Annotated in this window: 52 protein-coding genes (1 of these 52 running past the window's edge); 25 read left to right on the top strand and 27 right to left on the bottom strand. The window is 71.5% G+C overall.

Annotated features, from left to right (window positions below; all coding sequences use genetic code 11):
- The first annotated feature begins 109 nt into the window (after nt 1-109).
- From ACFV8T_RS27565 to ACFV8T_RS27555, 3 genes are all read left to right on the top strand, one after another.
- On the top strand, nt 110-1,246 hold the full coding sequence (locus ACFV8T_RS27565; protein WP_266416119.1) for an ABC transporter ATP-binding protein: 1,137 nt from the start codon (nt 110-112) through the stop codon (nt 1,244-1,246).
- 224 nt (nt 1,247-1,470) lie between these two features.
- Nucleotides 1,471-1,884, top strand: coding sequence for a hypothetical protein (locus ACFV8T_RS27560; protein WP_385332421.1), 414 nt, complete (start codon nt 1,471-1,473; stop codon nt 1,882-1,884).
- 34 nt (nt 1,885-1,918) lie between these two features.
- Nucleotides 1,919-2,629, top strand: a complete 711-nt coding sequence (locus tag ACFV8T_RS27555; RefSeq protein ID WP_385332419.1) for an NDP-sugar synthase — start codon at nt 1,919-1,921, stop codon at nt 2,627-2,629.
- Between the two features lie 88 nt (nt 2,630-2,717).
- Here ACFV8T_RS27555 and ACFV8T_RS27550 read toward each other — a convergent pair whose 3' ends face one another.
- The 8 genes from ACFV8T_RS27550 to ACFV8T_RS27515 all read right to left on the bottom strand — a co-directional run bounded on the left by ACFV8T_RS27550 (nt 2,718) and on the right by ACFV8T_RS27515 (nt 9,824).
- Complete coding sequence (locus ACFV8T_RS27550) at nt 2,718-4,277, bottom strand: DoxX family membrane protein (RefSeq protein ID WP_385332531.1); 1,560 nt, start codon at nt 4,275-4,277, stop codon at nt 2,718-2,720.
- A 189-nt stretch (nt 4,278-4,466) separates the two neighbouring features.
- Complete coding sequence (gene rlmB, locus ACFV8T_RS27545; RefSeq protein ID WP_385332416.1) at nt 4,467-5,423, bottom strand: 23S rRNA (guanosine(2251)-2'-O)-methyltransferase RlmB; 957 nt, start codon at nt 5,421-5,423, stop codon at nt 4,467-4,469.
- Nucleotides 5,424-5,509: 86 nt separating this feature from the next.
- On the bottom strand, nt 5,510-6,913 hold the full coding sequence (cysS, locus tag ACFV8T_RS27540) for a cysteine--tRNA ligase (RefSeq protein WP_385332413.1): 1,404 nt from the start codon (nt 6,911-6,913) through the stop codon (nt 5,510-5,512).
- 81 nt (nt 6,914-6,994) lie between these two features.
- Entirely contained in the window at nt 6,995-7,402 is a 408-nt protein-coding gene (locus ACFV8T_RS27535) for a PPOX class F420-dependent oxidoreductase (RefSeq protein WP_385332410.1), read from the bottom strand.
- Nucleotides 7,399-7,587, bottom strand: coding sequence for a hypothetical protein (locus tag ACFV8T_RS27530; protein WP_385332407.1), 189 nt, complete (start codon nt 7,585-7,587; stop codon nt 7,399-7,401). The genes ACFV8T_RS27535 and ACFV8T_RS27530 overlap by 4 nt, the downstream gene beginning before the upstream one ends.
- Before the next feature lie 160 nt (nt 7,588-7,747).
- Nucleotides 7,748-8,251, bottom strand: coding sequence for a 2-C-methyl-D-erythritol 2,4-cyclodiphosphate synthase (gene ispF / locus ACFV8T_RS27525; protein ID WP_266416132.1), 504 nt, complete (start codon nt 8,249-8,251; stop codon nt 7,748-7,750).
- Nucleotides 8,241-8,987, bottom strand: coding sequence for a 2-C-methyl-D-erythritol 4-phosphate cytidylyltransferase (gene ispD / locus ACFV8T_RS27520; RefSeq protein WP_385332404.1), 747 nt, complete (start codon nt 8,985-8,987; stop codon nt 8,241-8,243). The genes ispF and ispD overlap by 11 nt, the downstream gene beginning before the upstream one ends.
- A 354-nt stretch (nt 8,988-9,341) precedes the next feature.
- On the bottom strand, nt 9,342-9,824 hold the full coding sequence (locus tag ACFV8T_RS27515) for a CarD family transcriptional regulator (protein ID WP_006380568.1): 483 nt from the start codon (nt 9,822-9,824) through the stop codon (nt 9,342-9,344).
- A 620-nt stretch (nt 9,825-10,444) separates the two neighbouring features.
- On the opposite strand from ACFV8T_RS27515, the gene ACFV8T_RS27510 reads away from it, so the two are divergent.
- On the top strand, nt 10,445-11,107 hold the full coding sequence (locus ACFV8T_RS27510; protein ID WP_385332401.1) for a DUF461 domain-containing protein: 663 nt from the start codon (nt 10,445-10,447) through the stop codon (nt 11,105-11,107).
- Nucleotides 11,108-11,197: 90 nt separating this feature from the next.
- Here the strand turns inward: ACFV8T_RS27510 and ACFV8T_RS27505 are convergent, their stop codons facing one another.
- Both ACFV8T_RS27505 and ACFV8T_RS27500 read right to left on the bottom strand, forming a co-directional pair.
- A complete protein-coding gene (locus ACFV8T_RS27505; RefSeq protein ID WP_072487966.1) occupies nt 11,198-11,878 on the bottom strand; it encodes a response regulator transcription factor in 681 nt (226 codons plus the stop codon).
- Nucleotides 11,875-13,149, bottom strand: a complete 1,275-nt coding sequence (locus ACFV8T_RS27500; RefSeq protein WP_385332398.1) for a sensor histidine kinase — start codon at nt 13,147-13,149, stop codon at nt 11,875-11,877. Before ACFV8T_RS27500 ends, ACFV8T_RS27505 begins: the two co-directional genes overlap by 4 nt.
- 198 nt (nt 13,150-13,347) lie before the next feature.
- Here ACFV8T_RS27500 and phoU point away from each other — a divergent pair, with 198 nt between their 5' ends.
- Nucleotides 13,348-14,025, top strand: coding sequence for a phosphate signaling complex protein PhoU (gene phoU / locus ACFV8T_RS27495; protein WP_383772493.1), 678 nt, complete (start codon nt 13,348-13,350; stop codon nt 14,023-14,025).
- 194 nt (nt 14,026-14,219) lie between these two features.
- Nucleotides 14,220-14,369, top strand: coding sequence for a hypothetical protein (locus tag ACFV8T_RS27490; RefSeq protein WP_177328251.1), 150 nt, complete (start codon nt 14,220-14,222; stop codon nt 14,367-14,369).
- Nucleotides 14,370-14,453: 84 nt separating this feature from the next.
- Here the strand turns inward: ACFV8T_RS27490 and ACFV8T_RS27485 are convergent, their stop codons facing one another.
- Nucleotides 14,454-15,761 (bottom strand): MDR family MFS transporter, encoded by a 1,308-nt coding sequence (locus ACFV8T_RS27485; RefSeq protein ID WP_385332395.1) that lies wholly within the window; start codon nt 15,759-15,761, stop codon nt 14,454-14,456.
- 205 nt (nt 15,762-15,966) lie between these two features.
- On the opposite strand from ACFV8T_RS27485, the gene ACFV8T_RS27480 reads away from it, so the two are divergent.
- Complete coding sequence (locus ACFV8T_RS27480) at nt 15,967-16,725, top strand: phosphoglyceromutase (protein ID WP_266416147.1); 759 nt, start codon at nt 15,967-15,969, stop codon at nt 16,723-16,725.
- A gap of 125 nt (nt 16,726-16,850) precedes the next feature.
- Here ACFV8T_RS27480 and ACFV8T_RS27475 read toward each other — a convergent pair whose 3' ends face one another.
- Nucleotides 16,851-17,528 (bottom strand): GAP family protein, encoded by a 678-nt coding sequence (locus tag ACFV8T_RS27475; protein ID WP_385332392.1) that lies wholly within the window; start codon nt 17,526-17,528, stop codon nt 16,851-16,853.
- Between the two features lie 363 nt (nt 17,529-17,891).
- On the opposite strand from ACFV8T_RS27475, the gene ACFV8T_RS27470 reads away from it, so the two are divergent.
- The 3 genes from ACFV8T_RS27470 to ACFV8T_RS27460 all read left to right on the top strand — a co-directional run bounded on the left by ACFV8T_RS27470 (nt 17,892) and on the right by ACFV8T_RS27460 (nt 21,138).
- Entirely contained in the window at nt 17,892-18,482 is a 591-nt protein-coding gene (locus tag ACFV8T_RS27470) for a hypothetical protein (RefSeq protein WP_385332389.1), read from the top strand.
- A gap of 118 nt (nt 18,483-18,600) precedes the next feature.
- Entirely contained in the window at nt 18,601-19,953 is a 1,353-nt protein-coding gene (locus ACFV8T_RS27465; protein ID WP_385332386.1) for a Dyp-type peroxidase, read from the top strand.
- 54 nt (nt 19,954-20,007) lie between these two features.
- The gene (locus ACFV8T_RS27460; protein WP_385332383.1) at nt 20,008-21,138 is read left to right on the top strand and encodes a catalase family protein; all 1,131 of its coding nucleotides are present in this window, start codon (nt 20,008-20,010) and stop codon (nt 21,136-21,138) included.
- 39 nt (nt 21,139-21,177) lie between these two features.
- On the opposite strand, the gene ACFV8T_RS27455 is transcribed toward ACFV8T_RS27460, so the two are convergent.
- The gene (locus ACFV8T_RS27455) at nt 21,178-21,588 is read right to left on the bottom strand and encodes a hypothetical protein (RefSeq protein ID WP_385332380.1); all 411 of its coding nucleotides are present in this window, start codon (nt 21,586-21,588) and stop codon (nt 21,178-21,180) included.
- Between the two features lie 72 nt (nt 21,589-21,660).
- Nucleotides 21,661-22,266 (bottom strand): hypothetical protein, encoded by a 606-nt coding sequence (locus ACFV8T_RS27450; RefSeq protein WP_385332377.1) that lies wholly within the window; start codon nt 22,264-22,266, stop codon nt 21,661-21,663.
- A gap of 135 nt (nt 22,267-22,401) precedes the next feature.
- Between ACFV8T_RS27450 and ACFV8T_RS27445 the strand changes: the two genes are divergently transcribed.
- Nucleotides 22,402-22,650: a hypothetical protein gene (locus tag ACFV8T_RS27445; RefSeq protein WP_266416166.1), complete on the top strand. Its 249-nt coding sequence runs from the start codon at nt 22,402-22,404 to the stop codon at nt 22,648-22,650.
- Nucleotides 22,647-22,889: a hypothetical protein gene (locus tag ACFV8T_RS27440; RefSeq protein ID WP_093540259.1), complete on the top strand. Its 243-nt coding sequence runs from the start codon at nt 22,647-22,649 to the stop codon at nt 22,887-22,889. The genes ACFV8T_RS27445 and ACFV8T_RS27440 overlap by 4 nt, the downstream gene beginning before the upstream one ends.
- Nucleotides 22,890-22,908: 19 nt before the next feature.
- Here the strand turns inward: ACFV8T_RS27440 and ACFV8T_RS27435 are convergent, their stop codons facing one another.
- Nucleotides 22,909-23,250: an SCO0607 family lipoprotein gene (locus tag ACFV8T_RS27435; RefSeq protein ID WP_385332373.1), complete on the bottom strand. Its 342-nt coding sequence runs from the start codon at nt 23,248-23,250 to the stop codon at nt 22,909-22,911.
- Between the two features lie 267 nt (nt 23,251-23,517).
- On the bottom strand, nt 23,518-24,309 hold the full coding sequence (locus ACFV8T_RS27430) for a hypothetical protein (protein WP_385332371.1): 792 nt from the start codon (nt 24,307-24,309) through the stop codon (nt 23,518-23,520).
- Nucleotides 24,310-24,503: 194 nt separating this feature from the next.
- Between ACFV8T_RS27430 and ACFV8T_RS27425 the strand changes: the two genes are divergently transcribed.
- Nucleotides 24,504-25,526 carry a phosphotransferase family protein gene (locus tag ACFV8T_RS27425; RefSeq protein ID WP_385332368.1) on the top strand — a complete coding sequence of 341 codons (1,023 nt, stop codon included), beginning with the start codon at nt 24,504-24,506 and terminating at the stop codon, nt 25,524-25,526.
- A 72-nt stretch (nt 25,527-25,598) separates the two neighbouring features.
- On the opposite strand, the gene ACFV8T_RS27420 is transcribed toward ACFV8T_RS27425, so the two are convergent.
- From ACFV8T_RS27420 to mshA, 3 genes are all read right to left on the bottom strand, one after another.
- The gene (locus tag ACFV8T_RS27420) at nt 25,599-27,341 is read right to left on the bottom strand and encodes a glycosyl hydrolase family 28-related protein (RefSeq protein WP_385332366.1); all 1,743 of its coding nucleotides are present in this window, start codon (nt 27,339-27,341) and stop codon (nt 25,599-25,601) included.
- Between the two features lie 192 nt (nt 27,342-27,533).
- Nucleotides 27,534-28,067, bottom strand: a complete 534-nt coding sequence (locus ACFV8T_RS27415; RefSeq protein WP_385332364.1) for a YbjN domain-containing protein — start codon at nt 28,065-28,067, stop codon at nt 27,534-27,536.
- A 14-nt stretch (nt 28,068-28,081) separates the two neighbouring features.
- Nucleotides 28,082-29,434, bottom strand: a complete 1,353-nt coding sequence (gene mshA, locus ACFV8T_RS27410) for a D-inositol-3-phosphate glycosyltransferase (RefSeq protein ID WP_385332361.1) — start codon at nt 29,432-29,434, stop codon at nt 28,082-28,084.
- A 203-nt stretch (nt 29,435-29,637) separates the two neighbouring features.
- Between mshA and ACFV8T_RS27405 the strand changes: the two genes are divergently transcribed.
- The 3 genes from ACFV8T_RS27405 (at nt 29,638) to ACFV8T_RS27395 (ending at nt 33,644) form a co-directional block, all read left to right on the top strand.
- Nucleotides 29,638-30,414 (top strand): class I SAM-dependent methyltransferase, encoded by a 777-nt coding sequence (locus tag ACFV8T_RS27405; RefSeq protein ID WP_385332358.1) that lies wholly within the window; start codon nt 29,638-29,640, stop codon nt 30,412-30,414.
- 265 nt (nt 30,415-30,679) lie between these two features.
- Nucleotides 30,680-31,756, top strand: a complete 1,077-nt coding sequence (locus tag ACFV8T_RS27400; protein WP_385332355.1) for a C40 family peptidase — start codon at nt 30,680-30,682, stop codon at nt 31,754-31,756.
- Between the two features lie 505 nt (nt 31,757-32,261).
- Nucleotides 32,262-33,644 (top strand): PP2C family protein-serine/threonine phosphatase, encoded by a 1,383-nt coding sequence (locus tag ACFV8T_RS27395; protein WP_385332352.1) that lies wholly within the window; start codon nt 32,262-32,264, stop codon nt 33,642-33,644.
- On the opposite strand, the gene ACFV8T_RS27390 is transcribed toward ACFV8T_RS27395, so the two are convergent.
- Entirely contained in the window at nt 33,626-33,964 is a 339-nt protein-coding gene (locus ACFV8T_RS27390; RefSeq protein ID WP_385332349.1) for a DUF2516 family protein, read from the bottom strand. The genes ACFV8T_RS27395 and ACFV8T_RS27390 overlap by 19 nt on opposite strands.
- 213 nt (nt 33,965-34,177) lie before the next feature.
- Nucleotides 34,178-34,945: a VOC family protein gene (locus tag ACFV8T_RS27385; RefSeq protein ID WP_385332346.1), complete on the bottom strand. Its 768-nt coding sequence runs from the start codon at nt 34,943-34,945 to the stop codon at nt 34,178-34,180.
- Nucleotides 34,946-35,095: 150 nt separating this feature from the next.
- Between ACFV8T_RS27385 and ACFV8T_RS27380 the strand changes: the two genes are divergently transcribed.
- The 3 genes from ACFV8T_RS27380 (at nt 35,096) to thrS (ending at nt 38,750) form a co-directional block, all read left to right on the top strand.
- Nucleotides 35,096-36,802 (top strand): FUSC family protein, encoded by a 1,707-nt coding sequence (locus ACFV8T_RS27380; RefSeq protein WP_385332344.1) that lies wholly within the window; start codon nt 35,096-35,098, stop codon nt 36,800-36,802.
- Nucleotides 36,799-37,305: a MarR family winged helix-turn-helix transcriptional regulator gene (locus tag ACFV8T_RS27375; RefSeq protein WP_385332341.1), complete on the top strand. Its 507-nt coding sequence runs from the start codon at nt 36,799-36,801 to the stop codon at nt 37,303-37,305. The genes ACFV8T_RS27380 and ACFV8T_RS27375 overlap by 4 nt, the downstream gene beginning before the upstream one ends.
- A gap of 230 nt (nt 37,306-37,535) precedes the next feature.
- Nucleotides 37,536-38,750, top strand: a complete 1,215-nt coding sequence (gene thrS, locus ACFV8T_RS27370; RefSeq protein WP_385332338.1) for a threonine--tRNA ligase — start codon at nt 37,536-37,538, stop codon at nt 38,748-38,750.
- Between the two features lie 106 nt (nt 38,751-38,856).
- On the opposite strand, the gene ACFV8T_RS27365 is transcribed toward thrS, so the two are convergent.
- Nucleotides 38,857-39,681 carry an IclR family transcriptional regulator gene (locus tag ACFV8T_RS27365; protein ID WP_385332336.1) on the bottom strand — a complete coding sequence of 275 codons (825 nt, stop codon included), beginning with the start codon at nt 39,679-39,681 and terminating at the stop codon, nt 38,857-38,859.
- A gap of 430 nt (nt 39,682-40,111) precedes the next feature.
- Between ACFV8T_RS27365 and ACFV8T_RS27360 the strand changes: the two genes are divergently transcribed.
- The 6 genes from ACFV8T_RS27360 (at nt 40,112) to ACFV8T_RS27335 (ending at nt 46,314) form a co-directional block, all read left to right on the top strand.
- Nucleotides 40,112-41,752, top strand: coding sequence for a sensor histidine kinase (locus tag ACFV8T_RS27360; RefSeq protein ID WP_385332334.1), 1,641 nt, complete (start codon nt 40,112-40,114; stop codon nt 41,750-41,752).
- Complete coding sequence (locus ACFV8T_RS27355) at nt 41,749-42,156, top strand: roadblock/LC7 domain-containing protein (RefSeq protein ID WP_093896207.1); 408 nt, start codon at nt 41,749-41,751, stop codon at nt 42,154-42,156. Before ACFV8T_RS27360 ends, ACFV8T_RS27355 begins: the two co-directional genes overlap by 4 nt.
- Complete coding sequence (locus tag ACFV8T_RS27350) at nt 42,153-42,524, top strand: DUF742 domain-containing protein (protein ID WP_259928340.1); 372 nt, start codon at nt 42,153-42,155, stop codon at nt 42,522-42,524. The genes ACFV8T_RS27355 and ACFV8T_RS27350 overlap by 4 nt, the downstream gene beginning before the upstream one ends.
- On the top strand, nt 42,505-43,119 hold the full coding sequence (locus tag ACFV8T_RS27345; RefSeq protein WP_383771308.1) for an ATP/GTP-binding protein: 615 nt from the start codon (nt 42,505-42,507) through the stop codon (nt 43,117-43,119). Before ACFV8T_RS27350 ends, ACFV8T_RS27345 begins: the two co-directional genes overlap by 20 nt.
- Before the next feature lie 70 nt (nt 43,120-43,189).
- Nucleotides 43,190-44,761 carry a cytochrome P450 gene (locus tag ACFV8T_RS27340; protein ID WP_385332331.1) on the top strand — a complete coding sequence of 524 codons (1,572 nt, stop codon included), beginning with the start codon at nt 43,190-43,192 and terminating at the stop codon, nt 44,759-44,761.
- Between the two features lie 206 nt (nt 44,762-44,967).
- Nucleotides 44,968-46,314, top strand: coding sequence for a 6-phospho-beta-glucosidase (locus tag ACFV8T_RS27335; RefSeq protein ID WP_385332329.1), 1,347 nt, complete (start codon nt 44,968-44,970; stop codon nt 46,312-46,314).
- 14 nt (nt 46,315-46,328) lie between these two features.
- On the opposite strand, the gene ACFV8T_RS27330 is transcribed toward ACFV8T_RS27335, so the two are convergent.
- The 5 genes in view from ACFV8T_RS27330 to ACFV8T_RS27310 are tightly spaced (each overlapping or abutting the next) and all read right to left on the bottom strand, a layout consistent with a single transcriptional unit that may run on beyond the window.
- Nucleotides 46,329-48,341 carry a hypothetical protein gene (locus tag ACFV8T_RS27330; RefSeq protein ID WP_385332327.1) on the bottom strand — a complete coding sequence of 671 codons (2,013 nt, stop codon included), beginning with the start codon at nt 48,339-48,341 and terminating at the stop codon, nt 46,329-46,331.
- Complete coding sequence (locus ACFV8T_RS27325; RefSeq protein ID WP_385332325.1) at nt 48,338-49,531, bottom strand: VWA domain-containing protein; 1,194 nt, start codon at nt 49,529-49,531, stop codon at nt 48,338-48,340. Before ACFV8T_RS27325 ends, ACFV8T_RS27330 begins: the two co-directional genes overlap by 4 nt.
- Nucleotides 49,528-51,885, bottom strand: a complete 2,358-nt coding sequence (locus ACFV8T_RS27320) for a DUF5682 family protein (protein WP_385332323.1) — start codon at nt 51,883-51,885, stop codon at nt 49,528-49,530. The genes ACFV8T_RS27325 and ACFV8T_RS27320 overlap by 4 nt, the downstream gene beginning before the upstream one ends.
- Nucleotides 51,885-53,015 carry an AAA family ATPase gene (locus ACFV8T_RS27315; RefSeq protein WP_385332321.1) on the bottom strand — a complete coding sequence of 377 codons (1,131 nt, stop codon included), beginning with the start codon at nt 53,013-53,015 and terminating at the stop codon, nt 51,885-51,887. The genes ACFV8T_RS27320 and ACFV8T_RS27315 overlap by 1 nt, the downstream gene beginning before the upstream one ends.
- A protein-coding gene (locus tag ACFV8T_RS27310; protein WP_385332319.1) for a WGR and DUF4132 domain-containing protein crosses the window boundary here: on the bottom strand, nt 53,012-56,158 show its 3' portion. It continues 456 nt past the right edge of the window; 3,147 of the gene's 3,603 nt are visible here — the last part of the coding sequence; its start codon lies beyond the right edge, outside the window; it ends in the stop codon at nt 53,012-53,014. Before ACFV8T_RS27310 ends, ACFV8T_RS27315 begins: the two co-directional genes overlap by 4 nt.

The raw sequence follows: 56,158 nt of genomic DNA, 5'->3' as shown, positions 1-56,158 counted from the left end.
AGATTCGAAATGGCCAGGTAGCGTCGCTGAAGGTTCACTCAAGTGGACCAGACCACTCCCGCACTCGGATCGTCCGGCACGTTCCTGCCGGTGGAGGAGAAGATCCAGCATGGCCAGTGTCACGTTCGACAAGGCGTCCCGCGTCTACCCCGGCTCCACGAAGCCGGCCGTGGACCAGCTCGAGATCGACATCGCGGACGGTGAGTTCCTCGTCCTCGTCGGTCCTTCCGGTTGTGGCAAGTCGACCTCCCTGCGCATGCTCGCGGGTCTTGAGGACGTCAACGGCGGCGCGATCCGCATCGGTGACCGCGACGTCACGCACCTGCCCCCGAAGGACCGGGACATCGCCATGGTGTTCCAGAACTACGCGCTGTACCCGCACATGACGGTCGCGGACAACATGGGCTTCGCGCTCAAGATCGCCGGGGTCAACAAGACCGAGATCCGGGCGAAGGTCGAAGAGGCCGCCAAGATGCTGGACCTCACCGAGTACCTGGACCGCAAGCCGAAGGCGCTCTCCGGTGGTCAGCGTCAGCGTGTCGCGATGGGCCGTGCCATCGTGCGTGAGCCGCAGGTCTTCCTCATGGACGAGCCGCTGTCGAACCTCGACGCCAAGCTCCGTGTCTCCACCCGTACGCAGATCGCCTCGCTCCAGCGCCGTCTGGGCATCACGACCGTGTACGTCACGCACGACCAGGTCGAGGCCCTGACCATGGGTGACCGGGTCGCGGTCCTCAAGGACGGTCTGCTCCAGCAGGTCGACTCGCCGCGCAACATGTACGACAAGCCTGCGAACCTCTTCGTGGCCGGCTTCATCGGCTCCCCGGCCATGAACCTGGTCGAGGTCCCGATCACCGACGGCGGTGTGAAGTTCGGCAACAGCGTCGTCCCGGTCTCCCGCGAGGCGCTCACCGCCGCCGCGGACCGTGGTGACACCACCGTCACGGTCGGCATCCGCCCCGAGCACTTCGACATCGTCGAGCACGGTGGCGCCGCCGCGAAGTCCCTGTCGAAGGACAGCGCCGACGCGCCGGCCGGCCTGGCCGTCTCGGTCAACGTCGTCGAGGAGCTCGGCGCCGACGGCTTCGTCTACGGCGCCGCCGAGGTCGGTGGCGAGCACAAGGACCTGGTCGTCCGCGTCGGCGGCCGCGCCGTCCCGGAGAAGGGCACCAAGCTCCACGTCGTGCCGCGCCCGGACGAGCTGCACGTCTTCGCGACGTCGACGGGCGAGCGTCTCACCGACTGACGCCCCGCACACCCGCGCCACAGCGGCCCCGCACGTTCTGCGTGCGGGGCCGTTCGCGCGCCATGGAGCACGAGCGGGTTTGGACCCGTACGGCGCCGGATTCCCCGGCACACCGGTCATTTCGCCACCGTTCGTCAACACCCGATTCGAAAAGCACCCTCGAACCATCCCCCTCAAGGGTGACGAGATGTCGCCAAATCATTACTGCCCGCTACGCTCGCTGCGTGACCCACACTGCGCGCCGCATCGGCCGATCCCTCGCCTTCGTACTGCCCGTCGTGATGGTCCTCTCCGGGACCCTCGCCGTCACCAGCGTGCCGTGGGCAGCTCACAACTCCGAGCCGCAGGTCCTGACCGCGTCGGCCCACGACATCTCGAAGCGCGCCAAGACGCGCACCCCGCAGGACGCCCTCCGTGACCGGCTGCTGCTGGAGCTCCGGGAGAAGGACCCGGGTGTCGCGCTCACCGACCTCCAGCGCTCCGTCGAGGGCCGCCCCTCGCTCGCCCGGCACTGCATGTCGATCGCCAGGGCACTGGGCCGCGCCGCCGTCGAGAAGTACGGCCCCACGCACGCCCACCGGTTCTCGCGTCCCGTCTGCGACACGTCCTTCGCCTCGGGCGTCGCCCGGTTCAGCTGACCGGCCGTGCCGGGCACCGCATATCGTGCCTGGCATGCATACGTATCCGACGCAGGCCGTGGTCCTGGCGGGTGGCCAGGGATCGCGGCTGCGCCCGTACACCGATGACCGCCCCAAGCCGATGGTCGAGATCCCGGGCACCGGGACTCCGATCATCGGCCATCAGCTTTCCTGGCTGGCCGCCGAAGGCGTGACCGACGCCGTGGTGTCGTGCGGTCATCTGGCCGAGGTGCTGCAGGAGTGGCTGGACTCGGCGGTGCTGCCGCTGCGCGTGACGACCGTCGTGGAGTCCGAGCCGCTGGGCCGCGGCGGCGGGCTGAAGTACGCCGCCGCCCGGCTGCCCGACCCCGAGCAGCCCTGGTACGCCACCAACGGCGACATCTGGACGCGCTTCTCCCTGCGCGAGATGGCCGCGTTCCACACCGAACGCGATGCGACCGCGACACTGGCCCTGGCCCGTCCCCGTATCCCGTGGGGTGCCGTGGAGACGGACGCGTTCGGGCACATCACCGACTTCATCGAGTCGCCGCCCTCGCCGTATCTGATCAACGCCGGTGTGTACGTCTTCTCCCCGGAGTTCACGACGCTGCTGCCGGACCGGGGCGACCACGAGCGGACGACGTTCCCCCGGCTGGCCCGCGAGCGCAGGCTGGCCGGCTACCCGCTCCCGCACGGCGCGTACTGGCGGGCCATCGACACGGCGAAGGACCTCACCGAGGCCGCCAAGGAGCTCGACGGGCAGTAGCGGAGCCCCGGGCGTACGACGAAGGGGCGGTCACCGGTACGAATCCGGTGACCGCCCCTTCGTCGTGCGCCGACGCCGGCCCGGCGGCTCAGCCGAGCAGGCCGCCGATCGGGTTCTGCCCGCCGCCGGACGTACCGCCGGTGGAGTCGCCGCCGTCCGAGCCGCCGGTGGAACCGCCGCCCGTGCCGGTGGTGCCGGAGGACGACGGGCCGGAACTGCTGGACGGGGGCTGCTGCGGGGCCGTCTGCTGCGGGGTCTGCCGGCCGGTGCCCTGGGTCTGGCTGGGCTGTCCGGCACCGGCCGCCTGGCCGGACTCGCGTACGGTGCCCGCGGCGGGCGTGGACGGCGCGGTGGAGGGCGTCGTGGCGGCGCCGCTCCGGGTCGGCGAGGGGCGTCGGCCCTCCGGCGTGTGCGAGGCCCGGCCGCTGTGGGATTCCTGCGGGAGCGGGGAGCCGGGGAGCTGGTTGGTCGGGTCGCCGTTCGGGCCGGGCACGGTGACGACCCCGGAGGAGCGGACCGCGCCGCCGAGCACGGAGCCCACGAGAAGGGTGAGGCCGACGACGACGGCGGCGACGAGGGCGCCCCGGCGCAGCACCCGGCGGCGCAGGTCCCAGATCGCCGAGCGCGGGCCGAGCCTGCGCCAGGCCTCACCGGCGAGCCGTCCGTCGACGGAGTAGACCGGCGCGCCCGCGATGATCAGCGGGCTCCAGGCGGCGAGGTAGATGATGTCGGGCGCGTCGTAGACGGCGACGGTGCGCCAGCTCACGGTGACCAGCAGCGCGGCGGACAGCAGCGCGCCGACCGAGGCGGCGACCCGCTGCCAGAGGCCGAGGACGGTGAGGACGCCGACGACGACCTGGAGGAAGGCGACGCTGAGTCCGGCGCCGACGGGGTGGGAGAGCGCGAAGTCGCGCAGCGGCTCGGCCAGCGCCCAGGGGTGCAGCGAGGTCAGCCACTTGACCATGGAGCCGCGTTCGCCGCCGTCGAAGTAGACGGGGTCGCAGAGTTTGCCCATGCCGGCGTAGATGGAGATGAAGCCGAGGAAGACCCGCAGCGGCAGCAGCACGACGCCGAGGTTCATCCGGCGGCCGGGGTAGTACGCGTGGCGTACGGAGTCGCTGTTCTGGCGCCCGCTCCGGTCCGCGGTCTCCTCGTCGAAGCCGTCCTCGTCGTACGCCGCTTGCGGGTACCGGCCGCTGTCGGCGGAGTCGTAGGCGCCGACCGCCCGGCGCATGGGCGGCAGCAGGGGGCCGTTGTCGTAGCGGCCCGGCTGGTGGGGGGCGGTGATGACGGGGGTGGGCTGGGTCTCTTCGAGGAGATCGATGACCTGGGTGCCGCCCGTGCCGTGTCCGCCGTCGTATCCCGGGGGCGCGTAGGGGTCGTACCCGGCGGCCGGGCGGCCCGCGGTGGAGTTCCGTACGGCCTGGAGGAGCCCGGTGGCGCCGGGGTCGCCGGGGGCGGACCTGCCGCTCCACACGACGGGCGAGCGCCTGCCGCGGCCCGTTCCTGCGCCGCTCATGGCGGGGATCCTGGGCGCGCCGGCAGGGGCCAGACCGCGCAGCCGCGGGCGCTGGCCGGGGGCGAGCTGCACCCGGAAGCTGGCGTGGTTGACGATGACCTGCGCAGGGTCGCAGTCCACCTTGGCCATGCTCAGGGCTGGTTGTTCGTCGAACCGAGGCGTTCTGGTGTCCACACTCATCTAACCGAGTGATGTGTGTTTAGGACACTGCCTTGACGGGCCCGATGTGTCCGAGGCCCGTCAATGGGGTCCGGCGGGGGGCGCCGGGGGCCTGTCCGGCGACAGGCCCCGGTCGGCCGCCCCCCGGCCGGGTGGACTTCAGGCCCGGCGCCGCGCGACCTCGTACAGGACGATCCCGGCCGCGACACCGGCGTTCAGCGACTCCGCGCCGCCCGGCATCGAGATGCGGACCCGGTAGTCGCAGGTCTCGCCGACGAGGCGGCCGAGGCCCTTGCCCTCGCTGCCGATGACGATGACGACGGGTCCGGCGAGCTCCGCCAGGTCCTCGACGGTGTGCTCGCCGTCGGCGGCGAGGCCGACGACCGTGAGGCCGGCCTTCTGGTAGCCCTCCAGGGCCCGGGTCAGGTTCGTGACGCGGGAGACCGGCGTACGGGCCGCCGTGCCGGCCGAGGACTTCCAGGCGCCCGCCGTCATCCCGGCCGCGCGCCGCTCGGGCACGACCACGCCGTGGCCGCCGAACGCGGAGACGGAGCGGACGATCGCGCCCAGGTTGCGCGGGTCGGTGACGCCGTCGAGGGCGACGATCAGCGGGTCCTCGCCGTTGTCGTACGCGGCGGCGGTGAGGTCCTCCGGGTGTGCGTACTCGTACGGCGGGACCTGGAGGACGAGGCCCTGGTGGTTCAGGCCGTTCGTCATCCGGTCCAGCTCGGGGCGCGGGGCCTCCATCAGGTTGATGTTGCCGCGCGCGCCGGCGAGCTGGAGCGCCTCGCGGACGCGCTCGTCGTTGTCGATGTACTGCTGGACGTACAGGGTCGTCGCCGGGACGCCGTCGCGCAGGGCCTCGTAGACCGGGTTGCGGCCGACGACCATCTCGGACGTGCCCTTGACGCCGCCGCGCCGGGGGGCGGGGCGGCGGTTGGCGGCCTGCTTGGCCTTGGCGGTCGCGATGCGGTTCTTCTTGTGCTTCTTACGGGCCTCGGCGGGCGGCGTCGGGCCCTTGCCTTCGAGGCCACGGCGTCGCTGCCCACCGCTGCCGACCTGCGCGCCCTTCTTGTTGGACGTGCGGCGGTTCCTGCGCTGGCTGTTCCCGGCCATGACCTACCTGTTTCGTTGCTTCTCAGACATGCGTGCGTATAAGTGAAAGTGTGCCGCCCGGAACGCCGGGCGGCACATGGTGGGGACTACTGGCGCGGGCCGAGTGTCCACCGTGGTCCGGTGGGGCTGTCCTCGATGACGAGTCCGGACTGGTTGAGCTGGTCGCGGATGGCGTCGGCGGCGGGCCAGTCCTTGCGCTCGCGGGCCGACTGGCGCTGGTCGAGCACGAGACGTACGAGGGTGTCGACGACGCCGTGCAGATCGTCGCCGCGGTCGCTCTCGCCCGCCCAGTGCTCGTCGAGCGGGTCGAGGCCGAGGACGCCGAGCATCGCGCGGACCTCCGCGAGCCGGGCGACCGCCGCTTCCTTGTCGTCGGCGGCCAGTGCGGAGTTGCCCTGGCGGACCGTGGTGTGGACGATCGCGAGGGCCTGCGGGACGCCCAGGTCGTCGTCCATCGCCTCGGCGAAGGCCGGCGGCACCTCGGCGGCGGGCTCGACCGTCTCGCCCGCCTTCTCGGTGACGCGCTGGACGAAGCCCTCGATCCGCGCGAACGCGGACTCGGCCTCGCGCAGGGCCTCCTCGCTGTACTCGATCATCGACCGGTAGTGCGGGGTGCCGAGGTAGTAGCGCAGCACGATCGGGCGCCATGCCTTGACCATCTCGCTGACCAGCACCGAGTTGCCCAGCGACTTCGACATCTTCTCGCCGGACATGGTGACCCAGCCGTTGTGCACCCAGTACTTCGCGAACTCGTCGCCGTACGCCTTGGCCTGGGCGATCTCGTTCTCGTGGTGCGGGAAGATCAGGTCGATACCGCCGCCGTGGATGTCGAAGGCGGTGCCGAGGTACTTGTGCGCCATGGCGGAGCACTCCAGGTGCCAGCCGGGGCGACCGCGGCCCCAGGGGGTCTCCCAGCTGGGCTCGCCCGGCTTGGACGCCTTCCACATCGCGAAGTCACGCTGGTCGCGCTTGCCGGTCTCGCCGTCGCCGGACGGCTGGCGGAGGTCGTCCAGGTCCTGGTTGGACAGCTCCAGGTAGCCGGGGAACGAGCGCACGTCGAAGTAGACGTTGCCGTCGGCCGCGTAGGCATGACCGCGTTCGATCAGGCCGCGCATCATCTCGATCATCTCGGGGATGTGGCCGGTGGCACGGGGCTCGCAGGTGACCGGGAGGCAGCCGAGCGCGTCGTAGCCGGCGTTGAACGCCCGCTCGTTCTCGTAGCCGATGGCCCACCAGGGGCGGCCCTGTTCCGCGGACTTCGCGATGATCTTGTCGTCGATGTCGGTGACGTTCCGGACGAACGTGACGTCGTAGCCGCGGTACTCGAACCAGCGGCGCATGATGTCGAAGTTCAGCCCGGACCGGATGTGCCCGATGTGCGGGGCGGCCTGGACAGTCGCGCCACAGAGGTAGATCGAGACACAGCCCGCTGTGAGCGGTACGAAGTCACGGATCTGCCGGGCGCTGGTGTCGTACAGGCGAATAGTCACGCCTCAAGGGTAGTGGGCGCGCACCAGTGCCCCGCGACCCCTTGGGGATCGCGGGGACGAGTTTGTGACCGCGGGGGCGTCTCAGATGCTTCCGACGACCTTGCGCGGGGTGATCCGGACGACCACGCGTTCGGCGTCGTCGGCGGCGGCCGAGGGGTTGAACTCCACGAACTTCTTGCCGGTGTACTTCACGGACAGCTCGTCCATGAGCTCCTCGGCGCCCTCGGTGGTCAGGGCGGCGGTGCCGCGGATCTCGGCGTACGTGTACGGGGCGGCGAAGGGCTGCACGACGACGGAGACCCGCGGGTCACGGTTCAGGTTCTGCTCCTTGCGGCGGCCCACCGCCGTCGAGATGAGCACGTCGTCGCCGTCGCGCTTGGCCCAGACCGGGGAGGCCTGGGGGCTGCCGTCGGGCTGGATGGTGACGACGGTGACGAAGACGGGGGTGTCGAGAAGCGCTTTGAGCTCTGCGGAGAGTGCGGCGGTCATGGCGTACGTCCTCCTGGTGGGGTCGGTGATGCCTCCACCCGTACCCCAACCACGTTCCGCCGCTCCCGCTTCCCGCTCCTGCCCACCGGAAGGGTCAGGGCGAGCGCGGCACCCGCGAGCGGCACGGCGGCGAGCATCACGGCCCGCGCACCGCCGAGGTCGGCGGGGGTGGCGGTGCGCAGCACCTACCCGCCGGTTCCGGCCGCCGCCGGCGCCTCGGCCATCGTGCTCATCCGCGGGTCCACCGTCCTCGTACAACACATCGCTTGCCGCACCAGCGCATGTGCAAGCGATGTGCAACAAGGTCTGGCCCCGGAGTACCGGCAGGCCAGGGCCGTGCCGGGGTCAGCCGGTGCGGTAGACCAGCGCGGTCGCGAGCCCGGCGATGCCCTCGCCCCGCCCGGTGAAGCCGAGCCCGTCGGAGGTGGCGGCGGAGAGCGAGACGGGCGCCCCCACGGCGGCCGAAAGCACCTTCTGCGCCTCGTCGCGCCGTTTGCCGATCTTCGGCCGTACGCCGACGACCTGGACGGCGACATTGCCGATCTCGAAGCCCTCGGCCCGCACGATCCGCGCCGCCTCGGTCAGCAGGGTCACACCGGCGGCGCCGGACCACTCGGGCCGCCCGGTGCCGAAGTGCTGCCCGAGGTCGCCGAGCCCGGCGGCCGAGAAGAGCGCGTTGCACGCGGCGTGCGCGACGACGTCGGCGTCCGAGTGCCCGGCCAGACCGGGCCCTTCGCCCTCCCACAGCAGCCCCGCGCACCACAGCTCGCGGCCCTCTTCGAAGGCGTGGATGTCGGTGCCGATCCCGACCTGCGGGATCACGGGCCCGGTCCGTTCCTCAGAAGCCATCGTTCGCCCTCCTGCGTGCGAGTACCGCCTCGGCCAGCACCAGATCGAGCGGCCGGGTCACCTTGAACGCCTCTTCGTGCCCGGGTACGACCACGACGGGCGCCCCGAGCTGCTCCACCATGCCCGCGTCGTCCGTGGCGCCCTCGCCGCTGACGGCGACGGCGGTGTGGGCCCGTGCGAGCGTGTCGCGGTCGAAGCCCTGCGGGGTCTGCACCGCGCGCAGCCTGGCCCGCACGGGCGTGCCGAGCACCGGCTCCGGCTCCCCCGGCGCACCGGGCTCGACCTCCTTGACGGTGTCGGCCAGCGGCAGCGCGGGGACGACGGCGGGCGCCCCGTCCCGTACCGCCTCGATCACCGCGTCGACCGTGTCGACGGGCACCAGCGGGCGCGCCGCGTCATGGACGAGGACGACGGAGATGTCCGCCGGCAGCACGTCGAGGCCGAGCCGCACGGACTCCTGGCGGGTGTCGCCGCCGGGCACGACGAGGTAGTCGGTGCGCTCGGGCAGGGCGTGCTCGTCGAGCAGGTTCTTGACCTCGGGGGCGCCGTCCGGCGGTGCGACGACGACGACCAGGGAGACGGCACGGGACGCCGCCATGGCCCGAACCGCATGGATGAGCATGGGCGTCCCGCCCAGCGCGCGGAGCGCCTTGGGGGCGCCCGGACCGAGCCGTACACCGCGGCCGGCCGCGGGAATCACGGCGGCAGTGCGGTACGGACGCGATTGATCAGACATCGGTTGCACTCCGAAGCTTCGGCATGTTTGTTTCCACGGCCGACATGGGTATGGCCACAAGCGAGCCGGGCGCCATGCCATGACTCGACCGGGCCCTTTCCGTGACACCCGGTCGAAGTCGGACAAGCCGCACCGGTCGCTCGGGATCGGCTGCACAAGATCGCGAGCAACGTATCGGGGGTATCGCCGATGAAGCCAACGCATCGGTGAGTCGGAACGTAATCCGGACAGGCTGCGCAGAAATCCAGACATGCCGCGGCCTGATATGGACATGCCGCGGCGCCCGACGACATACCGTGAATACGGTTGTCAGCGGGCACCGCGGCACATTGATTACGACCGGCACGAGCCGGTTCAGGACGCGAGAACCTCGTCGAGCAGAGCCTCGGCCTTGTCTTCGTTCGTGTTCTCCGCGAGAGCGAGCTCGCTCACCAGAATCTGGCGAGCCTTGGCGAGCATGCGCTTCTCACCTGCGGAGAGTCCACGCTCGCGCTCACGACGCCACAGGTCGCGGACCACTTCGGCGACCTTGATGACATCGCCGGAGGCGAGCTTCTCGAGATTTGCCTTGTAGCGCCGGGACCAGTTCGTCGGCTCTTCGGCATACGGCGCGCGAAGCACCTCGAAGACCCGGTCCAGCCCCTCCTGCCCGACCACGTCGCGCACACCCACGAACTCCGCATTGTCCGCCGGCACACGAACCGTCAAGTCGCCCTGGGCGACCTTGAGCACCAAGTAGGTCTTGTCCACGCCTTTGATCTGGCGAGTTTCGATAGCCTCGATCAGCGCGGCCCCGTGATGGGGATAGACCACGGTGTCGCCAACCTTGAACGTCATGTGACAGGTACCCCTTCCGTGGCTATCAAGCGTAACACGAGAACTGCTTCTCCTGAATGGCGTTTTCGCAGGTCAGGGCATATCTCGGGGCTTGACAACAGCAACACGCACGTGCTGCGGAAGGCTCACGGGGGACGGTATTCGCAGGTCGGAGCCGTTGTGCGGGCAGGGCGAAACACACACGTCTCACACATCTGAACCACCCCACGAAGGGGCCGAACGTCCCGTTTTGCCGGGTTCCAGATGATGAACTTTCCGTACTCCGTTCGGAGATCGATCACCCGTACGGCGGTAAGTGCCGTTGATCAATGGAATTGATCAGCGGCCCGGCGTGATCGGTTATGCGCACGGAATGCGCCACGCCCCATGAATTGATCACCGGCGATATGTGAACGGCATGTGTCGACCCGTTTCGGCATGCGCGGCCCGCAGGCCTTTGCCGGGCCCGCACGCCCGGCCCGCACGCCCGCCGGGGATTACGGGACAGGGCCTAGGGGCGGGTCGGGTGCGGGGCGGGCGGGGCGGCTCGGTAGCCTAAGGCCGCTGACACACCCTTAGGGCGGCTTTACGTCGCTCCCCTCCCGTCCGCAGTCCGACACGTTCAAGGAGTTGCCGCCGCCGTGAGCCGCAGCCTTCGACACGGCGCCCTCGCCGCCACCGCCATCGTGTTCTCGATCGCCTCGCTCGCCGCGTGCGGTGCGGGCAATGACGCAGCGACGCTCAAGGTCAGGCCGGACACCGCTGCCACCACCATCGGTGACATCAGCGTCCAGAACGCGAACGTCGTCACCCAGCCCGAGCGCACCGCCGAGGGCCCGGCCGTCGTCGCCGCGACGCTGTTCAACAACGGCACGAAGGCGCAGACCCTGGAGGCCGTCACGCTGCCGGGTTCGAGCGCCTCGGTGCAGCTGCACGCCGCCAAGGGCGCCGGACCGGTCGTGGTCCCGGCCGGCGGCTCGGTGGTCCTCGGCGGCAAGGGCAACGCCTCCGCCGTGATCGAGAACGGCCGCGAGGCCGCCCAGGCGGGCAATGTGCAGCCCGTCGTCTTCAAGTTCAGCTCGACCGGCGAGATCCCGCTCGGCGCGTTCGTCGTGCCGGCGACGAGCTACTTCACGGACTCCGGCCCGAGCACGCTGCCGGCGCCGAAGGAGTCGCCCGGGGCGACGCCGACCGGTTCCGCGACCGCCGGCGCGCCGGGCGGCGCACCGGCGGATTCTGCGGATTCGGCGAGCGACACGACCGACCCGACCGACGCCGCGTCCGCCTCGACCGAGGCCCGCTGACCGCACGCGGGACAGCGACACGCGGAGACGCGAACGGCGGAGGGCGCCCCCGAAAGGGAGGCGCCCTCCGCCGTTCGCGTACCTGACGGTTTACGGCTCGAACTTGTACCCCAGGCCCCGCACCGTCACCAGGAAGCGCGGAGCGCCCGGGTCGGGCTCGATCTTGGCGCGCAGCCGCTTGACGTGGACGTCGAGGGTCTTGGTGTCGCCCACGTAGTCCGCGCCCCACACCCGGTCGATCAGCTGCATGCGGGTCAGGACCCGGCCCGCGTTGCGCAGCAGCATCTCCAGCAGGTCGAACTCCTTGAGCGGGAGGTCGACCTTGCCGCCGGCGACCGTGACGACGTGACGGTCCACGTCCATCCGGACCGGGCCCGCCTCCAGGGCGGCCGGCGTGACCTCCTCCGGCTCGCCGCGGCGGCGCAGCACCGCGCGGATGCGGGCGACCAGCTCCCGCGAGGAGAACGGCTTGGTCACGTAGTCGTCGGCTCCTATTTCCAGGCCGACGACCTTGTCGATCTCGCTGTCCTTCGCCGTGACCATGATCACTGGGACATTGGACCTGCTGCGCAGCTGACGGCAGACCTCCGTGCCGGGCAGGCCCGGCAGCATCAGGTCGAGCAGCACGAGGTCGGCGCCGTTGCGCTCGAACTCGTCCAGCCCGTCCGGGCCCGTGGCCGCGATGGCGACCTCGAAGCCTTCCTTGCGGAGCATGTAGGACAGGGCGTCGCTGAAGGATTCCTCATCCTCGACGACGAGCACTCGGGTCACGGAAGGACCTCCGGGGCAGGGAATGATTCAAGGGTTTCGGGGTGAGCGGGTCCACGGGTGCCCTCGTCGCCGTTGACGACGGGCGGTCCGCCCGAGCTGCGGTCCCGTTCCCGTACGGAGCCCGCTTCGGGCAGCCGCAGGGTGAAGGTGGAGCCCTGGCCCTCCGAGCTCCAGACGGTGACCTCCCCGCCGTGCGAGGCGGCCACGTGCTTCACGATGGCGAGGCCGAGGCCGGTGCCACCGGTGGCCCGTGAGCGGGCCGGGTCGACGCGGTAGAAGCGTTCGAAGACCCGCTCGCGGTCCTTCTCCGAGATGCCGATGCCCTGGTCGGTCACGGCTATCTCGATCTGGTCCCCGCCGGGCACGGACAGTCGCCTGGCGGCGATGCCCACTCGGGTGCGGGCGGGGCTGTAGTTGACGGCGTTCTCGACGAGGTTGCCGAGCGCCGCGGCGAGCTGGCCGCGGTTGCCCCAGATACGGAGCTCCGCGGTGCCGCCCGCCGCCATGGTGATCTGCTTCGAGCCGGCCTGCTGGCGGCAGCGGTCGATGGCCTCGGCCACCAGCTCGTCCACCCGGACCGGCTCGGCGTCCTCCAGCGGGTCGTCGTTCTGCACCCGCGAGAGGTCGATGATCTCCTGTACGAGGTTGGTCAGCCGGGTCGCCTCGATCTGCATCCGGCCCGCGAACCGCTCCACCGCCTCCGGGTCGTCGGAGGCGTCCATCACGGCCTCGGAGAGCAGCGAGAGCGCGCCGACCGGGGTCTTGAGCTCATGGCTGACATTGGCGACGAAGTCGCGCCGTACCGCTTCTATCCGGCGGGCCTCGGTGAGGTCCTCGACCAGCAGGAGCACCAGCCGGGAGCCGAGCGGGGCGACCCGGGCGGAGACCGCGAGGGCCTCGCCACGGCCCGTACCGCGCCGGGGAAGGTCCAGCTCGACCTGGCGTATCTCACCGTCCCGGCGGGTGTCCCTGGCCATGTTCAGCATCGCGTCGACGGCGAGCCGTCCGCCCCTGACCAGTCCCAGCGCATAGGCGGCGGAGCTGGCCTTGACCACGCTGTCGCTCTCGTCGAGCACGACCGCCGAGGAGCTGAGCACGGACAGGACCGTGTCCACCCCGGGCGGCAGGGGTGCGTTGCTGTCGGGCCGCATGGAGGTTCGCGTCGGCTTCTTCTGGTCGCGCTCGCTCCAGCGGAACGCAAGCATGGCGATCACGCCGGTACATGCACCGCCGATCGCCGCAGCTGCGGCGACTGCCGCGTTCACGTCCATACGTCAAGGTTATGCGGGTCCGGGAGGACTCTCCCAGCCATCCGAGTGCGTATCCGAACACTCGTCGCCCAGAGTTCACCGAGGAGCAAGGGTTGGTTCACTTGGGCGGCCGGAAGCCGACGCGTACGCCACTCAGGGTGGCAGCGTGGGGTTCGCACCTGGCCCCGGCCTTAAGAAGAGGACTGGAGAGGGACTTCCATGCGTGACGCGTACCACGAGGAACTCGACTCGATCGGCGAAGGGCTGGTCGAGATGGCCCGTCTCGTCGGGTCGGCGATCGGCCGGGCGACGACGTCCATGCTCGATGCCGATCTCAAGCTCGCGGAGAGCGTGATCGCCGCCGACCAGAAGGTCGACGACCTTCAGCACGACCTGGAGGCGCGGGCCATCGCCCTGCTCGCGCGTCAGCAGCCCGTGGCGACGGATCTGCGCATCGTGGTCACCTCCCTGCGGATGAGCGCCGACCTGGAGCGCTCGGGCGACCTCGCCCAGCACGTCGCCAAGCTGACCCGGCTGCGGTTCCCGCAGTCGGCGGTGCCGCACGACCTGCACGCCACCATCCTGGAGATGGGGCAGCTGGCGCAGCGCCTGATGGCCAAGGCCGCCGAGGTGATCATCACCAAGGACGTCGATCTGGCGCTCCAGCTGGAGCAGGACGACGACGAGATGGACCTGCTGCACCGCACGCTGTTCCAGCACCTGATGGACGACCGCTGGAAGCACGGCATCGAGACCGCTGTCGACGTGACCCTGCTCGGCCGCTACTACGAGCGCTTCGCGGACCACGCGGTGTCGGTCGCCAAGCGGGTCGTCTACCTGGTGACGGGCGAGCACGCCGACGAGATCCAGCAGCAGACGCCGGTGGAGGGCGCGTAATCGCGTCATCGCACGGCGCGCATGGGCGTGCGTGGGCGCATCCGGTCGCACAAATGTCTCTGCGTATGTGCGCCGTTGATGCGCCCGCCGGGGTGGGCATGAAATGGGGTGGGGCGGCACGCCTTGTACGTACGCCCCGGTCGTACGCGCGTCGTTGTGGCGTACGGCCCTGTCGTACGCCTTGAGGAGGAACCATGGCCGATTCCCCCACTACCGACCCCCAGCAGGAGGCACCCGCCGAAGTGGTGCACCTGACCCTGCTCGGCGCCTGCGGCTGCGGCTCGGGCTGCGGCTGCGGCTGCCAGTCCGGTGCCCCGTGCCAGTGCGGTGGCTGCTGCGGCTGACGGGCCGCCACGGAATACCGGCGGTGCCCCGCGCGGAGCCGATCCGCTCCGCGCGGGGCGCCGCCGTGTGCGGTGCGGCGGCTCTCAGCCCGTCCGCTCGACGGCGGCCTCGGCTCCGGAAGCGGGCTCTGCCCCGCCGCTCTCCGCGACCCGGCTACCCTCGGACGCCGCCCCGTCCGCCCCCGGCAGGTTCCGCATCAGCAGCCAGTACCCCAGCGCGGCCCCGGTACCCAGGACGGCGCACGCGCCCCACAGCCACTGCGCCCCGAAACGGTCGATCACCAGGCCCGACATCAGCGGCGCGATCAGCGCGGCGGCGGACCACGACATCGTGTACATGCCCTGGTAGCGGCCACGGCCCCGGGCGGGCGACAGCCGGACGACCAGACTGCTCTGGATCGGCGAGTTGACGATCTCGGCGACCGTCCAGACGCAGATGGTCAGCGCGTAGACCGCGACCGACCCGGCGAACGCGGTCAGTCCGAATCCGTATCCCGCCAGCAGCGACGACACGAGGAGCAGCCGGCGCGGATCGCGGTGCTGGATGAAGCGGGTGACGGGGATCTGGAGCACCACGATCAGCACCCCGTTGACGGCGACCGCGGTACCGAAGTCGGAGCTGGAGAACCCGTCCGCCCCCATGGCCACCGGCAGCCCCACGTACCCCTGCTGGAAGATCAGGGCGATGACGAAGGACAGCCCGACGACGCTCATGAACCTTCCGTCGCGCAGCACGGTCGAGAGCCGGACCTCCTCCGCACCGTCGTCGACCGTGCGTCCGGACACCACCGGCTTCTCCGGCCGCGTCTCGGGCACCTTCATGAAGACGACGACGGCGCAGGCCAGCGTCATCGCGGCCTCGCCGAGGAACCCGGCGAGATAGCTGTACTCGGCGACGAACCCGGCACCGGCCGACGAGACGGCGAAGCCGAGGTTGATGGCCCAGTAGTTGAGCGAGAAGGCCCGCACCCGGTCCTCTGGCCGGACGATGTCGGCCATCATCGCCTGCACGGCGGGCCGCGACGCGTTGCTGGCCATGCCGACGACGAAGGCGACCGCCGCAATCGCCACCGGATGGACCATGAATCCGAGCACGGCCACGGACGCGGCCGTCGACGTCTGCGCGATGAGCATGGTGGGCCGGCGGCCGAGCCGGTCGGTCATCACCCCCGCCCCGAGCGAGGAGACGACCCCGCCGAGCCCGTGCAGCGCGGCGACCAGACCGGCGTACGAGGCCGAGTAGCCCCGGTCCAGGGTCAGGTAGAGCGCCATGAACGTGGCGACGAACCCGCCGAGGCGGTTGACCAGCGTGCTGGTCCACAGCCACCAGAACTGCCTGGGGAGCCCGGACACGGATTCGCGTGCGGCCCGTCTGAGACCGGCGACAGACATACGGAATCCCCCCAGGGAAGTACGGAACGGACATCATCGGTAAGAGGCCCGGTGGCTTTCCGTACGTTACGAATCCCGGATTCCGCTCCGCCAGTCAATTGACGTCTGCCGTCAATCGTCCGCTCCCGGCCGTCCGCTCCGACCGCCCTGTCCGCCCTGTGACCGGCCGCGCGGCGCCCGTACGGGTTCGATTACGCTCGGGCCCATGGCCGACGCACCGTACAAGCTGATCCTCCTCCGCCACGGCGAGAGCGAATGGAACGCGAAGAACCTGTTCACCGGCTGGGTGGACGTCAACCTCACGGAGAAGGGCGAGAAGGAGGCAGTCCGCGGCGGTGAGCTGCTCAAGGACGCCGGTCTGCTCCCCGATGTCCTCCACACCTCCCTCCAGAAGCGCGCCATCCGCACCGCGCAGCTCGCGCTGGAGTCCGCGGACCGCCACTGGATCCCCGTCCACCGCTCCTGGCGGCTGAACGAGCGCCACTACGGCGCCCTCCAGGGCAAGGACAAGGCGCAGACGCTCGCCGAGTTCGGCGAGGAGCAGTTCATGCTCTGGCGCCGCTCCTACGACACCCCGCCGCCCGCCCTGGAGGACGGCACCGAGTTCTCGCAGAGCGACGACCCGCGCTACGCGACGATCCCGCCGGAGCTGCGCCCGCGCACCGAGTGCCTCAAGGACGTCGTCGTCCGCATGCTGCCGTACTGGTACGACGACATCGTCCCGGACCTCCTCGACGGCAGGACCGTCCTGGTCGCCGCCCACGGAAACAGCCTCCGGGCCCTGGTCAAGCACCTCGACGGCATCTCCGACGCCGACATCTCGGGCCTGAACATCCCGACCGGCATCCCGCTCGTCTACGAGCTGGACGCCGACTTCCGCCCGTTGAAGCCGGGCGGCACGTACCTCGACCCGGACGCGGCGAAGGCCGCCATCGAGGCCGTGAAGAACCAGGGCAAGAAGTAGCCCGGAACGATCAAGCCCCCTGCCTGCGGACGCTCCGCGGGCAGGGGGCTTGTCACTGCGCTGAGGCCGGCCGTCAGGTGCGGGAGGAGCCGGACCGGGCCGCATCGAAGACGGCGGCAGGCCTGTCAGGAGCTGAGGACGGAGATGCCGTCTCCGAGCAGTTTCAGCCCGAGAACGAAGAACAGGACGGCCATCACGGCGACATTGTGCTGAGCGGCCCAGTCCTTCCAGTTGCCGAGGGTGGTCCTGGCCCGCTCTCCCCCGAGCAGGAAGACTCCCAGCGGGACCAGCAGGCCGAGGGTGGCGATCAGGACAAAGATGGCCAGGGATGCGATCTGCTGCCCGACCGGCAGGCCGGCCGAGCCGATCGCGGCGCCCGCGGCGATGGTCAGCGGGGCGTTCTTGGCGTTGAGCGCGGCCAGGGCCAGTCCGAGTGCGAAGACCTTGACCGGCGTGAGGCGGTCGATCGCGCCCATCCACTTCGGCAGCTGGGCCTGCGAGGGATCCTTGGGACGCCGATGCCATTGCCGAGCGCCGAAGAGGACGAGGAGCACGCCCAGAGCGAGCTTGAGGGCTCCCACCCAGGTGGCCGGCTGATTGTGGGCGGAGGCACCTGCGGGGGAAGCGATCGCCAGCATCACCGCGCCCAGTGCCGAGAGTCCCAGGATCCAGCCGACGGTGAACAGGACTCCGTTGAGACGCCCCCGGGGCGTGGCGAGTACGAGGATGATCGCGATGATCGGGAGCGGGCTGACCGCGACGGCGGCCGAGAAGCCCAGTACGTCGCCGAGAACCTGGCCCATGGTTGCCTCCCTGTGGGGTCGGCGTGGCGATCCGCAGCAGGACTCGGAAGCGGGTGCCACGACCGCCTGGGCGGCGCGACGGGCGGTTGCGTGATCGGCTGCGCCGCTGTGGTCAGGGCCGCGCGTGAGGGGCTGCCAGGAGGGGCGACGCCGACGTACTCGGCCTGTCCCGATTCCATCCTCCTGCGCCCGGCCTGATCTGTCCTCGGGAGCGGACGCGGCACGGAACGCAATGACGTCGCGCCCAGGAGCCGAGATGCGAGGCAGCGCATCCGTGGTGAGGATTGATGTGTGAGGGCGATGGCGTCCCATGTTCCGGGCGCTTGGCGACCTTGCATCGATCGGTGGCAGGAGAATCTCACGATGACTGCGGCGACAGGGGCGGTCCGATCAGCTCACCCCGAGCGGCCAGGCAGGTCGGACGGGGTCTGCAGCGAGTTCACCGTCTTCACCAGGATCAAGCCGGGCGAGGCCGATGCCCTGCGTGAGGATCTCGCCACGCTCTCCGACGCGGCGGACGACGAGAAGGTCCACGCAGCGGTGCGCCAGATCGGCACCCTGCATGACGCACGGCACGTGATCTTCGACAACGACACCCGGTTCATGTTCGCCAGCGTCTTCGACGGCTCCTGGGACACCTACATCGACGACTTCGCCCAGACGGTGGTCGGGTCCCGCTTCGACAAGGTCTTCTCGCACAGCGAGGGGTTCCCCGGCGTCAGCGATCCGGGAGCCAAGGACTGGTTCGTCGCCCACCAGGCGCCTGCGGGGGTCTTCGTCAGCGCCTACCCCGATCTGACCGTTCAGCAGATCTACAAGGACCAGCGAGTGGACGACGCGTTCCAGGACGTGCTGGACACCCCGGAGTTCCGGGCGGCGCTGGACAACCCGGCGAACGCCGAGCTGGTGGCCACCCCGGCCTTCCAGAAGCTGCTGGCGGAAGCCTCGGCCTAGAACCGGGACACGACCGACCCTCAGAGCCGACCCCACATCTGTGGACCGCGTCGGCGGGCGCGGACCAGTCGCTGCCGGGGCTGTCCGGGCGGCGACCGATGTGGAGGCACGAGCAGGCATGAATGCGACGGCAAGCAGCAGCACGGCCGGCGGGCGCGTCGAGATCGACGACGTCCAGAGCGGGGCACTGCGTCCACGGCCCGTGCCCTACGAGGGAAAGTTCGTCTTCCTGCGCGTCGATGACCGCCAGGCCGGGCGCGCCCTGCTGCGGCGGCTGATTCCCATGACCTCGGGTGGCCTGCCCGGCGCTGATCGGAGGCAGGACGCCTGGGTGGCTGTGGCGTTCACCTACCAGGGGCTGAGGGCCCTGGGGGTGCCACAGGAGTCGCTGGACAGCTTTCCGCGGGCGTTCCGTGAGGGCATGGCCGCTCGGGCGGAGAAGATCGGCGACGTGGGCGAGAGCGCACCGGCCCACTGGGAGGCACCGTTCGGAACGGGCGATGTCCACATCGCGTTGAGCGCGCTCTCCTCGGATACGGCCCGGCTGGAGGAGGAACTGGAGCGGGCCCGTCTCGCCTACGAGGAGACCCCCGGTGTCCAGGTGATCTGGCAGCAGGAGGTACGCCAGCTCCCGACCGGGCGCACCACCTTCGGCTTCCGTGACGGCATCAGCCACCCGAACATCGAGGGCGTCGGGCTGCCCGGCTCCAACCCGCAGGAAACCCCCATCAAGGCGGGCGAGTTCATCCTCGGCTACCCCGACGAGACCGGCAGCCTGCCGCCCATGCCCGGCCCCGATGTGCTGGGGCGCAACGGGACCTACGTGGCCGTCCGCAAGATCCACACCAATGTGGCGGCCTGGCGCCGATACCTGCGCGCGAACAGCTCCGGCGCCGAGGAGGAGGCGCTCCTGGCGGCGAAGATGGTCGGGCGCTGGCCCAGCGGGGCGCCGCTGACCCTCGCGCCGGAGCACGATGATCCGGAGCTGGCGGCCGATCCGCACCGCGTCAACAACTTCCTGTACCGGGAGAACGACGATCGCGGCTTCCGGTGCCCCGCCGGTGCGCACATCCGGCGCACCAACCCCCGCGATTCCACCATCATCGGCGACGCACGGATGCACCGCCTCATCCGTCGCGGCACCACCTACGGGCCGCCGCTGCCCGAGGGCGTGCTGGAGGACGACGGTGCCGACCGGGGCCTGGTCGGAGTCTTCATCGGGGCCCACCTGGAACGGCAGTTCGAGTTCATCAAGGCCGAGTGGGTCAACGACGGCAACTTCATCGGCTACCCCGGCGAGCAGGACCCGGTGGCCGGGCATCACGGCGGAACCGGCACCGTCACCATCCCCGAGAAGCCGGTCCGGCGTCGCCTGCGGAACCTGCCCGGCTTCGTGGTCACCCGTGGTGGCGAGTACTGCTTCCTGCCGGGTCTGCGTGCCCTGCGCTGGCTCGCCGAACTGGAGGACTGACGGCAAGGCCCACCCCCCAGGTCCGATCATGCTCTCCGAGGAGAGGTCGAAGTCATGGCAGCGCAGTTCGTCCGCTACACGCCTGATGTCGAAGACGCTGACCCGCACTTCGACGAGAACCTGCGGACGGTGATCGAGAAGACCGAGAGCTACATCGCCGAGTCGGTCGAGGCCGGTGGTACCGGACAGGCCCTGCGCGACGCCCACGCCAAGGGCTACGGGCTGGTCCGGGGGGAAGTGGAGATCCTGGACGGGCTTCCCCCCGAGTACGCCCAGGGCATCTACGCGACCCCGGGAACCCACGATGCGCTCATCCGCTTCTCCAACGGTTCGCCCCACGCCGGAGCCGACGCGCGACTGGGCGCCGCCACCGGACTGGCGCTGAAGATCTTCGGCGTCCCCGGCCCGACCCTGCTGGAAGACGAACCGGACACAGGCACATTCGACTACGCCAACATCAACGGACCGATCTTCTTCTGCAACACGGTCGAGCACTATCTGTTCATCCAGGAATTGTTCCTGAACGCGCCGGCCTACTTCTCCCGGGGACGGCCCGGCGCGCATCGCTTCTTCACCGATTTCGTGACCGGAAAGGGCACGCTGGACCAGGACAACTGGGCGTGGGACGAATTCCTGGCCTTCCTGCGCCTGTCGAAGACTCCCCCGGCCAACCTTTTGCTGTCGAGCTACTGGACGATGGGCGCGGTCCGGCACGGGGACTACATCGCCAAGGTGCGCATCACCCCCGAGCCGTCCTCCGCCGCCGCGGTGGTCCGCCGCGACATCGACCCGGCCTCCGCGCAGGAGGTCTTCCGGCCGGCCCTCCAGGCCGAACTGCAGGAACGGCCCTACGCCTTCGACATCCAGGTCCAGCTCTGCACCGACCTGGAGCGCATGCCGGTGGAGGACACCACCGTGGAGTGGCCCGAACAGCTCTCGCCGTCCGTCACCGTGGCGAAGCTGCGGCTGCCGCGGCAGGACATCTCCGGCCCGGAGAACCTGGAGAAGATGGACTCGCTGTCCTTCACGCCCTGGCGGGTCACCGCCGAGCACGCGCCCCTCGGCAACATCATGCGGGCCCGCAAGGAGGTCTACCGGCGATCCTCCATCACGCGCCACGAGCTCAACCGACAGCCGCGGACAGAACCCCGCAGCGCCGACGAGGTACTTGGCCCACCCCGATGAAGCCGACCGGCACCGGGGCAAGCGCCCGCCCCGGCCCCCTCACCCCGCCTGTCCGCCCGGGGCGTCGTGGAGGCCGCCGGGTTCGGCGACGGGTGTCGCGTCGCGCATGCCGGGCAGTACGTATCCCTCCCCCTCGTCCCACGGGACGTCGACGTCATCCAGGTGGACGTGCCACTGCGCTCCCCCGACGGCGCGGCGCAGCTCGGTGACGGAGTCGAGCACATGGGCCGTCACCGGCAGCCACCGGCCGGGGTCGCTCGGCAGTTTCGTGGACCCGGCGACGATCTCGTCGTCCTCGTCGCCGTCACCCGGGCCGTACAGGTACAGGCTCTCCTCGTCGTCGTACGGGAAGGACTCCCTGCGGGCGGCGACGACGCGCTCGATCACGGCGGACTCGGCCCCGGTCAGCGGCTCCGCCCGGCGGGCGCTGTAGTAGACAGAAACGCTCATGGCCCGAGCGTACGGCGGGGGTCCGACAACGCCGGCCGGTCCACCGGCCCTGATCCGCCGGGCAGGCCCGCCCTACCCCAACGCCCGCTCCACGCGCCCCGCGAGGCCGTCCCAGGGGCGGCACTCGACCACCGGCAGCCCGTGCCGGGCCGCCTGGTCGGCGAGCCAGTGCGAGTACGCGGCACTGACCTGTGCCCGGTGCCGCTGCTCGCCGCTGTCGGGCTCCCGGGAGGCGTAGTTGGCGGTGATCCGGTCCGGGTCCTGTTCGTGCAGGAACACCGCCCGTACCCGGCGTCCGGCCGCCCGTCCCTCGCGGATCGCTTCCGCCGCGGCGGCCGGGGTGAGGTAGTCGCCCTCGATCACGGCGGGCACGTCGACGGTCAGGCGGTTGCGGACCACGCCCAGCACCGCGGGTTCGAGGGCCCGTGCGGTGGCGATCTGGAGATCCAGCACCTGGTCGACGGTGAGCCGCGCCGTGTCGGGGATGCCGTCGAAGTGGTGGAGTGCGGGGTGGTGTTCGGCTGTCGTCATGGCCTCGACGGCGCTGACGACGTCGTCGAACTCGACCACGAACCCTTTCGACTCGTCCGATGCACCGGCCAGTTGGGCCGCCGCCCGGCTCTTGCCGACGCCCGAAGCCCCACCGATCAGCAATATGTCCCATGATGTCGCTGTCACGGGGCGAACGTATCGCGTGGGCTCCGTGTCCGTCGTCGGCGCTGGCGCTACGGTGACCCGAGTACCGGCCCTCGCAAGGGCGGAGCCGACCGGACGGGCCGTGCGGGGAGAGCAAGGAGAGCGGGGAGAGCAACCATGGGCGAGCCCCTGAAGACCTTCGTCGGCGGTGCCGAAGTCGACGTGCCCAACAGTATTCCGGCCATCCGGGCCACACTGCCCGAGGAGAGACGCGAGGAGTTCGACCGCGCCATCAACGAGGCGGGTGTGCACGAGATCCAGGCCGTGATGCGGCACTGGATGCTGGAGGCCGTACCCGATCCCGAGGCCGAACGGATCCTGGACCGGCTGGCGCAGGACGAGGCCGAGAGGCGGAGCGTCGCTTGAGCTTCCGTATCTCCTACGCACCGCCCGCCGACGACTCCCTGGCCAAGATGCGCGACGGCGAGACCTTCCGCGCCGAGATGGCCCGCACCCTGGGTCTCGACCCGTACGGACACGGGTCGTCGGCCGTCAAGAGCGAGCGCGACCGCCGCGAGGCGACGGTCGCCGGGGCGATCGTGCTCTATTACGTCTCCGGGTCCGTCCTGATCGTCACCGTGGTGAGGCTCGTCCCGCTGCCCTGAACCGGCGCCGGCCCGACTCCTAGGAACCGGCGGGGACTTCGATGATCCGGCCGTCCTTGTCCACGCTGTGGGTCCGCCAGTACTTGTCCCACTTGTCGTCCACGTGCTCGGGGACCTTGCCCTTCGGGTACCGGACGTACCCCTTCGGCGGGTCCTCGTCGTCGGACACGCAGGCCGATCCGGTGCCCCCGATCGTCATGACCGGGTACTCGCCGCCGCCGCAGATCGCGTCCTCCAGCGAGCAGCCCGTGGTCAGCGCCGCCACGGTGACGGAGGCCAGGGCGAGCCCCACTGCGGAACGGCTCAGGCGGCGTCCGCTCCTCGCGGACGCCCCCCGGCCGAGTCGACTGATCCCATACATGTTCGCTCCTCGTCGCCGGCTGGTACTACCAGCCTGCACGGGGCGCGAAACTCCGATCATGAGTACGAATACTCACGTGCGGGACGCCACGTACTCGTCCGCCCCTAGGGCTGTCCCGTAATCCCTGGCGGGCGTGCGACGACAGCTACGGCACCTCGCCGCGTTGTCGGAACGCCCGAATACATCCAGTATTCGGGCGTCCCTCCGCCTTGCGATGCACCGCATCTGACGCCGCACGCTGATCCACCAGGGATTACGGGACAGCCCTTAGGCCAGCTTCGCGGCCTGCGCCTCGACCACCGCGGTCGGCAGCTCGAAGTCCCCGCCGCCGCCCATCGCTGCCAGGTTCATCGAGGAGAACGAGGCGAACGAGGCGCCCTGACGCATGGCCACGAGCTTGAATTCGACCTTCTCCCCACCCTGTTCCACCTGAACGGACCAGGCTGCCGCCTCCTCGCCGCCCTTGACCTGCTCCTCGGTGATCTTGCTGACCTTCTGCTTCTCACCGGCCGCCGTGAACGCGAAGCCACCGGCGCACTCGGTGGCCGCGGTGCGCAGCGAGGCGACCGACTCCTGCGCGCCCCTGCCGTCGTACGAACCGAGGGCCAGCTGCGTCGTCGTGATGTCGAACGCCGCCTTGAACGCCTCCTCGGCGTCCCCGCTGTCCTGCTTGTCCAGGCTGCTCTTCTTCGGTTCGCTGACGACCGTGCGCTTGGTGAACGCTCCCGGCTCACCGACCTGCGCACCCATCAGCGCGTCGGCGAACGGGGTGCAGACCTCCTTCTCGACCTTGATGTCGTCGGCGGAGACCACATCCTTGGCCGCGGCCTTGGAGATCTTGTGCCCCTTGACGTCGCCCTGGGTCAGCGCGGCCTTCTCCAGCTCGGCGGCGGTCAGCGCCTTGCCCGCGGGCGCGGCGGCCGCGGACTCCTTGCCCTTGGCGTCCGCCCCCTTGTCCCCGGAACCGGAGTCCGAGCCGCCGCCGCACGCGGTGGCGAGCAGGGCCAGGGACACCGCGGTGGCGGCAACAGCGGTACGGCGTACGGCGGTGGAGCGCATGGTCCGGTCCGTCTCTATGAGCTGGGTGTTCGGTTTTGCTCACTCTATGAGCGGAAATTGGTTTGATGATCAATCAAGTCGGGCATGGGATGCGATCGTGACGGCGCTGTGATCATCCCGTGAAGGCGCCGTCCGTCATCGCGACCCGCACCGGAGCCCGACCCGGAGACCGGCCCGGAGGCACAATTGCTCCCATGCAGACAGACGGAACAACCTCGGCCGTGCTCCGCTCCGTTGGGCTGACGGAGGACCGGATCGCCCGATGCGCGCCGCTCGCCGGAGGCACGTTCAACACGGTCTCCCGGGTGACACTCACGGACGGCAGCGAGCAGGTGGTGAAGATACCGCCGCCCTCGACCCCCGGAACGCTGATGGGCTACGAGCGCGATCTGCTGGTCAACGAGGCCACGTTCTACACCTCCGCGGACGGTTCGGCGCCGGTCCCCCGTGTCCTGCACAGCGAGCTCGACCCGGCCGCGCCGACCGGCCCGTACGTGATCATGTCGGCCCGCCCGGGGCGCCCCTGGCACGAACTCACCGGCGCCGCATCCGCCGACACCCTGTCCGGTGCCGAGGAGCGCCTGCTCAGGAAGGACCTGGGGCGGATCATCGCCCGGCTGCACGCCGTCACGAACCCCGCGGGCTTCGGCTACCCCTCCCTGGCGGTGGGCCCGTTGACCCCGTCCTGGCGGCAGGCGTTCACCGCGATGACCGACGCCGTCCTCGCCGACGCGGACACCTACCGCGCCCGGCTGCCGCGCCCGACGGCCGGTATCCGTGCCCTGCTCGCCGCCGCGTCGCCCGTGCTCGACGACGTCGCGCGGCCCGCCCTGGTCCACTTCGACCTGTGGCAGGGCAACCTTCTCGTCGACGGCGAGCCCGGTGCGCGGACCATCGGCGGGATCGTCGACGGCGAGCGGATGTTCTGGGGCGACCCGGTCGCCGACTTCGTATCGCTCGCCCTGTTCGGGAACATGGAGGAAGACGAGGACTTCCTCGCCGGGTACGCGGACGGCAGCGGACGACCGGTGGTGTTCGGCACGTCCGTGCGGCTGCGACTGGCGCTCTACCGCTGCTATCTCTACCTGATCATGCTGGTGGAGACCGTCCCGCGCCGCGCTTGCGGGGAGGACCTGGAATGGGCGTGGACAGAGGTCGCCCCGCAGCTCGAATCGGCCCTGGCGGACGTGGAGTCGGCACTGCGGACAAGGGACTGAGCGCGGCGCCCGCCTCCCGTCGGCCTCGGAGCCTGTCGGGTGACCTCCGATCGAAGGTCACCCGGCAGGCTCTCAGCCGGTCAGGGCCCGCTGGGCGTCGTGCAGATTGGGCGGCCACACCGCTTCCGGTGTGCCGTACGCCTCCAGCCGGGTGTGCAGATCGCCGGTGAAGTCGGGGACGTCGATCTGGTCGAACTCCGTCACCTCGCTGATGCCGACCGTCGCGCTGTACGGGGCGAGTCCGTCGATCCGCATCAGGCCCGCCCGGCCGTTGGTGACCCGGATGTTCCAGTGCGTGAAGCGGGCGCCGAAGAGCGGCCCCGCGCTCGCGTCGCCGCCGTGCCGCCCGTTGTTGTTCACCGTGATGTCGGTGCGGACATTGGCGAACGGCATGCCCCGGTGGGAGTCGAACGTCCCCATCTCCATCACGCCGCGCGACCACACGTTGTGACTGGACAGGCCCTCGACGTTGATGCCGTGCAGTTGCGTCCCGGCGGGCGCGGGAACGGTGCGCCGCTCGATCGTGAAGTCCTCGATCAGGTTGTCGTGCGAGCCCTCGCGGCAGTAGTACGGATGGTGCGAGCCGCGCCCGGCGACCTTCGTACGGCGCAGGGTGCAGGCGGAGGCGGCGATCAGGCCGAAGCCGTTGTCGACGTGGCGGACGGTGATGTCGACGGCCCAGCAGTCGTACGCGCACTGGAAGGCGACCCCGTTGTACCCCTTGTCGAGCAGATGCGGCGACTGCGGGGTCTCGACCGCTTCGAGCGTGAGGCCCTCGACGCCGGAGCCGGTGAGCGGGGTGACGAGGGTGGTCAGCCGCGGATCCCACTCGGGGCGGACATCGAGCGGGAGCGGGCGCTCCAGTGTGACCCGATGGCCGTGCACGGAGGTGACGCGGACCGGCCACTCGTAGGGGACGTACGAGGTCAGCTTGGTCTTGTCGTCCCAGTAGTAGGCCTCGGGACCGGGGCCGCCGCCCGCCATGTGCTCCAGGAGCGTGTGGCCTGCGTCGTCGGCGAGCCGGAGCAGGACGAGCCCGCCGCGCCTCAGCCCCGTCGTGTCCCGGACGGTGATCGAGCGGTCGCCCCGGCGGGCGGGGGCGACGGTGGTCAGCGTCCGCCACTCGTCGCGCCGGTTGCCGGTCCAGCCCTCGAAGGGCCAGGACTTCGCCCTGATCGCGTCGGTGAGCGAGGCCCAACGGTCCGTCGGGCAGAGCCAGATGAGGCCGCCGGCCCAGGACCAGCTGGACTTGTCGCCGCCGTACCGGCTGCCGTACGTCCCGATCAGCTCGGTGAGGTTCCTGGTCGCGTACAGCTTGGTGCGCCCGCTGCCCGCGCCGCGCACCACCACGTCGCTGTGGCCGATCCGGATGATGTCGTCGATGCGGTACGTGCCTTCGGGGATGAGTACCGTGCCGCCGCCGCGCTCTCCGGCGTCGGCGATGGCGCGGTTGATCGCGGGGGCGGCGTCCGTGGAGCCATCGGGCTTCGCGCCGTAGTGCCGGACGTCGGCAACGAAGCCGCGGCCGGTTCGGCGGGGCGGGCGGGAGCCGCTTCGGTAGCCGGCCCGGCCGATGAACGGGATCTGCGGATGGGTGAACGGGGCGGCGGCGAACTCCCGCCAGAGCGGGGTGGCCGCTCGCGATCCGCCGACGGGCACCCGGCCCTCCGCGGCGGCTGCCGTGCCGCTGCCGGTGGTGCCGGTGACCGCCGTCGCGGCGACAGCCACGGCACCGGCCAGCAACCCACGCCTGCTGATGTTCCCCTCGACCGCCATGTATCCGAGCGCCATGAATCCGAGCCGCCTTTCATCCATGTGAACGACGTTCATATCTGCGTCGGCGGCGAGCATGCCACGGCCCCGCCGCACGACGAAAGAGGCGTGCAGCGGTGAATCTTCAGGCGGGTTCCATCAGTTGGGCCGGTCGGCAGGGCCTCGGTCCGGCCGGTCGGCCGCGCCGCGGCCCACAGCCACGCCGCGGCCCACAGCCACGCCGCGGCCCGCAGGTCATCCGGCCGGGCGCTGGGTCAGATGCGTGAACGCGTCCAGGTTCCGGGTGGATTCGCCGCGCGACACCCGCCACTCGTACTCCTTGCGGATCGCGCTCGCGAAGCCCAGCTCCAGCAGGGTGTTGAAGGAACCGTCGGCCGCTTCGAGGACCGTGCCGAGCAGCCGGTCGAGCTCCTGCGGGGTGACCACGGAGAGCGGCAGCTTGCCGACCAGATAGATGTCGCCGAGCCCGTCGATCGCGTAACTCACCCCGAAGAGGCGGAGGTTGCGCTCCAGCAGCCAGCGGTGGACCGCGGCGTCGTTCTCGTCCGGGTGGCGTACGACGAAGGCGTTGAGGGAGAGCGAGTGCTTGCCGACGCGCAGCGAGCAGGTGGTGGACAGCTTGCGCGTGCCGGGCAGTTTGACCACGTAGTCACCCGGCCCGGGGCTCTCCCATTCGAGCCCGGCGTCCTTCAGGGTCGCCTCGATGACCTGCGCGACCCGCGTCGTCGCCGCTTCGCTCGGTGCCGCTCCGCCGGGTACGTCAGCCATGGTGCGAGCGTACGTCAGCCATGGAGCGAGCGTACGCGGCGGCGGTGTTCCTGCATCGCGGCCGTGTACACGTCGGCGGTCGCGGACGCGGCGGTGTCCCAGCCGAAGCCCTGGGCGTGCGCGGCGGCCGCCGCGCCCATCCGGGCGACCAGTTCCGGCGCGTCGGCGAACCTGGCCAGCGCCTGCGCGTACGCCTGCGGATCGTGCCCGGGTATCAGGAAGCCGCTGACCCCGTCCCGCACCGCCACCGGGAGACCGCCCACGGCCGCCGCGACGACGGGGGTGCCCGCCGCCTGCGCCTCGATGGCGACCAGTCCGAAGGACTCGCTGTGCGAGGGCATGACCAGCACGGAAGCGGCCCGGAACCAGTCGGCGAGCTGCTCCTGCCCGACCGGCGGCTGGAACCGTACGACATCGGCGATGCCCAGCCGCGCCGCCAGCTTCTGCAGCCCCTCCGGCTTGGCCAGCCCGCTGCCGCTCGGGCCGCCGACGACCGGCACGACCATCCGGGAACGCAGCGTGGGATCGCGGTCCAGCAGGACGGCGACCGCCCGCAGCAGCACATCGGGGGCCTTGAGCGGCTGGATGCGGCCCGCGAAGAGCGGGATCAGGGCGTCCTTCGGCAGTCCGAGGCGCGCCCGTGCCGCGGCCCGCCCGTCGGCGGGGCTGAAGCGGTCCAGGTTGACCCCGGGGTGGACGACGGCGACGGACCCGGGATCGGCCTCGTAGAAGCGGACGAGCTCGTCCGCCTCCTCGGCGGTGTTGGCGATCAGCCGGTTCGCCGCGTCGACGATCTGGGTCTCGCCGATGACGCGGGCCGCCGGCTCGGGGGTGTCGCCCGCCGCGAGCGCCGCGTTCTTGACCTTCGCCATGGTGTGCATGGCGTGGACGAGCGGGACGCCCCAGCGCTGGGCGGCGAGCCAGCCGACATGGCCGGAGAGCCAGTAGTGGGAGTGGACGAGGTCGTAGTAGCCGGGGCGCTGGCCGGCCCACGCCTGCATCACGCCGTGCGTGAAGGCGCAGAGCTGGGCGGGCAGCTCCTCCTTGGCCAGGCCCTCGTACGGCCCCGCGTCGACGTGCCGGACCAGGACGCCGGGCGCCAGCTCGACCACCGGGGGGAGCCCGCCGGTGGTGGACCGGGTGAAGATCTCGACCTCGATGTTGATCGCGGCGAGGCGCCTGGCCAGCTCCACGATGTAGACGTTCATCCCGCCCGCGTCGCCCGTGCCCGGCTGGTGCAGGGGCGAAGTGTGCACGGAGAGCATCGCGATGCGGCGGGGCTTGCGGTGGCCGCCGGGGAACGCGGCGGGGAACCTGAGGCGCGGTGCGACACGGCTGCTGCCGAGCCGGGAGACGTACTGATTCACGTCGTCCGGTCCTCCTCATCCAGGGCATGACACCGAAGGGACCCGAGCCCCTGCGAACGGCTGCAACAGCGGAATAGCTCCTTTCATTTCCGCTTTACCAAATCATTGCAGTGCGGGTCCCGCACTCCGGGCGGGCGGCACCCGCCCACCGGACCGGGCCCCGCGCCGCCCGACGCCCGCCGCGCGATCGTTACGCTCGCTTCATGCGCCCCATCGGCACCGCGACCCGCGGGACCACCAACCCGAACCGGCTCCGCCGCATGGACCGCTGGATCGCCGCCACCCACGGCCCGGCCCTGCGCCGCGCCGACCACCCCGTCGCCGTCGACCTCGGGTACGGCGCCGCGCCCTGGACCGCCGTCGAGCTCCTGCACCGGCTGCGCACCGCCGATCCGCGCACGTCCGTGGTCGGCATCGAGATCGACCCGGACCGGGTCGCGGCGGCGAAGCCGTACGAGCGCGAGGGCCTGACCTTCCTGCACGGCGGGTTCGAGATCCCGCTCCCCGAGCGCCCCGCCCTCATCCGGGCGGCGAATGTGCTGCGCCAGTACGACGAGGGCGAGGTCGCCGCGGTCTGGCGGCGGCTGTGTGCCCGCCTCGCGCCGGGCGGGCTCCTGGTGGAGGGCACCTGTGACGAGATCGGGCGCCGGCACGTATGGGTGGCGCTCGGCCCGGAGGGCCCGCGCACGGTCACCTTCGCGACCCGGCTCGCCTCCCTGGACCGCCCGTCCGACCTCGCGGAACGCCTGCCCAAGGCGCTGATCCACCGCAATGTGCCGGGCGAACCGGTCCACGCGTTCCTGCGGGACTTCGACCGGGCGTGGGCCGCGGCGGCCCCGTACGCCTCGCTGGGCGCCCGGCAGCGCTGGATCACGGCGGTGCGGTCGCTGTCGGGCGACTGGCCGCTGGCCGACGGGGTACGGCGGTGGCGCCAGGGCGAAGTCACGGTGAAATGGACCGCCCTCCGGCCCAACCCGTAGCCCAACTCACGCTGAACAGGACCCGTGAGGCCGTGTCCGGGGAGGCGGACGGGAACGGGAACGGGGCATCGTTCGTCCAGACAGAGGGGAGCAGGGGAAGCCGGGGGGAGTCGAAGGGGCGCCCGCCGGGGCTTCGGCCGTCGATCCGTGCGCCCGTCAGGACAGCAGGCGTGCGCCTCTGTTGCTTTTCGGTACGGCATGGCACGATCTCGACATCGGCGAAAAGTTACTGACGGTAAATCAGATTCATTCGGAGGGGAATCTCGTGAACCGACGTCACTGTGCCTCAGCCGCGATCACTCTGGTCTGCGCGCTGTCCGTACTCATCACGCCGGTCCAGGCCTTCGCCACGCCCGCGCCCCCATCCCCCTCCGACGGGCGGGCCGCCTCCGGGTCCGAGGCGCCGAAGAAGAGCCTCGAAGAGGTGCGCAAGGAGATCGACGCCCTCTACCGCAAGGCCGGGACGGCCACCGACGCGTACAACCTCGCCGAGGAGAAGGCCAAGAAGCAGTCCGGCGAGATCGTGAAGCTGGCCCGCGCCATAGTCGTGGGCCAGTCGAAGATCGCCGAGCTCAAGAGCCAGGCCGGCGCCCAGGCCCGCGAGCAGTACCGCACCGGCGGACTGCCGCCCGGCGCCCAGTTCATGCTCAGCGACGACCCGCAGCTGTTCCTGGACGGGGTGAGCCGCGTCAGGGAGGGCCAGCAGGCCGCCCAGGGCGTGCTCGGCGAACTGACCAGGACCCAGCAGGACCTGGAGACGTACACCAAGGACGCGAGCACCAACTGGAAGAAGCTCGAAGCCAACCGGATCAAGCAGGCCAAGGCCAAGAAGAAGATCAACGCGCAGATCGACGCCGCGAAGAAGCTGGAGTCGCGGCTGAAGAAGGAGGAGCGGGCCCGCCTGCTCAAGCTGGAGCAGGAGGCCGAGTACAAGCAGCAGGCGGCCTGGCTCAGCTCCGGCGCCCTGAAGGACATCAACCGCAAGGCGAGCGCGAGCGGCAAGGAGGCGGTGGCCTTCGCGACCGCGCAGATCGGCAAGCCGTACGTCTGGGGCGCCGAGGGCCCCAAGTCGTACGACTGCTCGGGGCTCACGTCACAGGCCTGGGCGGCAGCGGGCCGGCCGATCCCCCGCACTTCGCAGGAACAGTGGCGGCTGCTGCCGCACATCGCCATCAAGGACATGCGCCCCGGCGACCTGATCATCTACTTCGGTGACGCCAGTCACGTGGGCATGTACATAGGCGACGGCGCGATCGTGCACGCCCCCCGCCCCGGCCGCAACGTTACGCTGGCGGGCGCGGGCTCGATGCAGATCCTCGGCGTCGTACGCCCGGACAAGTAACCGCCGCCGCCCCGGCAGATCGGGCCGCGCCCGGCAGGGCGGGCCCGTCCGGTGACCGGGCTCGTCCGGGCGGGCCCGTCCGGTGACTGGGCCCGGCGGGGCGGGCCCGTCCTGCGACCGGGCCCGTCCTGCGACCGGGCCCGTCCTGCGACCGGGCTCGTCCGGCAGATCGAACCCGTCCGGCGGTTGAGGACAAGGCGCTCCCCGGACGCCCCCGGACACCTTGCCGGACGCCCCACGGCACCCCGCCCGGCCCATGTGCGTGACCCGCGCCACCCGCCGCCCACCACCCCGCGTGACCTTTGTCATGCCCGGACACCCGCCCCCACCCCGGCCCATCTCGCCGGATCCGTGACCTGACGCGGCTTATGGCTGTGCATATGCCGGAGGCCGATCCCGGAACGCCATTCCGTTCCCCCGCCGCGGACCGCTATCGTCCCCGTCTGGCAGGTCGTCGATCGTCGTCCCGCCGCGCCCTCGGGGGGAGGGAAGGAAACCCGAACCGATGCCCGTACCCGTACCGCAGCAAGGTGCCGACGCCGCTGCGGAGGCCTCCCACGGCGCCGACCTCACCCTCCTGGTGATCGAGGACGACCCGGCGGGCACCTTCACCGTCCCCGAGCTCCCGGCCGCGGCCGGCACGAGGGTGCGTATCCGCACCGCCCGCAATCTGACCGAGGCGGGCCGACTCCTCACGGACGACGTCGACTGCATCCTGCTGGACCTCGCCCTGCCCACCGGCAGCGAGACCCGCGCCTCCGTGGCCGGGGACGCGGCGGAAGCCGACGAGCTCGCCACCCTCAAGCACGTCCTGCGGATCGCCCCGCGCCACGCGGTCCTCGCCCTCACGGCGGAGGACGACACCGAGCTGGCCGCCGCGGCGGTACGGGTCGGCGCCCAGGACTACCTCTTCCGCGACGAACTCGACGGCCGGCTGCTCAGCCGCACCATCCGGTACGCCGTAGAGCGCAAGCGCGCCGACATCGCCCAGCGCCGGCTCACCGAGTCCACGCTGCGCGCCCAGGAGAACGCCCGCCTCGAACGCGGCCTGCTCCCCACACCGCTGCTCGACGGCTCCGATCTGCGTTTCGCGGCCCGCTACCGCCCCGGCCGCAGCCGCGCGCTGCTCGGCGGGGACTTCTACGACACGGTCCGCACGCCCGACGGCACCGTCCACGCGATGATCGGCGACGTCTGCGGACACGGCCCCGACGAGGCGGCGCTCGGCGTGGAACTGCGCATAGCCTGGCGGGCGTTGACCCTGGCCGGGCTCTGCGGCGACGAACTGCTCTCCACCCTCCAGCAGGTACTGGAGCACGAGCGGGAGAGCGAGGAGATCTTCGCGACGCTCTGCACCGTGGACATCGCCCCCGACGGCCGGCGCGCCGGACTCTGCCTGGCGGGCCACCCCGCCCCGCTGGTCGCCCGGCCCGGACAGGCCGCGCACCTTCTCCCGTACGAGGACGGCGGACCGGCCCTGGGCCTGCTGCCGCGCGCACGCTGGCCGCGCCGACAGGTGGACCTCGGCGGCTCCTGGAGCCTGATGATGTACACGGACGGGCTGATCGAGGGGCGCGTGGGCCCGGCAGGCACTCAGCGGCTGGGCCAGGACGGCATGGTCGCGATGATCAACCGGCAGCTGGCGGAGGGGCTCACCGGCGAGGATCTCCTGGAGGCCGCGGTCACCCAGGTGCGGGAGCTGAACGGCGGCGAACTGACCGACGACGTCGCGGTCCTCCTGCTCGACCGCGACCAGGAACACGTCCGCCGCCGGATCCCCGACGGCGACCGGGGCCGGAGCATCCCGCGCCCCCGCCCCGGATCGGCGTCACCCACGGCCCGCGTGAGCGCGGCGAACCCCGCGAACGCTCAGCGCCCGCCGTTGTAGGGCCCGTACGGACCGTCACTGCTGGAGCCGCCGCGCCGGCCTCGGCCGCCACCCGAGACCGCCTGAAGGGCGGGTCGCACGTCCACCAGGAAGACGATGGAGGCGACCGCCCCCGCGAGCTGCAGGAACAGCATGGGCACGAAGAGGTTCACGGCGACGGTGATGCCGAGGATGAGCAGCCAGAAGGACTTCTTCTGCTTGTCCGCGGCCCGGTAGGCGTCCTCACGGGCCATCGCGGCCATGATCAGTGCGACCACGGCCAGCACGAGCATGACCATGTAGAGCAGCCAGACGAGTGTGCTGAATCCTGTGAGCAACATGGTGTGTGCACCGCCTAATAAGTGGATGAGCGCCTCGCGGCCAAGGTACCGGGACAACGGACCGGGCACCCCTGAAGGTGCCCGGCCCACGCCCCGCTACACACTGCGGCGGGGGGGGGGAGAGCAGAAGGGGGGGGGGGGAGGGGGTGGTTGGGTGGTGGGGGGGGGGGGGGGTTTTTTTGTCGGGAGGGGGCCCCCCCCCCCCCCACGACCCTAACCTTCGTTGCCTGCCCGGTGGATGCCGAACACCGCACCCTGCGGGTCCCGTACGACCGCGATCCGCGGCCCGTCCGGAATATCGGTCGGCGGCATCAGCAGTTCGCCACCGGCTCCCTGCGCCGTCGCGGCCGTCGCGTCGACATCCGTCACGGCGAAGTACGGCAGCCAGTTCGGCGGCGCCTCCGGCGGGAACCTGTCGTCCATGATCTGCATCCCGCCGAAGTCCTCACCGGCCACGCCCCACTGCGTGTAGTGCTCCGACGCGGCGTTCACCGTCCATCCGAAGACCGCGGGATAGAAAGCGAGCGCCGGGTCGGCCTCACGGGTGACGAGTTCGACCCAGCCGAGCGCACCGGGGTCGTTCAGCCGCTCGGCACCGGCGAAGGCGCGCGCCTGCCACAACGAGAACACCGCGCCGGACGGATCGGCGACGACCGCGAACCTGCCCTGGTCGAACACGTCCATCGGGCCCACCAGGAGCGAGCCGCCCGCCGACTTCACCTGCTCGACCGTGGCGTCCGTGTCCTCGGTGGCGAACGAGACCGTCCAGGCCGTCGGCCGACCCGGCTGGTAGATCGGGCTGAGCGCCGCCACTCGCGCGTCGCCGAGGTGCGCCATCGTGTAGCCGCCCGCCTCCTCGCGCGGATCGGTCTCGGAGCGCCAGCCGAAGAGTGCCGCGTAGAACGACTTGGCGGCCGGGATGTCGGGGGTGCTCAACTCGATCCAGCAGGGGCCGCTGGGCACGGGTTCGGTGAGCTTCATGCGGATTCCTCCGTGGGTGCGTGGGGCGCGTGGACGCGCACCTGCGCCTGCGCCTGTCCGTCCTTGCGCATTCGAACGCTATGACCTCGTGCGGGAGGCGGCCATCGGGGGAAAATGTTTTACGGGTGTAATACCTGCTAAAGTATTTGGGTGAGCGATACAACTATCCGGTCCCGGCAGCCCTCCGTCCGCAGACTCCCGCTGGCAGCTCCGCTGCGTCTCGCCCGGCCCTCGGACATGTGGTTCAAACCGGCGCTGAGCGTGGTCGTCGCCACCGCCGTACCGGATCTGGTGCTGCTCGCCGTCGACCGGCTCGACCTCGTGATGTACACGATGGCCGGTTCGCTCTGTGCGCTGTACGGCCACAACCTGCCGTACGCCCGTCGCGCGCGGGCCGTCGCCGGAGTCGTCGTCGCCATGATCATCGGCCTGGCGGCATCGCTGGTCGCGGCCTCTCTCACCGGCTCGACCGCCGTGCTGATCGCGGTCGGCGCGCTGCTCGCGGCGGGGCAGAAGACGCTCTGCGACGCCACCCGCATCGGTCCGCCCGGACCGGTGATCTTCACCTTCGTCACCTCCGCCGCGCTCTTCGCCCCGCAGCGTCTCGGCCAGGTGCCGGGTCATCTCGCGCTGACCCTGGGCGCGGGCGTGATCGCCTGGCTGGTCACGGCCGGCCCCGCGCTCCTCCGCCGGGAGGGCCCGGAGCGCCGGGCGACGGCCCGCGCCCTCGACGCGGCCGCGGCGTACCTCGCCGATCCCGGCCACCGCACCCGGCACGCCGCTGCCGCCGCCGTGCACGCGGCCTGGCAGACCCTGCTCGCCGCCGGACGCCCCACACCCGTACGCCGGGCGCTCGAACGCCTCGTCGTGCACGCCGAAGCCGCCCTCGCCGAAGGCACCCTCGACGCCTCCCCGGCCGTCCCCGCTCCCGACCCCGGCCGGCTCCGCGCCTGGGCCCGGGAGACCCGCGCCCGCGGCCCCGTGCCCACTCCGCCGCCCGCCCCCGGCACGTCCGAGGAACTGTTCGGCATCGAGGCCGAACGGACGGCCCGGCGCGGTGGCAGCCGCCGCGACGCCCGCCGCGCGCTGCTGCGCAGCCTCGCCCCGGGCTCCCCGCTGCTGCCCATCGGCGCCCGCGCGCTCATCGGCTGCGCCCTGGCCGGCTACGCCTCCCAGGCGGCCGGCGTCGGCCGTCCCTACTGGGCGATCGTCACCGCCGCCTCGCTGTACCAGGCAAATGTGACCTTGTCCTGGAACCGGGCCCTCCAGCGCACCCTCGGCAATCTGCTCGGCGTCCTCGTCTTCGCCGCGATCCTCCCGGTCAGCCGCACCGGCCCGCTGGCCCTCATCGGCTTCTGCCTGTTCTTCGGCTTCGCCGCCGAGGCCCTGATCACCCGCAACTACTGGCTCGGCTCCGTCGCCGTCACCCCGATGGCACTGCTGGTCCTGGAATTCGGCGGCACCCACCCGGCCGGTGAACTCATCGGAGACCGGGTCCTGGACACCGTCATCGGCGCCGGGGTGGGCATCCTCGCCGCCATGCTGGTGACCAACCGCCGGGCCGCCGGACGCCTGGAGAAGGCACTGGCCGCCACCGATCTGGCCCGCGCCCGCGCCGTGCACGCGCTGGCCGCCCCGCAGCCCGCGCCCGCCGCGCTCGACGCCGCCCGCCGCGAACTGACCGGATCGCTCGTCGAGCTGCGCGAGGCGGACGACACCGCGGCGGGCGAATGGTGGCAGCGCGCCCTGCCCCAGGAGCAGGTCCTCGCCGCCGAGCAGGCCGGACACCGTACGCTCGCCGCGACAGCAACACGGCGGGGGCCGATCGCCCGCGCCCCGGAGAACGGAGCGGTGTGACCGACGACATCGTCGCCTCGGTGGTACGGCAGTGGCAGGCCGTCAACCCGGAGCTGGACACCGGACCGATGGAACTCATCGGCCGCATCAACCGCTGTGCGGCCCTGCTCCAGCAGGCGGAGGACGCCCCGCTGCGCGCCGCCGGTCTGACCCGCGCCGAGTTCGACCTGCTCGGTGCCGTACGCCGTACCGACCGCGAACTCACCCCAGGCGAACTGGCCAGGGAGACCTTCTCGTCCGGCGCCGCGGTGACCAAGCGCCTGCGGGTCCTCCAGGAGCGCGGTCTGGTCGACCGGCGCGGCGACGACCGCGACCGCCGCGTCAACCACGTCCGCCTCACCGAGCAGGGCCGCGAGTTGGTGGACATGCTGTTGCCCCGGCAGCTCGCGTACGAACGCACGGTGTTGTCCGGCCTCGACGAGCAGTCCCGTACCCGGCTCAGCGCCCAGCTCAGCGAGCTGCTGGTGCAGCTGGAGGGGCGTATCGGCGGCGCCCGGCACTGAACCGGAGGCAGGTCCGCGGGGCGGTGCGAGGTCCGCGCCTTAGGCGCCGGAAAATACCGCGCGGACGCCGGTACACCGCTGCTAATGTCCACCGCATGAAGCGCGCTGCCATGACGACGACGCCGGAGAGTGTCCCGGCGCGCTGACAGCTGTGCAGTGAGAAGCCCCGGGGCGAGTGCCCCGGGGCTTCGCCTTGCGGTCACCCGCCCGACGACCGCGAGGAGACCGCCATGTACGACCACCGCAAGCTCGGCCGCGAGCTGGGCCTGTTCGACACCGACCCGCTGATCGGCGCGGGGCTGCCCTACTGGCTGCCCGACGGCGCCGCCGTGCGGCACACCCTGGAGGAGTACATCCGCACCGCCGAACGGCGGGCCGGCTACCGGCACGTGTACTCGCCGGTGCTCGGCAAGCGGGAGCTGTACGAGATCTCCGGGCACTGGTCGCACTACAACGACGACATGTTCCCGCCGATGGACCTGGGCGGGGAACAGGTGGTGCTGCGGCCGAGCCTGTGTCCGCACCACGCGGTCATCTACCGTTCCCGCTCGCACAGCTACCGCGAACTGCCGCTGCGCATGGCCGAGCTGGGCGGCATGTACCGCTCCGAGCTCTCCGGAGTGCTCGGCGGACTGACCCGTGTGCGGTCCATCCAGCTGAACGACGCGCACATCTTCTGCACCCCGGACCAGGTGGCCGAGGAGGCGCGGGCCGCTCTGGAGCTGATCGGTGCGGCGTACCGGGCGCTGGGCATCAGCGCGGCCCGCTACCGCCTCTCCCTCCCGGGCGCGGGAGGCAAGTACGTCGACGACCCGGCGATGTGGCAGCGGTCCACCGCGCTGCTGACCGAAGTCCTCGACCGCTCGGGGGTGCCCTACGAGGCGGCCGAGGGAGAGGCCGCGTTCTACGGCCCCAAGATCGATGTGCAGGTCGCCGACGGCGCGGGCCGCGAGTCGACCCTGTCCACCGTGCAGATCGACTTCCATCAGCCGGTCCGGTTCGACCTGCACTACATCGGTGCCGACGGCGCGAAACACCGGCCGGTCATGGTCCACCGCAGCATCATCGGCAGTGTGGAGCGGGCCGTCGCGCATCTGATCGAGGCGCATGGCGGCGCCCTCCCCGCCTGGCTCGCCCCCACCCAGGTGGCGATCCTCCCGATCTCCGGCGCCGAACTGCCGGTCGCCGAGGAGCTCGCCCGGCACTGCGCCGACCTGGGACTGCGGGCCGAGATCGCCGGACCGGAGCGCGGCACCCTGGGCGCCCGCATCCGGGAGGCGCGCCTGGCGCCCTGCCAGGCGGTCATCGGGGCCAGGGAAGCGGCCGAAGGACACGTGGCCCTGCGCCTGCGCGACGGAACCCGGCTGGAGCCGCAGCCCGCGGACGAGGTTCTCGCCCGGATCGCCGCCCTGGTGGATGCGCACAGCATCGAACTCCGGGCGTAGGGACCCCGGCCGGCCCGGAACCCGGAGCAGGCCGCCGGAGCGGACCACCGTGTTCGGGTGGTCCGCTCCGGCGCGCGCTCCTCCCCGGCTGCCCGGCAGGGATCACTCAGACCGTGCCCAACAGCGCGGCGGACACGTGGAGTTCCTCGGCGCGACGGGCGAGCGCCGCGTCGTCGCCGCGGTCGGCGGGTGCCGACGCCATCAGGGCGAGCCGGTCGCGCCAGCTCGATCCCGCCAGCGGTACGGCCACGGTGTTCATGCCCCGGACCGACTCCCCGCGGCTGAGCGCGTATCCGCGGGAGCGGATTACCTCCAGCTCGGCGAGCAGCGCGGAGCGCGAGGTGACGGTGCTCGGCGTGGCCGCGGGCAGCTCCTCCCGCGGGTAGAGGGCGCAGACCTGTTCCGTCGTCATCCGGGAGAGCAGCAGCTTGCCGCCCGACGTGGCGTGGGCGGGGTGCGTACCGCCGACCTCCGGCATCACCCGCACCGGATGCGGGGACTCGCGGCCGTCGGTGACGACGATCCGGTCGCCGATCAGCGCCGCACTCTGCACCGTCTCGCCGGTCCGCCGCAGCGCGTCCTCCAGTACCGCTCCCAGCCGTTCGCGGACGGCCGTGCCGAATCCCGCCGGGCGGCCGAGCCGGACCAGCTCCGGACCGGCCGAGTAACCGCGGCCGGAGAAGTCCCGGATCGCGAAGCCGCGTCCCTCCAGGGTGCTGAGCACCCGGTGCGCGGTGGACCGGCCCACGGAGAGCAGCCCGGCCGCCTCGGAGACGGTGAGCGTGTCATGGGTGAGGAAGAGCTGCATCAGCCGGAGCCCGGTGTCCAGCGACTCGATGGTGTAGCCCCGATCGGGCCCCGTGGTGTGTCCGTTCCCCCTCGGTTCCGGTGTCAGTTCGGTGCCCCGGCCGTCCACCCGCCCATGAGTCATGAATGTGCTCCTTTCGATCCGGTTCGATCACATGTACGCCTGTCCCGTGCTGCGGGACAGGGTGGAGTGGTAGGCGGGGGTGGGTCGCCCAACTGCCGCCGCTGCCACCGTACGTGCTCGGCAGGGTGGCCTGGCCGGACATGTCGGTCGGCTCGGACCCTGTCCCGTTCTCCGGTACGAAGGACTCCCTTCCTCGCCGGATCGCACCGGGCGTCACTCCTTGTGTGCGCGTGACGGCGGTGCGTGCGAAAACTCGTGAGTGTATTACCGCTGGAGCGCTCGCGCAGGGGGTTGGGTGAATATGCCGAAGCACTGATTCGATCTGGCTAAGCTCACGCGCAGTGAAGTCGAGTTGATATGAATTCGAGCGCTTGTTCACGACTGTCCTGCAAGCATGCATACGTCCCGAATCAACCGCCAGAGGTCTTAGATGGTTCGTGTTGAATCACCGCCGATCGACCGAGAAACCCCAGTCGTTCGTGCCGTGTTGCTGCCCGTGCTCCTGATGGGCGGCGCCACCGCCGCCGCGGTGGCACTGGTTTCCGCGGCCGCGCGGATACCAGTCGTGTGGTGCGGCACCGTCGCCACCTTCGTGGCCGTCGCGTTGAGCGTCCAACTCGCCCGCCGGGCGCGCGATCTGCGTGCTCAGCGCGCGGTGTACGAACGGCGTTTCGCCGATCTGGAGCGGCGCATCGCCACCCACGACGACGAGACCGCGCGGATCAGCAAGGAACTCCTGCCGGCCGCCATCCACCGGCTGCGCGTGGGCAATTCGCCCGAGGAGGTGCTCCGCGACGTCGTCGACGCGGACGAGTTGTACCGCGACCTGCCGGACGCCCAACGCACCCTCGTCTACACCGTGCTGAACATCATCGACAACGAAGAGGCGATGCGTGACTCCGCCCAGCGCGCCTTCGTCAACGTCGCCCGGCGCGTCCAGGCGATCGTCCACCGCCAGGCGAGCGAACTGCGCGAGATGGAGGAGCACCACGGGCGCGACCCCGATGTCTTCGACGACCTGCTCCGCATCGACCACGGCACCGCGCTGATCGGCCGCCTCGCCGACTCCATCGCGGTACTCGGCGGCGCCCGGCCCAGCCGCCAGTGGCCCAAGCCCGTACCGCTGTTCAGCGTGTTGCGCGGCGCCATGTCGCGGATCCTGGAATACCCCCGCGTCGATCTGCACTCGATCGCCAAGGTCGCCATCATCGGCACCGCCGTCGAGCCGCTCATCCACGCCTGCGCCGAACTCCTGGACAACGCCACCCGCTACTCGCCCCCGCAGACCCGGGTGCACGTCACCGCCGTCGAGGTGCAGACCGGCATCGCCATCGAGATCGAGGACGGCGGCGTCTCGCTCAGCGAGGAGGCCCGCTCGCGGGCCGAGAACATGCTCGCCAGGGCCCAGGCCGGCTCCAACATGAACGACCTCGGCGAGTCCCCGCGGCTCGGCATGGCCGTCGTCGGCCGGCTCTCGCGGATGTACGACCTCCAGGTCTCGCTGCGGCAGTCCGCGTACGGCGGTGTCCGCGCCGTGCTCATCGTGCCCCGCGCGATGATCACCACCGGACCCGCTCCCGGTATCGCCCACGGCATCGGCGCCACGTCGAGGCCCACCAGCGACATCGACCAGGAGGCGATGAAGCACGTCGTGCCGGCCCGCCGCAAGCCGCGTGCCCCCGTGGCCCAGCGACCCGCCACCGGGCCGGTCGCGCCGGTCACCCGGCCGGTCGTTCCGGCGGCCGCCATGGAGGACGACGTCCCCGTGGTGACCGAGTGGACCGCGGGCGGGCTCCCGCAACGCCGCAGTCGCGGCCGGGCACCCCTGGGCTCGCACAACCTCCCGGCCCAGCCCGTCGACCCCACCGCAGGCCAGCGCAACGGCTACACCAACGGCTACACCAACGGCCACACCAACGGCCACGGTCATGGACCCGGCGGCTCCGGCGGCAAGGAGCAGCCCCCCGGACTCTGGCTGGAGGCCTTCACCAACGCGGTCAACGGCGTGCCGCAGGACCCGAAGACCGACGAAGACTCTGACGACGCGTGGGACAAGGGAGACCTGAAGTGATCCAGCAGCGGGGAAACATGGACTGGATGCTCAAGGAACTGGCCGACGACGTACCGGACATCCACCAGATCGTGGTGCTCTCCGCCGACGGTCTGCGCATCGCCCGGCACGGCGGCGACCCCGATGTCGCCGACCGCCTCGCGGCGGCCTGTGCCGGACTGCAGAGCCTGGCCGCCGCCGTCGCCTCCGAAATCCCGTACAGCGACGGTCTCATGCGACTGGTCGTCATCGAAGTGACCGGTGGTTTCTTCTACCTGATGGCCGCCGGAACGGGCGCGTACCTCGCCGTCCTCGCCGGTGAGACGGTCGATGCGGGACTCGTCGGATCGCGGATGCGCGACATGGTCGTCAGGATCGGTGCCCACCTGACGAGTCCGCCGCGCCACGACGGGCAGGCCGGATGAATTCTCCCCGAAGAGAACGCCGAAAAGCCGATCCGGCACTGAGCGACCCGGAACGGCTGTACGTGATCACCGGCGATCCCGACGGCAGCGAGCGGGCACAGCTGGATCTGGTCACGATGATCGTCGCGCAGGCACAGCCGACGCCGACGGTCCAGCCCGAGCAGGCCGTGATCCTGCGGCTCTGCCAGGCACCGTTATCCGTCGCCGAGATCTCGGCGTACCTAGGTCTGCCCTTCAGCGTGGTGACCTCGCTCCTCACCGAACTCCTCGCTGCCGGACTCATCGAATCGCGCGCACCCATCGTCCGCGCCACCCTCCCGGACAGGTCCCTTCTCGAAGCGGTGATGCATGGACTTCAGAAGCTCTGACACGATCACCGGCCCCCGGCGCGAGGACGTCCTTCCCACCACGGCGACAGCCGCGGTGAAGGTCGTGATCGTCGGCGGGTTCGGGGTCGGCAAGACGACCATGGTCGGTTCCGTCAGCGAGATCCGGCCGCTGACCACCGAGGAGACCATGACCCAGGCCGGTGTCGGCGTGGACGACAACTTCGGGGTGGAGAGCAAGACCGCCACCACCGTCGCCATGGACTTCGGCCGGATCTCCATCAGTGAGGAGCTGATCCTCTATCTGTTCGGCACCCCGGGCCAGGAACGGTTCTGGTTCCTGTGGAACGGCCTGTTCGAAGGTGCCCTCGGCGCGGTGGTCCTCATCGACACCCGGCGGCTCGAAGTCAGCTTCGACGTCATCGGGAGGCTGGAGGAGCGCGGCGTGCCGTTCGTCGTCGCCATCAACACCTTTCCCGACGCCCCGAAACATCCCGTCGAGGCGCTGCGGAGCGCCCTGGACCTCCCCGAAGAGGTCCCGATGATCGACTGCGACGCCCGACTGCGCGGTTCCAGCCGCGACGTGCTGATGACCCTGATGCGTTATCTGCACAGCCTGGCCCTCCCGCTCGCCTGACCGCAGTACCAAACCCCCCGCGCGCATCCCCCATCGTCCGGTACTTGGAAGCCTGATCCCTGGAGCGATCGTGACAACCCCATTCCACTACGAGCCCGGAGCGGCCCAGGGGCCGGTTCCGCCCCCCGAGTGCCCGGCCCACGGCCTCGGCGTCGGCCCCGGCGGACTGCGCCGGTTCTACGGCCCGGAGGCTGAGCGGGACCCCCACGGGCTCTACGACAAACTGCGCGCCGAACACGGCACCGTGGCCCCCGTGCTGCTGCACGGAGACGTACCCGCCTGGCTGGTCCTCGGGCACAGCGAGAACCTGCACATGACCCGAACGCCCTCGCAGTTCTCCCGCGACTCCCGGCGGTGGCGGGCCCTGCAGGACGGCAGCGTCGCCCCGGACCACCCGCTGGCCCCGATCTTCACCTGGCAGCCGATGTGCGTGTTCGCCGACGGCGCCACCCATGAACGTCTGCGCGGCGCGGTCACCGACAGCATGGGCCGGATCGACACCCGCGGCGTCCGCCGCCACGTCAACCGCTACAGCAACCGGCTCGTCAACGACTTCTGCCAGCAGGGCCGTGCCGACCTGGTCAGCCAGTTCGCCGAGCGGCTGCCGATGATGGTGATGTGCGCGATCATCGGCATGCCCGAGGAGTACAACGACCGGATGGTCCAGGCCGCCCGCGACATGACCCGGGGCACGGCGACCGCCGTCGCGAGCAACGCCTATGTTCTCGACGCGCTGACCCGGCTCGTCCAGCGCCGTCGGCGCGAGCCCGCGGACGACTTCGCCACCTGGCTCGTCGAGCACCCCGCAGGGCTGAACGACCAGGAGGTCAGCGAGCATCTCCGGCTGATCCTCATCGCCTCCTACGAGGCGACCGCCAACCTGATCGCCAACGTCCTGCGCATGGTGCTCACCGACCCGCGATTCCGGGCCAGGCTCAGCGGTGGCCACATGACAGTGCCCGAGGCGGTCGAGCAGACGCTGTGGGACGAGCCGCCGTTCACCGCGGTCTTCGGCCGCTGGGCGGTCGGTGACACCGAGCTCGGCGGCAAGCAGATCAAGGCGGGCGACGCATTGATCGTCGGCATCGCACCGGCCAACACCGACCCGGTGGTCCGGCCCGATCTGGGTGCCGACATGGCGGGCAACCGCGCCCATCTCGCGTTCAGCGGCGGCCCGCACGAATGCCCCGGGCAGGACATCGGACGAGCCGTCGCGGACGTCGGTGTCGACGCCCTGCTGATGCGGCTGCCCGACCTCGAACTCGCCGTCGAGGAGAGCGAGCTGAGCTGGATCGGGAACATCATGGGACGGCACCTGGTGGAGCTTCCGGCGGACTTCGCCGCGCGCCCGCCGCAGGACGACAAGGAACCGCCGTCCATGGGGAGGCCCAACCCGCAGAGCCCGGACTGGGAGGTGCAGTCGACGGTCCGGCACACCGCCCCCACACCCGGTCGTGCCCCGGTCGCCGCGCCCACGGGTAAGACGGTCACGGCCACTGCCACGGCCACGGTCACGGCCGTCGACGAATCGGGGGACACGGCCTCCGAACCGTCCGCCGTCGGCCGGATCCCGCAGCAGCGCGGCGAATCCGCACCGGTGAGGCTGTGGCGGGTCGTTTCGCGCTGGTGGGGCGGCAGCTGACCCGACACGCCCTCGGAGCGAAGGCATGACCGGCATCCGGCCCGGCGGCCGAGGACCCAAGGGGCCGCGGCCGCCGGGCCGGACGCCGCCCTCGGGCCTACTGTTCTCGGGTGGCGGGCCCGGTGGCGTCCTCGACCGGCAGGTGAGAGCCGACGTACGGAGCCGCTCGACCCCGGTCCGGTCCGGCCCCCGTACCATGCGGAAGCGTGAAGCTGACAATTCTGGGCGGCGGCGGATTCCGGGTTCCTCTCGTGTACGGGGCGCTGCTCGCCGACCACGCCGAAGGCCGCGTATCGGCGGTCACCCTCCACGACACCGACGCGGACCGGCTCACCGCCGTGGCCCGGGTGCTCCGCGAACAGGCCGCCGGAGTCCCGGACGCGCCCACCGTCACCGCCACCACCGAACTCGACGAAGCACTGCGCGGCGCCGACTTCGTCTTCTCGGCGATCCGTGTCGGCGGCCTCGAAGGCCGGGCGGCCGACGAACGGGTGGCCCTCGACGAAGGCGTACTCGGCCAGGAGACGGTCGGCGCGGGCGGTATCGCGTACGGCCTGCGCACCGTGCCGGTAGCCGTGGACCTCGCACGGCGTATCGCGCGGCTCGCCCCCGAGGCCTGGGTCATCAACTTCACCAACCCGGCCGGCCTGGTCACCGAGGCCATGTCCCGGCATCTGGGCGACCGGGTCATCGGCATCTGCGACTCCCCGGTGGGCCTCGGCCGCCGCATCGCCCGGGTACTCGGCGCCGACCCCGACCGGGCCCGGATCGACTACATCGGGCTCAACCATCTTGGCTGGGTCCGCGGACTGCACGTCGACGGCCGGGACGAACTCCCGAGGCTGTTCGCGGACCCGGAGCTCCTCGGCTCCTTCGAGGAGGGCCGGCTCTTCGGCACCGACTGGCTGCGCTCGCTGGGCGCAGTCCCCAACGAGTACCTGCACTACTACTACTTCAACCGGGAAGCGGTTCGCGCCTACCAGGACGCCGAGCAGACCCGCGGTGCCTTCCTCCGCGAGCAGCAGGAAGGCTTCTACGCCCGGATGAAGGACCAGGACACCCCCGCCCTGTCCGCCTGGGACCGTACTCGTGCCGAGCGCGAAGCCACCTACATGTCGGAGAACAGGGAGGTCGCCGGGGTCGGCGAGCGGGACGAGAGCGATCTGGAGTCCGGCGGCTACGAGAAGGTGGCGCTCGCCCTCATGCGGGCCGTCGCCCGCAACGAACGGACCTCGCTCATCCTCAACGTCCGCAACCGCACCACGCTTTCGGTGCTCGACGCGGAGGCCGTCATCGAGGCGCCGTGCCTGGTCGACGCCAACGGCGCGCATCCCGTCGCCGCCGACCCGCTTCCGTACCACGCCGTGGGGCTGGTCACCGCGGTCAAGGCCGTCGAGCGCGCGGTACTGGACGCTGCGGAGAGCGGCTCCCGCACCGCTGCCGTGAAGGCCTTCGCGCTGCACCCGCTGGTCGACTCGGTGACCGTGGCCCGGCGCCTCGTCGACGGGTACACCAAGGTCCATCCCGGCCTCGCCTACCTGAACCGGCCGTAGAGGGACTGAGGTCTTCAGCCCGTTCCGGAAGCCGGTCCGGAGGAGCGGAGTTCGCTGCTGACCAGGAGGTGGAGCTGAGCGTCGAGCCACGCCCCGGAACGGGTGGCAAGGGCCCCCTCGTCCGGCCCGGCCCCGTCGTCCAGTGTCGCGACGAAGGCGCGCAGCAGCGCCGCGGCACGGGTCAGGCCGGTGCGGGACAGCGCGGTCGCCGCTTCGTCGATCCGGGCGCGGGCGGGGACGTTCAGATGACGCAGCCCGCTGTGCGGCACCCCCGACATGGCGGATATCGCCTCGTCCAGCGCCGCCGTCAGCGGATCGGACTGCCGTCGCCCCACCGCTGCCAACGCCGTGGAGCCGTCACCCGGGGTGAGATCGGGCACGACCGTCCCCGCCGGGGTGAGCACCCCGAGCGGATCGATCCGGACTCCGCCGCCGGACCGGTGCAGCGAACCGCTGATGTGTGTGGCGCCGCTCTCCAGCGCGTCCGCCAGGGCGTCCAGCGCACCCGGGCACTCCGGCCGGTACTCCGACACCACCAGCGCCCGGGTTCCCGCGGCATCGCGCACCACGGCTTCCAGGCGCTGCTCGGCGGGGTCGTAGCCGATGCTCTCCACCTCCGACAGCGCGACGACATGGACCGCCTCCGCCTCGACCCGCGGCCGGATCAGCCGGGGCGGCCTGCCGTCCCAGCCTGCCGTCAGGGCGGTCAGGTCCCGTACGAGCAGCGGTTCGGGAAGCTCCGTCCAGGCGCCGCCGACCGGGGTGATGGTCGTCGTGCCGAGCCGGCCCCGGGCGATCGTCAGCGCGCGGCTCGGAGTGCGCCGGACGCTCTCGCTGACCAGGCTTCCGCAGGCCAGCGAGCCCAGCGGGGTGGCGAGGACACGACGGGTGGCCAGCTGGTGGGCGGAGAGCTCCTTGCCCTCGGGGGCCGTCCAGGTCTTGCGCAGGACGAGGACGGTGCCCGCGCCGGGATGGGCGAAGTACACCTCGGAGACCAGGGACTGCGCGCTGCCGTGCACCCGGCAGCCGAGCGAGACGAGCCGGACCCGGCGCAGCGGGGTGTCCCCGGCCTCGCGGGTGCCGAGCACGCCGGGGTGCGCGGCGGCCCGCCGTCGGGCGTGCACTTCGGTGAGCAGGGCGGCGACCGACTCCGGGCGGTACTGGGCGTTGCGGTCGGCGTACGCCGTGAGCTGGTCCGTCAACTCGGCGAACGCGCCCGCGGGCCAGTGCATCGATGCGGCGGTCAGCGCGGCACCGGCACGCGCCAGGGCTCCGCCGTGCACGGGGCCGACGTGGGCCACGCCCTCCGCCAGCAGCTCGTCCGCCAGCCCGACGGCCGCGTCCAGCTCGGACAGGGCCGTGGCCGGTGCGGTGGCGCGGCCACCGACCTGCACGGGCACGGAACGCTCGTCGGTGCCCGCCGCGTCGGCGGCCCGGAACGCCCACACCGCGAGCGCCACCATCTCGCCGCGCAGCGCGGCCGTTGCGTCCGTCAACGCGTAGGCGATCTCGTCGGGTACCGGGAAACGCACCGTGCAGGTGGGGAGCTCGACCCGGGGCTCGGGGTGATCGGGGGACGGGCGGTGCACGACGGCGGCATAGCCCCGCTCGAAGGTGCGTCGGGCCGCGGTGACCGGGCGGGTGCCGACGGCCTCGGTGAGAGCCGCGTCGTCGGCGCTGCCGGGGGACCAGGCGGCGAACGTGGCGGGGGCGCTGTCCGGATCGGCCTCGGCGCTGCGCTGATGGGCCAGCACCAGGGCGATGAGATGGCGGCACACGCCCGGTGCGGCGCAGCTGCAGCTGCCCTCGTCCAGACCGGTGCCGGGCGGCAGCGCCGTGGTGGTGCCGTCGTCGAACCGGGCGCGCACCGTGGTGTCCGGATCGGTCGTGAGAGCGGGCACCGTCCCCGCGTCCAGCTCCTTCGTGGCGCGTTTGACCAGGCCGCGGTTGGCCAGTGCCGCGAGTGTCTCCGGAGTGAGGGCGAGCAGATCGGGGCGCACGGCGGCGCCGGTACCCGGTTCGGTCATCGGCCCAGCCTCTCGGCGACGAACTCGGCGAGACGGCCCGGTGTCATCGCCCCGACGTGCGCGCCGGCCGCGGCGAGCTTCCCGGCCGTCAGACGGTCGTAATCCGGATCGGCGTTCTCGTCGAGCGCGGCCAGTCCCAGCACGGTCGAGCCCTGCTCCGCCAGCCTCCGCACCGCCCGCACCAGCCGGTAGGGGGCGCCGCCCTCGTAGAAGTCGGTGACCAGCGCGACGATCGCGCGCCGCGGGTTCTCCACGAGGCCCGCGCCGTACTCCACGGCCCGTGCGATGTCCGTGCCGCCGCCCAGCTGGACCCGCATCAGCAGCTCCACCGGATCGGTCACGTCGGAGGTCAGGTCCACCACCTGGGTGTCGAAGGCGACCAGGTGCGTCTTGAGGCCGGGCAGACCCCACAGACACGCGGCGGTCACCGCGGAGTGGATGACCGATCCGGCCATCGAGCCCGACTGGTCGACCAGCAGGATCAGCTGCCACTGCGTCACATGGCGCCGGGTACGGGAGTGGAAGTGGGCGCGCTCGATGAGAAGGCGCCGTTCGGCCGGCTGGTAGTGGGCGAGATTGGCCTTCACCGTCTGCCGGAAGTCGAAGTCCCTCGCCAGAGCGACCCGGCTCGGCCTGCGGGAGCGGGTGCCGTGGAACGCTCGGCGGATCTCCGGCTGGAGCCTGGCCAGGAGCTGCTTCACCACCGACTCGACGATGCGCCGGGCCAGCCGCAGCACCTGCGGGTTCATCAGATGCTTGGTGCGCAGCACGGCACGCAGCAGGGTCTGGCTCGGCTCGACCCGCTCCAGCACCGCGGGGTCGGTGACGATTTCCTGGATCCCGTACTTCTCGACGGCGTCCCGCTCCAGGCGCTCGATGGTCTCCTTCGGGAAGAGCCGGTGGATGTCGTCGAGCCAGTCGATCGCGGTCACCGCGGACGGGCCGTCGCCACCCTCCCGAGGGGCGGCACCGGAACGGCGCACCCCCCGTCGGGCGAGGTCGGGGTCGCGGCCGTAGAGCCAGTCGAGGGCGGCGTCCCGGCCTGCGTTGCCCGGTCCCAGCGGTCCGGTGTGCTGTTCGGCGGCGGAGCCGAGGATCAGCCGCCAGCGCTCCAGCCCCGCGTCGGGAGACGAACCGGGACCTTCCTCGGGCCCGGGTGCCCGGCCAGGTGCTTGTTCGGGGGTGGTCATGGGGTGGCTTCCAGTTCGTAGCGGGCCAGCAGTCGGGACACGGACTGCTCCAGAGCGCGGGCTCGGGCGATCAGCAGGGGGTCCGCGGTGGTCCGCAGCAGGGAACGCGACGAGCCGCGTACCCCGCGCCGTTCCAGCAGACGGCCGGCGATCCGGTCCCGTTCGCGCGGCGGGAAGAAAGCGAAGGCCTGACGCAGCGCGGGCAGCCCGGACAAGAACTCGTCGTCGGGCAGCGCACGGACCAGTCCGTCCAGCACATCGATCAGCGACTCGGCCCCGCCGGTCCCGTTGCCGTCGTCGTTCCCCACCGCGCCCGTGACCTCGTCGCGGGCGAGCGCGAACAGCCCGGCCAGCCAGTCGCCGAGCACATCCGTGCCCGCCCTCGCCACCGTACGCACCGCCTCGGCCGGATCCTCGGCCGTGCCCGGGACCTGCCCGAGGGAGCCGTGCAGCCCGAACGCGGCCCCGCGCAGATCGATCGGCGCCTCGGGATCGCCGGCGATCCGCCAGGCGATGGCGGCCACGGTCTCCCGCGTGACGGAGAGCAACTCCGGTGCGTGCAGCACCGTGTCGCGCACCGCGACCACGGCCCGAAGCCGGGAGAAGTCCACGCCCGACGAGCCACGCGCACCCTCCAGGAGCCACAGCAACCGCTCCGTCGCCCCGTCGATCACGGTGCCGAGCAGCGGACCGCGCGCCATGCCGAACACCCGGTCGTGCCGCCAGAGCCCGAGAGCCGTGGCGAGTACGTCACCGAGCGGGCCGGCCATGCTCAACTCGCGCACACAGGAGGAGAGCTCGCCGAGCAACTGGTCCGAGAACCCGTCCATCCCGCAGAGCACGGCGTCGAACAGCGCCCCCGCCAGACGATCGGCCTCCGCCGCGGCAGCCCGCGTCCGTTCGGTGAGCGCGACGGCCGCCGCCTCGGCCAGAGTCGCTCCGTACGCTCCCGCCTCCACCAGCGCGGCCTCGCGCCCCACGGCGGGCTGCGTCTCCCAGCGTTCGGTGAACACCGGGTCCACGCCGTGCGCGGGACCGGCGGTCCGTGCCCGGCCGGGAATCCCCAGCACCCGCAGCCGGTGGAGCACCCGGCTGCGTTCCAGGTCGGCGGCGTCCGTGAGATCGAGGCGGTACGTGACCTCCGGGCCGCCGGCCAGCGCCAGCCCGGCCAACTGGGCCGCGACGTCGTGCACCAGGGGCGGCGCCGGAGTGCCGGGATGGAGCCGCCCGGTGCGGTCGCCACCACAGGCCGCGACCATCTCGACGACCGCGGGATGGGCCCCCGCAGTCAGCGTGCCCCGGCCCGTCCATGGCAGCGGGCGGTCCAGGTCGTCCGTGATCAGGGCGCCCGCCAGGCCGTCCAGCACATCGATCCTGGCGGGGCGCGGATGGCCACGCAGCGCCGTGAGCCCCTGGGCCAGACTCCGGGCGGCGATCAGATCGGCGGTGGACACCGGGAACTCCCGCGCCCGCAGCCGCTCGACAACCATCCGCAGCAAGCCGTCCGCCGCTGCCTCGGGGCCCGTCTCCCACACCTGTTGGTAGTAGCCGGGCGACGGCATCCCCGACTGGTACCCGGCGAACGCGTCCAACTGCCTGAAGGAGTACGGCACGAGGAAACTCCCGGCCATGGCGCCGTCCGGCGGGGCGGGCACCAGGGGCCACCCGTCCGCGCCCCGCTCCCAGCCGTCGCCGCCCGCGCCGCCCCGCTCACCGGATCCGGTGAGCGCACGGAGCGCGGGTCGGTGGAAGCCACCGGTCACCACCAGAACCGGCCGGTCCCCGGCGGCGTCCACCGCCGCGCGTACCCACGCGGCCATGTACGACTCCCGCGCCCGGTCGCCCGCGTCGGCCTCCGCGTCACCGCGGACCAGCTCGAAGTAGGCATCGAGCCGCTCGGCGAGAGTGTCGTCCGGCTCGACCTCGAACAGGCGGTCCCACAGGGCGTCGGAGGAGTCCACCGCGAAATGCCGGCACAGCCGCTCCGTCGCCTCCTCGTAGCGGGCCTCCGCGTCGGCATAGCGGTTGGCGCGCTCGGCGAACGCCGGATGCCAGGCCGGCAGATCGATGAAGCGGACCTCCGCCCCGGCCACCCGCCCCGCCCGCAGCGCGACCCACTCCGGTGAGTAGTCGCACAGGGGGGCCCAGGAGGTCGCGGCCCGCTGCCCGTCGCGGTAGTGGCTGAACACCGCGACCGGCAGCTCGTGCCCGAGCAGCAGTTCGTCCAGCCGTCCGTTCATCTCGGCAGGACCCTCGACCAGCACCTGGGCGGGCCGCAGCTTCTCGATGGTCCGCTCGACCAGCCGTGCGCAGGCGGGGGAGTGGTGACGCACCCCCAGGAACACCGCGGACATCAGTCGGCCAGCAGATGGCGTGCGTCGTGCAGGGCCTTCCAGTGCGGGCCGCGACGGCGCGGCACCTGCTGCTCCAGATAGCGTCGCAACCGGGCCAGGTCCTCCGGGCTGTCCTTCGCCGCCGTACCCGCCAGACACGCCACCACATCGGCGGCACTGCCAGGCTCGCCGCGCAGGAACCAGCCGCGCACCCCCACCGCATGGGCGACGGACACGGCCTCCGCCGTACTCATCACCGCCGAGGGGCGGTCCGCTCCGGCGCCGGCCTTCTCACCGGCCCCCGCACGCAGCTCCCGGAACGTACCGACCAGGACCTCCAGCACATCCCGGTCCGGCGGCGGCTCCACCCCGGAGCGCCGCAGCAGCGTCGTCACCTCGGCCTCCACCAGGGCCAGTTCGGTGTCCAGGTCGGGGATCGGGAAGACCGTCTCGAAGTTGAACCGCCGCTTGAGCGCCGCGCTCATCTCGTTGACGCCCCGGTCCCGGGTGTTGGCCGTGGCGATGACATTGAAGCCCTGCCGGGCGAAGACCATGCCGTCGGGCCCGGTCAGCTCGGGGATGGCCACCACCCGCTCGGAGAGCAGCGACAGCAGCGAGTCCTGCACCTCCAGCGGACAGCGGGTGATCTCCTCGAACCGGACGAGCCTGCCCTCCGCCATGCCGCGCAGCATCGGGGCCGGGACGAGCGACCGGGTGGAGGGCCCCTCGGCGACCAGCAGCGCGTAGTTCCAGCCGTACTTGATCTGGTCCTCGGTGGTGGCCGCACCGCCCTGCACCGTGAGCGTCGAGTCCCCGCTGACCGCGGCCGCGATCAGTTCGGAGAGCAGCGACTTGGCGGTGCCCGGCTCTCCGACCAGCATCAGCCCACGGCTCGTCGCCAGCGTCACCAGAGCCCGGTCCACCAGTGAAGGGTTGCCGACGAACTTCCGGCCGATGCCCGTCTCCGCGTCACCGATGACGAACCGGCGCGCCGCACGCAGGCTCAGCTCCCAGCCGGGCGGACGCGGATCACGGTCCTTGGCCCGCAGTGCCGCCAGCTCCTCGGCGTACCGCACCTCGGCCGGGGGCCGCTGCACCGGTGCCGCACCGCCGTCCGACGCCTCGGTACGGGTCCCGTCCCTCTTGGTCACGATGCGACGCCCTCGGCGAGTTCGGCCAGGTCGACGAGGAGCTCGGACACGGTGACCGCCTCCATCCCGGCGAAGCTAAGCGAGTGGCTGCGACGCGTCCAGTGATCATCGGGCCGGTCGTCGAGCCAGACCGTTTCCAGGGTCTGCTCGGGGAACATGTCGACCACACCGACCGCGATGCCGGGGTCCAGTGCGATCACGAGATAGCAGTCGTCGCCAAGCCGCTTGGAGATCCAGCGCTCCACCCCGGCATCCTGCGGCGTCCCGCGCCGCCAGCCGCGCCGTTCCAGCCCCAGCACCTTCCCGATCGGCACCTTGAGGCCCTCGAACCGGGCCAGCCGGTATCCGGCGGACTCCTCCGCGGGCAGCGTGAGCACGGTGCGCCCGAGCTGCGGGAACGGCTGCAGGATCTCGTAGTCGGCGAACACCTCGGACCAGGCGGTCAGTTCGTCGCCGAGGTGCAGCGGGTGCGCGAGCCGCACGGTCGCGTCGTCCGGCAGGTCGAAGACATCGTCCTCGGCGTCGGCGAACGTACGGTCCTCCGCGACCCGGAACGCGGTGCGCGCCGCACCGTCCGTCTCGCTCAGCCAGACCAGCCGGCGCACCAGGTGCCAGAGCAGCGGATGACCGACGAACAGTTCCGCGAACTCCTGGGCGGTCCAGGACCGTCCGGTCACCATCGCGGCCTCCAGGCGCCTCACCTGGTCCGAGGCGATCGTCCGGACGTCCTTCTTCAGCGCCATGAACCGCTTGCGTTCCGAGGGGGCGAGCTCCGCGTCGTCCCGGACGCCCGGCTTCGGGAGGTCCTTGAGGCGCTTGCCGTCACCGTCCAGCACGTACGGCCGCAGCTGCTCGTCGAAGCCGACCGTGAACGAACGGGTGCCGTAGTCGACGACGGTCGAGCCGTCCGTGTCCAGGCCGAAGTCCGGAACCAGACGGTCGGAGAGCTGCTCCCCGGTCAGCCCCAGCCCTGCGGCGACCTCGGAGATCTTCTCCTGGGCCCGCACCTTGAGCGCCTTGAACTTCACCCGCTGCGCGATGCCGTGCAGATGCAGGAGCGCCACATCGCTGCCGATGGACGCCAGCACATCGAGTCCTTCCACGGCCCGGTGGTGTGCCCCCTCACCGGGCCAGGAACGGAGGATCGGTGTGAGCCGGCGGACGGTCTCGTCGTCACCCAGCAGCGCCAGCGCGTGCAGGGCCCACGACTCCTTCGCGGGCATGTTCGCCAGCCGCCACTGCTCGAACAGGGCCCAGGCGAACTCGGCGAGCGAATCGGCAGTGGCCGTTTCGGTCAGTGGGGCGATTCCCGGATACACCTCACCGGGCTTCGACAGCGCCAGCATCATCAGGGTGTGGCGCGTCGCCGCCGCCGGCAGTGCGCCGCCGGACCGGACCACGATCTGCGGCAGCACCGAGGGCTCCGCCCACCCCGGCAGTACCGGCATCTTGGCGGGCAGCGCCCGCTCCAGTGGGTCCGCGGCCAGCAACCCGTCCACCGAGGCCGCTGCCTGCGCGCCGTACGTCCGGGCGGCCTCGCGCACCACGTCGTCGCCGTGCACCGTGGCGATCAGCGTCAGCGCCTGCTCGGCGGAGCGCCGCGCGGCGCCCGCCTTGCCCACGGCGTCCGGCACCAGGAGCGGCGCGGCCGCGACGCCGTGCCGGGCGAACCAGGAACGTGCGGTCGTCGCAGTGGACTTGAGCCGGACCGCCCAGTTCGCCATGGACCGGGCGACATCCACATCGACATACGGGAGCAGCAGCGGGGCGAGTGAACTCGGCTGCCGGGGCACGACGCGCAACAGCAGCGGCAGCGCGGCCAGGCCGAAGCGTGCGGCGATCGGCTTGAGCGTGTCCTCGCCGTCCCACAGATCGGTCGGGTCCCAGGAGGCGAGCAGCGGGGCGACCACTTCCTCGTCGCCGTGGACGAACACCCACGCCGGACGCAGCCCTTCCGAGGCCGCGCCGTGGCGCAGGACGTCGATGTGCTCGTTCAAGTCGCCGTTGTTCCGCTTGGTGGTGTACCAGGAGGAGGTGGCCGCCCAGGCGGCCTGCTCCGCGGGCAGCCACTCCAGGGAGGGCTCGGACACCGCGGTCAGCCCCGTCACGGCCTTGGCCTTGACGGTGGTGCGGGGCCGGGACCACGGCGGAGCCGTCAGCACGGCCGGCAGGGCGTCCGCCGGCGCGTCGGCGATCAGGTCCGCCGGATTGAGCAGCGGGTCGACGATCTCCACGACCTCGGGGCCGAGACCGTCGAGCACCGGCGTCAGCAGCTCACGGTGGGCGCCGACATGACTCCGGAGCAGCTGCAACGACCGGGACGCCGCAGCCGAACGGCCGCCCGCCTCGGCGGCCAGCAGGCGCACCGCACGCACCGGGTAGCGGCGCATCGCTTCCAGGAGCGAGGGGCGGACATGCTTGGAGTCCGCATGCGCCAGCAGGCCGAGAAAGGCCTCGTCGGTGGGCAGCTCGGCCAGGGCGTCGGCGGCGAGCTTCACGCTGTCCGAGTTGTAGTGGTTGCCGTCGAGCGTGTCGGCCAGCGACTGGGAGACGGCCGGTCCGATGCCCTCCGCGACCGTGGCGATGACCGCGACACCGAGGGTGAAATCAGGGCGGTAGGGGAGCAGTGCCAGCTGGTCGGCCGAGTACAGCGAGCTGAACACCATGGCACGCAGGGTGCGGTCCTGCTCGGCGCTCACCGCGGGATCCGCGCAGAGCTCGTCCACCCAGTCGGTCTCGCTCGGCACCAGGTAGGAGACGATGATCTTGCGCAAGGTGTCGGTGCGGCACTCGGCCAGCGCCTCGACCGCGGCCCGGTAGGTCTCTTCGTCGGCCGCGGCGAGCAGCGCGCGGACCCGGTCGATCGGCGCCCGGTGATGCCAGGACCAGTACGCGTGGCGGGGGGCCTGGAGCACCATCAGCCGGGGCGCGCCCCGCTTGAGGCCGCTCTGCTGCCAGGTGGCGTCGACCGAGAACACCTCGGTCGCGGTCCGTGCGGCGAACGGCAGGCCGTAGCGCTCGGACCAGAAGTCCGCCCACCCCGGAGCATCGACGATCGCGGTCAGCGCGGCCGCACCGACCGGTGAGGGGGCTGTGCCGAGGTGTGCGCGCAGCGACTCGGCCACCGCGGCATCCGAACGTGG

Source organism: Streptomyces sp. NPDC059832, assembly GCF_042731715.1.
Taxonomy (GTDB): domain Bacteria; phylum Actinomycetota; class Actinomycetes; order Streptomycetales; family Streptomycetaceae; genus Streptomyces.
Note: the sequence above shows the minus strand (reverse complement) of the source record. Positions and strands in the feature narration are given on the sequence as shown.

Bases quoted from the DNA above. Each gene is read 5' to 3' on its own strand.
- ACFV8T_RS27565 (WP_266416119.1), top strand. From the start codon at position 110: ATGGCCAGTGTCACGTTCGACAAGGCGTCCCGCGTCTACCCCGGCTCC.
- ACFV8T_RS27555 (WP_385332419.1), top strand. From the start codon at position 1,919: ATGCATACGTATCCGACGCAGGCCGTGGTCCTGGCGGGTGGCCAGGGA.
- ACFV8T_RS27550 (WP_385332531.1), bottom strand. From the start codon at position 4,277: ATGGCCAAGGTGGACTGCGACCCTGCGCAGGTCATCGTCAACCACGCC.
- rlmB (WP_385332416.1), bottom strand. From the start codon at position 5,423: ATGGCCGGGAACAGCCAGCGCAGGAACCGCCGCACGTCCAACAAGAAG.
- ACFV8T_RS27535 (WP_385332410.1), bottom strand. From the start codon at position 7,402: ATGACCGCCGCACTCTCCGCAGAGCTCAAAGCGCTTCTCGACACCCCC.
- ispF (WP_266416132.1), bottom strand. From the start codon at position 8,251: ATGGCTTCTGAGGAACGGACCGGGCCCGTGATCCCGCAGGTCGGGATC.
- ispD (WP_385332404.1), bottom strand. From the start codon at position 8,987: ATGTCTGATCAATCGCGTCCGTACCGCACTGCCGCCGTGATTCCCGCG.
- ACFV8T_RS27515 (WP_006380568.1), bottom strand. From the start codon at position 9,824: ATGACGTTCAAGGTTGGCGACACCGTGGTCTATCCCCATCACGGGGCC.
- ACFV8T_RS27500 (WP_385332398.1), bottom strand. From the start codon at position 13,149: ATGGACGTGAACGCGGCAGTCGCCGCAGCTGCGGCGATCGGCGGTGCA.
- phoU (WP_383772493.1), top strand. From the start codon at position 13,348: ATGCGTGACGCGTACCACGAGGAACTCGACTCGATCGGCGAAGGGCTG.
- ACFV8T_RS27490 (WP_177328251.1), top strand. From the start codon at position 14,220: ATGGCCGATTCCCCCACTACCGACCCCCAGCAGGAGGCACCCGCCGAA.
- ACFV8T_RS27485 (WP_385332395.1), bottom strand. From the start codon at position 15,761: ATGTCTGTCGCCGGTCTCAGACGGGCCGCACGCGAATCCGTGTCCGGG.
- ACFV8T_RS27480 (WP_266416147.1), top strand. From the start codon at position 15,967: ATGGCCGACGCACCGTACAAGCTGATCCTCCTCCGCCACGGCGAGAGC.
- ACFV8T_RS27475 (WP_385332392.1), bottom strand. From the start codon at position 17,528: ATGGGCCAGGTTCTCGGCGACGTACTGGGCTTCTCGGCCGCCGTCGCG.
- ACFV8T_RS27470 (WP_385332389.1), top strand. From the start codon at position 17,892: ATGACTGCGGCGACAGGGGCGGTCCGATCAGCTCACCCCGAGCGGCCA.
- ACFV8T_RS27465 (WP_385332386.1), top strand. From the start codon at position 18,601: ATGAATGCGACGGCAAGCAGCAGCACGGCCGGCGGGCGCGTCGAGATC.
- ACFV8T_RS27460 (WP_385332383.1), top strand. From the start codon at position 20,008: ATGGCAGCGCAGTTCGTCCGCTACACGCCTGATGTCGAAGACGCTGAC.
- ACFV8T_RS27455 (WP_385332380.1), bottom strand. From the start codon at position 21,588: ATGAGCGTTTCTGTCTACTACAGCGCCCGCCGGGCGGAGCCGCTGACC.
- ACFV8T_RS27445 (WP_266416166.1), top strand. From the start codon at position 22,402: ATGGGCGAGCCCCTGAAGACCTTCGTCGGCGGTGCCGAAGTCGACGTG.
- ACFV8T_RS27435 (WP_385332373.1), bottom strand. From the start codon at position 23,250: ATGTATGGGATCAGTCGACTCGGCCGGGGGGCGTCCGCGAGGAGCGGA.
- ACFV8T_RS27430 (WP_385332371.1), bottom strand. From the start codon at position 24,309: ATGCGCTCCACCGCCGTACGCCGTACCGCTGTTGCCGCCACCGCGGTG.
- ACFV8T_RS27425 (WP_385332368.1), top strand. From the start codon at position 24,504: ATGCAGACAGACGGAACAACCTCGGCCGTGCTCCGCTCCGTTGGGCTG.
- ACFV8T_RS27420 (WP_385332366.1), bottom strand. From the start codon at position 27,341: ATGGATGAAAGGCGGCTCGGATTCATGGCGCTCGGATACATGGCGGTC.
- ACFV8T_RS27415 (WP_385332364.1), bottom strand. From the start codon at position 28,067: ATGGCTGACGTACCCGGCGGAGCGGCACCGAGCGAAGCGGCGACGACG.
- ACFV8T_RS27405 (WP_385332358.1), top strand. From the start codon at position 29,638: ATGCGCCCCATCGGCACCGCGACCCGCGGGACCACCAACCCGAACCGG.
- ACFV8T_RS27395 (WP_385332352.1), top strand. From the start codon at position 32,262: ATGCCCGTACCCGTACCGCAGCAAGGTGCCGACGCCGCTGCGGAGGCC.
- ACFV8T_RS27390 (WP_385332349.1), bottom strand. From the start codon at position 33,964: ATGTTGCTCACAGGATTCAGCACACTCGTCTGGCTGCTCTACATGGTC.
- ACFV8T_RS27385 (WP_385332346.1), bottom strand. From the start codon at position 34,945: ATGAAGCTCACCGAACCCGTGCCCAGCGGCCCCTGCTGGATCGAGTTG.
- thrS (WP_385332338.1), top strand. From the start codon at position 37,536: ATGTACGACCACCGCAAGCTCGGCCGCGAGCTGGGCCTGTTCGACACC.
- ACFV8T_RS27365 (WP_385332336.1), bottom strand. From the start codon at position 39,681: ATGACTCATGGGCGGGTGGACGGCCGGGGCACCGAACTGACACCGGAA.
- ACFV8T_RS27360 (WP_385332334.1), top strand. From the start codon at position 40,112: ATGGTTCGTGTTGAATCACCGCCGATCGACCGAGAAACCCCAGTCGTT.
- ACFV8T_RS27350 (WP_259928340.1), top strand. From the start codon at position 42,153: ATGAATTCTCCCCGAAGAGAACGCCGAAAAGCCGATCCGGCACTGAGC.
- ACFV8T_RS27345 (WP_383771308.1), top strand. From the start codon at position 42,505: ATGGACTTCAGAAGCTCTGACACGATCACCGGCCCCCGGCGCGAGGAC.
- ACFV8T_RS27330 (WP_385332327.1), bottom strand. From the start codon at position 48,341: ATGACCGAACCGGGTACCGGCGCCGCCGTGCGCCCCGATCTGCTCGCC.
- ACFV8T_RS27325 (WP_385332325.1), bottom strand. From the start codon at position 49,531: ATGACCACCCCCGAACAAGCACCTGGCCGGGCACCCGGGCCCGAGGAA.
- ACFV8T_RS27320 (WP_385332323.1), bottom strand. From the start codon at position 51,885: ATGTCCGCGGTGTTCCTGGGGGTGCGTCACCACTCCCCCGCCTGCGCA.